General features: G+C 69.4%; 58 protein-coding genes (2 of these 58 only partly in view). 22 read left to right on the top strand and 36 right to left on the bottom strand.

Going from position 1 to position 54596, the window contains the following annotated elements; all coding sequences use genetic code 11:
• Positions 1–1086 carry the 5' portion of a nucleotide sugar dehydrogenase gene (locus BLP95_RS06050; RefSeq protein WP_089677502.1) on the bottom strand. The gene continues 201 nt to the left of window position 1, outside the view, so the window shows 1086 of its 1287 coding nt (coding positions 1–1086); it begins with the start codon at positions 1084–1086; its stop codon lies off the left edge, out of view.
• 2 nt (positions 1087–1088) lie between these two features.
• Positions 1089–1979: a UTP--glucose-1-phosphate uridylyltransferase GalU gene (gene galU / locus BLP95_RS06045; RefSeq protein ID WP_089677501.1), complete on the bottom strand. Its 891-nt coding sequence runs from the start codon at positions 1977–1979 to the stop codon at positions 1089–1091.
• Positions 1980–2234: 255 nt separating this feature from the next.
• Here galU and ubiG point away from each other — a divergent pair, with 255 nt between their 5' ends.
• Together ubiG and BLP95_RS06035 are read left to right on the top strand one after the other, a co-directional pair.
• The gene (ubiG, locus tag BLP95_RS06040; RefSeq protein WP_089677500.1) at positions 2235–2960 is read left to right on the top strand and encodes a bifunctional 2-polyprenyl-6-hydroxyphenol methylase/3-demethylubiquinol 3-O-methyltransferase UbiG; all 726 of its coding nucleotides are present in this window, start codon (positions 2235–2237) and stop codon (positions 2958–2960) included.
• Entirely contained in the window at positions 2957–3616 is a 660-nt protein-coding gene (locus tag BLP95_RS06035; protein ID WP_089677499.1) for an HAD-IA family hydrolase, read from the top strand. The genes ubiG and BLP95_RS06035 overlap by 4 nt, the downstream gene beginning before the upstream one ends.
• 64 nt (positions 3617–3680) lie before the next feature.
• On the opposite strand, the gene BLP95_RS06030 is transcribed toward BLP95_RS06035, so the two are convergent.
• The 14 genes from BLP95_RS06030 to BLP95_RS05965 all read right to left on the bottom strand — a co-directional run bounded on the left by BLP95_RS06030 (position 3681) and on the right by BLP95_RS05965 (position 15070).
• Positions 3681–4445, bottom strand: coding sequence for a YciK family oxidoreductase (locus BLP95_RS06030; protein WP_089677498.1), 765 nt, complete (start codon positions 4443–4445; stop codon positions 3681–3683).
• A 16-nt stretch (positions 4446–4461) separates the two neighbouring features.
• Positions 4462–5238, bottom strand: coding sequence for a tol-pal system protein YbgF (ybgF, locus tag BLP95_RS06025; RefSeq protein WP_089677497.1), 777 nt, complete (start codon positions 5236–5238; stop codon positions 4462–4464).
• Positions 5239–5267: 29 nt separating this feature from the next.
• Complete coding sequence (gene pal, locus BLP95_RS06020) at positions 5268–5801, bottom strand: peptidoglycan-associated lipoprotein Pal (RefSeq protein WP_089677496.1); 534 nt, start codon at positions 5799–5801, stop codon at positions 5268–5270.
• 19 nt (positions 5802–5820) lie between these two features.
• Positions 5821–7107 carry a Tol-Pal system beta propeller repeat protein TolB gene (gene tolB, locus BLP95_RS06015; protein WP_089677495.1) on the bottom strand — a complete coding sequence of 429 codons (1287 nt, stop codon included), beginning with the start codon at positions 7105–7107 and terminating at the stop codon, positions 5821–5823.
• Positions 7107–8216, bottom strand: a complete 1110-nt coding sequence (gene tolA, locus BLP95_RS06010; protein WP_089677494.1) for a cell envelope integrity protein TolA — start codon at positions 8214–8216, stop codon at positions 7107–7109. Before tolA ends, tolB begins: the two co-directional genes overlap by 1 nt.
• Positions 8217–8223: 7 nt before the next feature.
• Positions 8224–8667 (bottom strand): protein TolR, encoded by a 444-nt coding sequence (gene tolR, locus BLP95_RS06005; protein ID WP_089677493.1) that lies wholly within the window; start codon positions 8665–8667, stop codon positions 8224–8226.
• Positions 8668–8680: 13 nt separating this feature from the next.
• Complete coding sequence (tolQ, locus tag BLP95_RS06000) at positions 8681–9370, bottom strand: protein TolQ (RefSeq protein WP_089677492.1); 690 nt, start codon at positions 9368–9370, stop codon at positions 8681–8683.
• Between the two features lie 11 nt (positions 9371–9381).
• Positions 9382–9798: a tol-pal system-associated acyl-CoA thioesterase gene (gene ybgC / locus BLP95_RS05995; protein WP_089677491.1), complete on the bottom strand. Its 417-nt coding sequence runs from the start codon at positions 9796–9798 to the stop codon at positions 9382–9384.
• Positions 9795–10832: a Holliday junction branch migration DNA helicase RuvB gene (ruvB, locus tag BLP95_RS05990; RefSeq protein WP_089677490.1), complete on the bottom strand. Its 1038-nt coding sequence runs from the start codon at positions 10830–10832 to the stop codon at positions 9795–9797. The genes ybgC and ruvB overlap by 4 nt, the downstream gene beginning before the upstream one ends.
• 4 nt (positions 10833–10836) lie before the next feature.
• Positions 10837–11445, bottom strand: coding sequence for a Holliday junction branch migration protein RuvA (gene ruvA / locus BLP95_RS05985; RefSeq protein WP_089677489.1), 609 nt, complete (start codon positions 11443–11445; stop codon positions 10837–10839).
• Between the two features lie 135 nt (positions 11446–11580).
• Entirely contained in the window at positions 11581–12120 is a 540-nt protein-coding gene (ruvC, locus tag BLP95_RS05980; protein ID WP_089677488.1) for a crossover junction endodeoxyribonuclease RuvC, read from the bottom strand.
• A gap of 9 nt (positions 12121–12129) precedes the next feature.
• Positions 12130–12879: a YebC/PmpR family DNA-binding transcriptional regulator gene (locus BLP95_RS05975; RefSeq protein WP_089677487.1), complete on the bottom strand. Its 750-nt coding sequence runs from the start codon at positions 12877–12879 to the stop codon at positions 12130–12132.
• 73 nt (positions 12880–12952) lie between these two features.
• Positions 12953–14734: an aspartate--tRNA ligase gene (gene aspS / locus BLP95_RS05970; RefSeq protein ID WP_089677486.1), complete on the bottom strand. Its 1782-nt coding sequence runs from the start codon at positions 14732–14734 to the stop codon at positions 12953–12955.
• Positions 14735–14794: 60 nt separating this feature from the next.
• Positions 14795–15070, bottom strand: coding sequence for an FmdB family zinc ribbon protein (locus BLP95_RS05965; protein ID WP_089677485.1), 276 nt, complete (start codon positions 15068–15070; stop codon positions 14795–14797).
• Positions 15071–15241: 171 nt separating this feature from the next.
• Here BLP95_RS05965 and BLP95_RS05960 point away from each other — a divergent pair, with 171 nt between their 5' ends.
• Genes BLP95_RS05960 through BLP95_RS05950 form a run of 3 tightly spaced genes read left to right on the top strand, consistent with a single transcriptional unit; the run spans position 15242 to position 18120 of the window.
• On the top strand, positions 15242–16201 hold the full coding sequence (locus BLP95_RS05960; protein WP_089677484.1) for an NAD(P)-dependent oxidoreductase: 960 nt from the start codon (positions 15242–15244) through the stop codon (positions 16199–16201).
• A complete protein-coding gene (locus tag BLP95_RS05955) occupies positions 16191–17147 on the top strand; it encodes a ribokinase (RefSeq protein WP_089677483.1) in 957 nt (318 codons plus the stop codon). Before BLP95_RS05960 ends, BLP95_RS05955 begins: the two co-directional genes overlap by 11 nt.
• 28 nt (positions 17148–17175) lie before the next feature.
• Positions 17176–18120, top strand: coding sequence for a nucleoside hydrolase (locus BLP95_RS05950; protein WP_089677482.1), 945 nt, complete (start codon positions 17176–17178; stop codon positions 18118–18120).
• 3 nt (positions 18121–18123) lie between these two features.
• On the opposite strand, the gene BLP95_RS05945 is transcribed toward BLP95_RS05950, so the two are convergent.
• Together BLP95_RS05945 and BLP95_RS05940 are read right to left on the bottom strand one after the other, a co-directional pair.
• The gene (locus tag BLP95_RS05945; protein WP_089677481.1) at positions 18124–18396 is read right to left on the bottom strand and encodes an acylphosphatase; all 273 of its coding nucleotides are present in this window, start codon (positions 18394–18396) and stop codon (positions 18124–18126) included.
• Positions 18397–18496: 100 nt separating this feature from the next.
• Positions 18497–19501: a YihY/virulence factor BrkB family protein gene (locus tag BLP95_RS05940; protein WP_089677480.1), complete on the bottom strand. Its 1005-nt coding sequence runs from the start codon at positions 19499–19501 to the stop codon at positions 18497–18499.
• Positions 19502–19840: 339 nt separating this feature from the next.
• Between BLP95_RS05940 and BLP95_RS05935 the strand changes: the two genes are divergently transcribed.
• Positions 19841–20932 (top strand): bifunctional nicotinamide-nucleotide adenylyltransferase/Nudix hydroxylase, encoded by a 1092-nt coding sequence (locus BLP95_RS05935; protein ID WP_089677479.1) that lies wholly within the window; start codon positions 19841–19843, stop codon positions 20930–20932.
• Between the two features lie 187 nt (positions 20933–21119).
• Here the strand turns inward: BLP95_RS05935 and BLP95_RS05930 are convergent, their stop codons facing one another.
• From BLP95_RS05930 to BLP95_RS05905, 6 genes are all read right to left on the bottom strand, one after another.
• Positions 21120–22037, bottom strand: coding sequence for a LysR substrate-binding domain-containing protein (locus BLP95_RS05930; protein ID WP_089677478.1), 918 nt, complete (start codon positions 22035–22037; stop codon positions 21120–21122).
• Positions 22038–22104: 67 nt separating this feature from the next.
• Positions 22105–23523 carry a cardiolipin synthase gene (gene cls, locus BLP95_RS05925; protein ID WP_089677477.1) on the bottom strand — a complete coding sequence of 473 codons (1419 nt, stop codon included), beginning with the start codon at positions 23521–23523 and terminating at the stop codon, positions 22105–22107.
• Between the two features lie 92 nt (positions 23524–23615).
• Positions 23616–25121: a fumarate hydratase gene (locus tag BLP95_RS05920; protein ID WP_089677476.1), complete on the bottom strand. Its 1506-nt coding sequence runs from the start codon at positions 25119–25121 to the stop codon at positions 23616–23618.
• A gap of 186 nt (positions 25122–25307) precedes the next feature.
• Positions 25308–27335, bottom strand: coding sequence for an excinuclease ABC subunit UvrB (uvrB, locus tag BLP95_RS05915; protein WP_089677475.1), 2028 nt, complete (start codon positions 27333–27335; stop codon positions 25308–25310).
• A gap of 55 nt (positions 27336–27390) precedes the next feature.
• A complete protein-coding gene (locus tag BLP95_RS05910) occupies positions 27391–27807 on the bottom strand; it encodes an OsmC family protein (RefSeq protein ID WP_089677474.1) in 417 nt (138 codons plus the stop codon).
• A gap of 15 nt (positions 27808–27822) precedes the next feature.
• Entirely contained in the window at positions 27823–28020 is a 198-nt protein-coding gene (locus BLP95_RS05905; RefSeq protein ID WP_089677473.1) for a copper-exporting P-type ATPase CopA, read from the bottom strand.
• Positions 28021–28151: 131 nt separating this feature from the next.
• Between BLP95_RS05905 and ygfZ the strand changes: the two genes are divergently transcribed.
• Positions 28152–29189: a CAF17-like 4Fe-4S cluster assembly/insertion protein YgfZ gene (gene ygfZ, locus BLP95_RS05900; RefSeq protein WP_089677472.1), complete on the top strand. Its 1038-nt coding sequence runs from the start codon at positions 28152–28154 to the stop codon at positions 29187–29189.
• 12 nt (positions 29190–29201) lie between these two features.
• On the opposite strand, the gene BLP95_RS05895 is transcribed toward ygfZ, so the two are convergent.
• Together BLP95_RS05895 and BLP95_RS05890 are read right to left on the bottom strand one after the other, a co-directional pair.
• Positions 29202–29960 (bottom strand): TatD family hydrolase, encoded by a 759-nt coding sequence (locus tag BLP95_RS05895; protein WP_089677471.1) that lies wholly within the window; start codon positions 29958–29960, stop codon positions 29202–29204.
• Positions 29961–30136: 176 nt separating this feature from the next.
• Positions 30137–31726 carry a peptide chain release factor 3 gene (locus tag BLP95_RS05890; protein WP_089677470.1) on the bottom strand — a complete coding sequence of 530 codons (1590 nt, stop codon included), beginning with the start codon at positions 31724–31726 and terminating at the stop codon, positions 30137–30139.
• 160 nt (positions 31727–31886) lie between these two features.
• On the opposite strand from BLP95_RS05890, the gene BLP95_RS05885 reads away from it, so the two are divergent.
• Both BLP95_RS05885 and BLP95_RS05880 read left to right on the top strand, forming a co-directional pair.
• A complete protein-coding gene (locus tag BLP95_RS05885) occupies positions 31887–33161 on the top strand; it encodes an ATP-binding protein (RefSeq protein ID WP_089677469.1) in 1275 nt (424 codons plus the stop codon).
• A 22-nt stretch (positions 33162–33183) separates the two neighbouring features.
• The gene (locus tag BLP95_RS05880) at positions 33184–33723 is read left to right on the top strand and encodes a response regulator transcription factor (RefSeq protein ID WP_023006862.1); all 540 of its coding nucleotides are present in this window, start codon (positions 33184–33186) and stop codon (positions 33721–33723) included.
• A 77-nt stretch (positions 33724–33800) separates the two neighbouring features.
• On the opposite strand, the gene BLP95_RS05875 is transcribed toward BLP95_RS05880, so the two are convergent.
• Both BLP95_RS05875 and hybE read right to left on the bottom strand, forming a co-directional pair.
• Positions 33801–34568, bottom strand: coding sequence for a 3-hydroxybutyrate dehydrogenase (locus BLP95_RS05875; protein ID WP_089677468.1), 768 nt, complete (start codon positions 34566–34568; stop codon positions 33801–33803).
• 94 nt (positions 34569–34662) lie between these two features.
• Positions 34663–35127: a [NiFe]-hydrogenase assembly chaperone HybE gene (gene hybE / locus BLP95_RS05870; RefSeq protein WP_176760233.1), complete on the bottom strand. Its 465-nt coding sequence runs from the start codon at positions 35125–35127 to the stop codon at positions 34663–34665.
• A gap of 124 nt (positions 35128–35251) precedes the next feature.
• Here hybE and BLP95_RS05865 point away from each other — a divergent pair, with 124 nt between their 5' ends.
• The 3 genes from BLP95_RS05865 to BLP95_RS05855 all read left to right on the top strand — a co-directional run bounded on the left by BLP95_RS05865 (position 35252) and on the right by BLP95_RS05855 (position 37347).
• Positions 35252–36073, top strand: a complete 822-nt coding sequence (locus BLP95_RS05865) for an inositol monophosphatase family protein (RefSeq protein ID WP_089677466.1) — start codon at positions 35252–35254, stop codon at positions 36071–36073.
• Between the two features lie 133 nt (positions 36074–36206).
• Positions 36207–36482 (top strand): GrxA family glutaredoxin, encoded by a 276-nt coding sequence (locus BLP95_RS05860; RefSeq protein ID WP_089677465.1) that lies wholly within the window; start codon positions 36207–36209, stop codon positions 36480–36482.
• A gap of 97 nt (positions 36483–36579) precedes the next feature.
• A complete protein-coding gene (locus BLP95_RS05855) occupies positions 36580–37347 on the top strand; it encodes a VOC family protein (RefSeq protein WP_089677464.1) in 768 nt (255 codons plus the stop codon).
• A gap of 207 nt (positions 37348–37554) precedes the next feature.
• On the opposite strand, the gene BLP95_RS05850 is transcribed toward BLP95_RS05855, so the two are convergent.
• Both BLP95_RS05850 and BLP95_RS05845 read right to left on the bottom strand, forming a co-directional pair.
• The gene (locus tag BLP95_RS05850) at positions 37555–38214 is read right to left on the bottom strand and encodes a CoA transferase subunit B (RefSeq protein WP_089677463.1); all 660 of its coding nucleotides are present in this window, start codon (positions 38212–38214) and stop codon (positions 37555–37557) included.
• Positions 38215–38273: 59 nt separating this feature from the next.
• Complete coding sequence (locus BLP95_RS05845) at positions 38274–38975, bottom strand: CoA transferase subunit A (protein ID WP_089677462.1); 702 nt, start codon at positions 38973–38975, stop codon at positions 38274–38276.
• A 184-nt stretch (positions 38976–39159) separates the two neighbouring features.
• Here BLP95_RS05845 and BLP95_RS05840 point away from each other — a divergent pair, with 184 nt between their 5' ends.
• From BLP95_RS05840 to BLP95_RS05815, 6 genes are all read left to right on the top strand, one after another.
• Complete coding sequence (locus tag BLP95_RS05840) at positions 39160–40050, top strand: LysR family transcriptional regulator (protein ID WP_089677461.1); 891 nt, start codon at positions 39160–39162, stop codon at positions 40048–40050.
• Positions 40051–40207: 157 nt separating this feature from the next.
• Positions 40208–41077, top strand: a complete 870-nt coding sequence (locus BLP95_RS05835) for an acyltransferase (protein WP_089677460.1) — start codon at positions 40208–40210, stop codon at positions 41075–41077.
• A gap of 41 nt (positions 41078–41118) precedes the next feature.
• A complete protein-coding gene (locus BLP95_RS05830; RefSeq protein WP_245678701.1) occupies positions 41119–41964 on the top strand; it encodes a LysM peptidoglycan-binding domain-containing protein in 846 nt (281 codons plus the stop codon).
• Between the two features lie 96 nt (positions 41965–42060).
• Complete coding sequence (locus BLP95_RS05825) at positions 42061–43215, top strand: glycosyltransferase family 4 protein (protein WP_089677459.1); 1155 nt, start codon at positions 42061–42063, stop codon at positions 43213–43215.
• Positions 43187–43729 (top strand): phosphatase PAP2 family protein, encoded by a 543-nt coding sequence (locus BLP95_RS05820; RefSeq protein WP_089677458.1) that lies wholly within the window; start codon positions 43187–43189, stop codon positions 43727–43729. The genes BLP95_RS05825 and BLP95_RS05820 overlap by 29 nt, the downstream gene beginning before the upstream one ends.
• A gap of 24 nt (positions 43730–43753) precedes the next feature.
• Positions 43754–44365: an alpha-ketoglutarate-dependent dioxygenase AlkB family protein gene (locus tag BLP95_RS05815; RefSeq protein WP_089677457.1), complete on the top strand. Its 612-nt coding sequence runs from the start codon at positions 43754–43756 to the stop codon at positions 44363–44365.
• 182 nt (positions 44366–44547) lie between these two features.
• Here BLP95_RS05815 and BLP95_RS05810 read toward each other — a convergent pair whose 3' ends face one another.
• Positions 44548–45954 (bottom strand): alanine/glycine:cation symporter family protein, encoded by a 1407-nt coding sequence (locus BLP95_RS05810; RefSeq protein WP_089677456.1) that lies wholly within the window; start codon positions 45952–45954, stop codon positions 44548–44550.
• 514 nt (positions 45955–46468) lie between these two features.
• Here BLP95_RS05810 and gcvH point away from each other — a divergent pair.
• Both gcvH and gcvP read left to right on the top strand, forming a co-directional pair.
• Positions 46469–46861 (top strand): glycine cleavage system protein GcvH, encoded by a 393-nt coding sequence (gene gcvH / locus BLP95_RS05805; protein WP_089677455.1) that lies wholly within the window; start codon positions 46469–46471, stop codon positions 46859–46861.
• Positions 46862–46971: 110 nt separating this feature from the next.
• Entirely contained in the window at positions 46972–49866 is a 2895-nt protein-coding gene (gene gcvP / locus BLP95_RS05800; RefSeq protein ID WP_089677454.1) for an aminomethyl-transferring glycine dehydrogenase, read from the top strand.
• Positions 49867–49996: 130 nt separating this feature from the next.
• Here the strand turns inward: gcvP and BLP95_RS05795 are convergent, their stop codons facing one another.
• Positions 49997–50923, bottom strand: a complete 927-nt coding sequence (locus BLP95_RS05795; RefSeq protein ID WP_089677453.1) for a LysR family transcriptional regulator — start codon at positions 50921–50923, stop codon at positions 49997–49999.
• 99 nt (positions 50924–51022) lie between these two features.
• Here BLP95_RS05795 and ppnN point away from each other — a divergent pair, with 99 nt between their 5' ends.
• Positions 51023–52384 (top strand): nucleotide 5'-monophosphate nucleosidase PpnN, encoded by a 1362-nt coding sequence (gene ppnN / locus BLP95_RS05790; protein WP_089677452.1) that lies wholly within the window; start codon positions 51023–51025, stop codon positions 52382–52384.
• 235 nt (positions 52385–52619) lie between these two features.
• Here the strand turns inward: ppnN and BLP95_RS05785 are convergent, their stop codons facing one another.
• The gene (locus BLP95_RS05785; RefSeq protein ID WP_089677451.1) at positions 52620–52985 is read right to left on the bottom strand and encodes a hypothetical protein; all 366 of its coding nucleotides are present in this window, start codon (positions 52983–52985) and stop codon (positions 52620–52622) included.
• Between the two features lies 1 nt (position 52986).
• Positions 52987–53451, bottom strand: coding sequence for a flavodoxin domain-containing protein (locus BLP95_RS05780; RefSeq protein ID WP_023006842.1), 465 nt, complete (start codon positions 53449–53451; stop codon positions 52987–52989).
• Between the two features lie 210 nt (positions 53452–53661).
• Between BLP95_RS05780 and BLP95_RS05775 the strand changes: the two genes are divergently transcribed.
• Positions 53662–53871 (top strand): DUF2788 domain-containing protein, encoded by a 210-nt coding sequence (locus BLP95_RS05775; protein ID WP_023006841.1) that lies wholly within the window; start codon positions 53662–53664, stop codon positions 53869–53871.
• Between the two features lie 127 nt (positions 53872–53998).
• Here BLP95_RS05775 and ihfA read toward each other — a convergent pair whose 3' ends face one another.
• Together ihfA and pheT are read right to left on the bottom strand one after the other, a co-directional pair.
• On the bottom strand, positions 53999–54301 hold the full coding sequence (gene ihfA, locus BLP95_RS05770; RefSeq protein WP_089677450.1) for an integration host factor subunit alpha: 303 nt from the start codon (positions 54299–54301) through the stop codon (positions 53999–54001).
• Between the two features lie 67 nt (positions 54302–54368).
• Positions 54369–54596 carry the end of a phenylalanine--tRNA ligase subunit beta gene (pheT, locus tag BLP95_RS05765; protein WP_089677449.1) on the bottom strand. It continues 2154 nt past the right edge of the window, so 228 of the gene's 2382 nt are visible here — the last part of the coding sequence; the start codon falls outside the window, past its right edge; it ends in the stop codon at positions 54369–54371.

The following is a 54596-nucleotide window of genomic DNA, read 5'->3' as shown; positions in this document are numbered from 1 at the left end:
GCCATCGAAGGTCTCGAGCAGCGGATGCTCGCCCACCTCCTGGCGCAGCGCCGGCAGCGCCGCGGGGTCATGCAGGCGCACCCGCACCCCCTGCGCCCACAGCGCCCGCAGCAGCGGCAGCACCGGCGCCTGGTCGATCCGCGCCGTGCCGGGCTTGAAGGCCGCCCCCCAGATCGCCACGCAGCGCCCCTCCAGGCGGCCATGGAGGTGGTGCCACAGCTTGCGGAACAGGGTCTCCTTCTTGTGCTCGTTGATGTCGAGCACCTGTTCCAGCAGCGCCGAGCGGCGTCCGCTGGCGGACTGCACGTCGGCCAGGCGCATCAGGTCCCGGGAGAAGTTGGGGCCGCCGAAGCCACAGCCGGGGTAGAGGTACTCGTAGCCTATGCGCGGGTCCGAGCCCATGCCCAGGCGCACGTGCTCCACGTCGACCCCCAGGCTGTCGGCCAGGCCGGCGACCTCGTTCATGTAGCTGATGCGGGTGGCGAGCATGCCGTTGATGGCCAGCTTGGTGAGCTCGGCGGCACGCCGCGGCATGCGCTGGATCACCTCCTGGCGGCGATTGAAGGCGCGCAGCAGCTCGCGCACCCGGGCCTCGGCCTCGGTGTCGTCGCAGCCCAGCAGCCAGCGGCTGGGCCGCGTGAAGGTCTCCCAGGCGCGCCCCTCCTCGATCAGGTCCGCCAGGGCCACGGCCCGGGCATGGCCCCCCAGGCGCGCCTCGAGCCGCTCGGTCTCGCCCACCGGGAAGGTGGAGTGGTTGACCAGCAGGCGCAGCCCCTCGGCGTTGACCAGCGCCGCGAACAAGGCCTCGAGCCCGTCACGCTGCTGCGGGGAGAGCGACAGCCAGACCACCTCCTGGGGGGTTGACACGGCGTCCCGGGTGTCAGCCGCCAGGCGCAGGTCGCCGGCGGCCAGGGCACTCTCGAGCCGCTCGAGGAGTCCCGGTTCGCGCACCAGCCACTCCGCCTGGCGCAGGGTCTCCCAGGGCTGGTCGGGATGCGGCAGCCAGGTGACGCTGTGGCCGACCCAGGAGAGGGCGGCGGCCGCCGCCGTCGCCGAGAGCTCGCTGCCGTGGATCAGTACGCGCATGCTCACGCCTCCCCGGCGTAGCGGGACAGCAGCTCGCGGAAGCCCTGGCCGTAGCGGGGGTGGCGCTGCCCGTAGGCGAGGATCGCCTCGAGGTAGCCGAGCTGGTGGCCGCAGTCGAAGGTCTTGCCGCGCATGCGGTAGGCATCGACCCCCTCCTGGCGGCGCAGGGTCTCGATGGCGTCGGTGAGCTGGATCTCGTCGCCGGCGCCGGGCGGCGTCTCGGCGAGCAGCGGGAAGATGCGTCCGGGCAGGGCATAGCGACCGATCACCGCCAGGTCGGAGGGGGCCTCCTCCACCGCGGGCTTCTCCACCACCCCCACCAGGGGACGGGACTCGCCGGGCCCCGGCGCGTCGCCGCCGGTATCCACGATGCCGTACTTGTGGGTCATCTCGTGGGGCACCTCCTCGACCATCAGCTGGGCACGGCCGGTGCGTTCGAAGGCCTCAAGCATGCCGGCGAGGTCGTTGCGCGCAAGCCCCTCGTCGTCCACCAGCACATCGGGCAGCAGCACCGCGAAGGGCTCGTCGTCGCCTACCACCGGGCGGGCGCAGAGCACGGCGTGGCCCAGGCCCAGGGGCTCGGACTGGCGCACGCTGATGATGTTGACGTCCTCCGGGACGATGGCGCGCAGCTCCTCCAGGAGCTCGTGCTTGCCCTTGGCCTCGAGGCTCGCCTCCAGTTCGAAGTGCTTGTCGAAGTGGTTCTCGATGGCGCCCTTGCTGCCATGGGTGACCAGCACGATGTCGCGGATGCCGGCGGCCACCGCCTCCTGGACCACGTACTGGATCACCGGGCGGTCGACGATGGTGATCATCTCCTTGGGAATCGCCTTGGAGGCCGGCAGGCAGCGGGTGCCGAAACCGGCGACGGGAAGCACGGCCTTGCGAATCATGATGAAGTCCTTGTCGATCTCTCAGCGTCAGTGGATGGCGCCGCGGGTCGCGGCGCCCCTTCCCGGGGAAGTGGCCAGGACAGGTGGCATGGGAATGCCTCCCCGAGAACGGGTATCATGGGCATGATACCGGACGCGACCCGGGCTGCCACTGTGTCGACCCGACGACGGCGACTGTCGCGTCAGGCCAACAACCGGGCCAGGGGCCGCACCATGCAGCAGTCCCGCACCATGAATCAGCAACGGAGAGCGCAGATGGGCGCAACATCGACCTCAGCGGACAACGTGGATCCCGGCGAGATCGCCAAGTTCGAGGCCCTGGCCGGCCGCTGGTGGGACCGCGAGGGGGAGTTCAAGCCGCTCCACGACATCAACCCGCTGCGCCTGGACTTCATCGACGCCCGGGCGGGGCTCGCCGAGCGCCGGGTTCTGGACGTGGGCTGCGGCGGCGGCATCCTGGCCGAGGGCATGGCCCACCGCGGGGCCGAGGTGACCGGCATCGACCTGGGTGAGGCGCCGCTGGGGGTGGCCCGCCTGCACGCCGAGGAGAGCGGGCTTGCCATCGACTATCGGCGGGTCAGCGTCGAGGCGCTGGCCGAGCAGGCCCCGGGAAGCTTCGACGTGGTCACCTGCCTGGAGATGCTCGAGCATGTCCCGGACCCGGCCTCGGTGGTCCGCGCCTGCGCGAGCCTGGTGAAGCCCGGCGGGCAGGTGTTCTTCTCGACCCTCAATCGCAATCCCAAGGCCCTGGCGCTGGGCGTGGTGGCCGCCGAGTACCTGCTGCGACTGGTGCCCCGGGGCACCCACGACTACAAGCGCTTCATCCGTCCGGCGGAGCTGGCCGGCTGGTGTCGCCAGGCGGGCCTCGCGGTGCGCGAGCAGAGCGGCCTGGTCTACAACCCGCTGACGCGGCGCTACCGGCTCCACCCCAGCGATGTCTCGGTCAACTACCTGATGCACTGCCGGCGGGACGCCTCGTGACCGCCCTCACGCGACCCGCTGCCCTGCTCTTCGACCTCGACGGGGCCCTGGTGGACACCGCCCCGGACCTGGCCCGGGCCACCAACGCCCTGCGCGCCCACCACGGGCTCTCCGCCCTGCCCTACCCGGTGATCCGCGCCCAGGTCTCCAACGGCGGCAGCGCCCTGGTCGAGCTCGCCCTGGGGCTGGCCCGGGAGGCACCGGGCCACGACGAGGCCCGCACCTTCCTGCTCGCCGCCTACGGCGAGGCGGTGGCGGCGGAGAGCCGGGTGTTCCCCTCGCTCGCCCCGCTGCTCGAGGCCTGGGAGGCCGCCGGCGCGCCCTGGGGCATCGTCACCAACAAGCCCCGCGCCTATGCCGCGCCCCTGGTGGAGGCCCTGGCCCTCAGCCCCGGTGCCCTGCTGTGCGCCGACGACCTGCCCGTCAAGAAGCCCGACCCGGCGCCGCTCCACGAGGCGGCGCGACGCCTCGGGGTAAGCCCGCAGGCGTGCTGGTACATTGGCGACCATCTGCGCGACATCCAGGCGGCCCGTGCCGCCGGCATGGCGGCCGTGGCGGTGGGCTGGGGGTATACCGAGACGGCGGATGACTATCGTCGCTGGCCCGCCGATCTCTGGTTCGAGACCGGCGAGGCGCTGGCGGCGGCGCTGGGTTGAGAAAGCACAAAAGCGGCGGCGGTGACAGACCTGTCACCGCCGCCGCTCGCGTCATCGCCTTGGGTCAGGCCTTTGGCGGCTGGGCGTCGAAGCGCTCGCCGTTGTGGCCGCGGCTCTCCGGCCCCATCAGCCACAGGTAGGTGGGCATGATCTCCTCGGGGGTGCGCAGCGTCATCTCGTTCTCCCCGGGATAGGCTGTCTTGCGCATGGCGGTGCGTGTCGCGCCGGGGTTGAGGCTGTTGACGCGGATGCTGCCGAGGTGCTCGAGCTCGTCGGCGAGCAGCTCCATGAAGCCCTCGGTGGCGAACTTGGAGACCGAGTAGGCGCCCCAGTAGGCCCGGCCCCGCCGCCCCACGCTGGAGGAGGTGAAGATCACCGAGGCGTCCGGCGAGCTCTTGAGCAGCGGCAGCAGCGCCTGGGTCATCCAGATCGGGCCGTTAATGTTGACCTGCATCACCTGCTCCCACAGCTCCGGGTTGTACTGCTCGAAGGGCATGATGCGCCCCAGCAGGCCGGCGTTGTGGAGGATGCCGTCGAGACGGCCGAACTCCCGGTCCAGGGTCTCGGCCATGTCGTAGTAGTCCTTGAGCGTCGCCCCCTCGAAGTTGAGCGGAAAGATCGCCGGCTGCGCCCCGCCGGCGGCCTCGATCTCGTCGTACACCGCCTCCAGCTTGGCGATGGTGCGGCCCAGCAGGATCACCGTGGCCCCATGACGGGCATAGGCCAGGGCCGCCGCCCGGCCGATGCCGTCGCCGGCCCCGGTGACCAGGATCACGCGGTCGGCGAGCAGCCCCTCGGGTGCCTGGTAGTCGATCTTGCAGGTGGTCATGGACTCTCCTCGATGATCAGTTGCCGGCCTGGCGCAGGAAGTCGCCGGCCAGCCCCGCCGCGGTGCTCTCGGGGTACTCCTGGCGCACCCGCTCGAGCAGCTCGCGGCCGGCCTCCGGCTCGCCCTGGCGCGCCTTGAGCAGGCCCAGCTTGTAGAGGGCGTCCGGCACCTTGCTGCTCTCCGGGTACGCCTCGAGCACGGTGGTGAAGGCGGCCTCGGCGGGTGCCAGGCGCCCTTCCGCGGCGTGCAGCTCGCCCAGCCAGTAGTGGGCGTTGGGGGTCAGCCGGCTGTCAGGGTGGTCGCCGACAAAGGCCTCGAAGGCGGCGATCGCGCGGTCGAACTCGCGGGCCTGGACATGGCCGAAGGCCTGCTGGTAGGCCTCCTGGACGCCGGCGTCGACGGCATTCGGCGCCGGCGCCTCGGCCACCTGGCGGGCGGCCTCCTCGTCCACGGCCTGCTCGGCCGGCGCGGTCATGCCGGCCGATGCCGAGGCCAGGCGATCCTCGAGGTCGAGGTACTGCTGGCGGGTCTGGCTGCGCAGCTGCTCGAGCTGGTGGCGCAGCTCCTCGACCTGGCCACGCAGGCGGCGCAGCTCCTCCTGGTGCTGCTGCACCTGGTTGAAGATCACCAGGTTGCCGCCGGCCGACTCGCGGGTATCCGTCTGCTGGTAGAACGAGCTGGGCTGCGCGGTGAGGTCCTCCACCACCGGCTGCTGGGCCAGGGCGGGTAGCCATACGGCGAGCGGGAGCACCAGGGCTCCCGCGCCGCACAGTCCTTTCAGACCGTGTCTCATGTGTCTCTCCCTCGTCGCTTGGGGTCGCCTCAGTAGGCGAACACGACACGACGGTTCTGGGCGTAGGCCTCTTCGTTCTGGCCGCGGGCGGCGGGACGCTCCTCACCGTAGCTCACCACCTCGACCTGGGAGGGGGAGACGCCCTGCACGGAGAGGAACTGCTCCACCGCATTGGCACGACGCTCGCCCAGCGCCAGGTTGTACTCGCGGGTACCGCGCTCGTCGGTATGCCCCTGGAGCACCACGCTGGCATTGCCGTTCTCGCGCAGGAAGCGGGCGTTGGCGGCCAGCACTGACTCGAACTCGGGGCGGATCACGTCGCTGTCGAAGGCGAAGTAGATGGTGCGCTGCTGGGGGATGCGGCCGTCGGCCTGCTGGCCGGCGGTGCCGCCATAGCCGGAGCCGCTGGCCTGGCCACCGCTCACCCCGCTGCTGCTGGCGCCGGAGCCGGCGACGCCGCCATCCATGCTGCCGTCCTGGGTGCCGCCGGTGCTGGAGCAGCCGGCCACCAGGGCCAGCGAGAAGGCGATCGCCAGGGAACGGGCGTAGGGCTTGAATTGCATCTCTTGCACTCCTGAAAGATCAGTTCAGAAAAGGTGACCACGCGGGCTCGCGCACATCACCCCGAGCCGAGGGCAGGCGGAAGGACGCGCGCCCATCGGCGGTGACGGCCCCCAGCACCCCGCTGTTACCCTGCTGGGTGGCGAAGAGTACCATGGTGCCGTTGGGGGCAACACTGGGCGACTCGTCCCAGCGTGAATCGCTCAGCGTGACCAGGCGGCCGCTATCCAGGTCCTGGCGCGCGACCTGATAGCCGCGATCCGAGCGGTGGATCAGGAACAGCGACTCGCCGTCGGGAGAGAAGCGGCCGCGGGCATTGTAGTTGCCGGTGAAGGTGAGGCGCTTCTGCTCGCCGCTGCCGAGGTCGTGGCGATAGAGCTGGGGGCCGCCGCTGCGGTCCGAGGTGAACACCAGGCTGCGCCCGTCCGGCGCCCAGGAGGGCTCGGTGTCGATGGCCGAGTCGCGGGTGAGGCGCTGCAGGTTGCGCGAGGCGATATCCATCACGTAGATATCGGGCTGGCCATCCTTGGAGAGCGACATGGCGAGCCGACGGCCATCCGGCGACCAGGCCGGGGCGCTGTTGAGGCCCTGGAAGTCGGTGAGCCGCGCCCGCTTGCCGGAGCCGAGCTCCTGCACATAGATGGCCGGCCGCTCGGTCTCGAAGGAGACGTAGGCGAGCTTGCCGCCGTCCGGCGACCAGCTGGGCGAGAGGATCGGCTCCCGCGAGCTCAGCACCTGCTGGCTGTTGTGGCCGTCGGCGTCCGCCACGTAGAGGGCGAACTGCATGTCGTCGCCCACCCCCTGGGAGGTGACGTAGGCGATGCGGGTCGAGAAGGCGCCGCGGATGTCGGTGATCGCCTCGAACACCTGATCGCTGATGTAGTGGGCGGCACCGCGCAGCCCGCCGGCATCGGCGGTGACCACCTCACCCAGCATGCGCTGCTCGCCGCTCACGTCGAGCAGCTCATAGCGCAGCCGGTAGCCGTCGCCCTCGCGTTCGGCGCTGCCCACCACCAGGTAGCGCGTATCGAGGGCCTGCCAGTCGCCGAAGCGGACCTGCTCGCTCTCGCTGGGCTGGTCCATCATCTGGCGGCGTGGCAGCGGCTCGAAGTAGCCGCTGCGCTCGAGGTCGTCGTGCACCACCTGGGCGACATCCTCGGGCAGCCCCTCGCCGCCGGCGAAGGGCACCACGGCGATGGGGGTCGCGCTCTCGTTGCCGCGGGTGATCTCGATGGTCAGGTTGGCCTGGGCAAGCTGGCTCGCCAGCAGCAGGGCGGCGGTCAGCCAGGCGGTCATCATGGCTTTCATCAGCGGACGTCTCCCGGTGTGAAACGCAGGTTGAATTGACGGTAGTCGCGTTGGACGCCGGCTGGCAACTGTCGCAGTTCGGCGAACGGCGCGGCGGCCTCCACGGCCTGGAGGGCTGAGCGGTCGAAGGCACCGTCGCCGCTGGCACGGCGCACCTCGGCAGCGAACAGCTCGCCGGAGGGGCCCAGGCGCACGGCGATCTCGACGCTGGTGCCGGCGGCGACGTTGGGCGGGATGCGCCACGCCTGCTCCACCGCACGCCTGACCAGGGCGATGAAGTCGTTGGCCGCCTGCTGCCCCTGCTGCGCATTGGCGACACGCTCCTCGGCGCCCTCGATCAGCCGCTGCATCTCTGCCTCGGCCTGCTCGCGGGCGAGCCGAGCCGCCTCGGCCTCCTCCTGGAGACGGCGCTCGGCTTCGGCCTCCTCCTGGCGGCGACGTTCGGCCTCGGCCTCCTCCTGGCGACGGCGTTCGGCTTCGGCCTCCTCCTGGCGACGGCGTTCGGCTTCGGCCTCCTCCTGGCGACGGCGTTCGGCTTCGGCCTCCTGCTGGCGGCGACGTTCGGCCTCGGCCTCCTCCTGGCGGCGACGCTCCGCCTCGGCCTCCTCCTGGCGGCGACGCTCCGCCTCGGCTTCCTGCTGGCGGCGGCGTTCGGCTTCGGCTTCCGCGGCCTGGCGCTGCTCCTCGGCCTGCTCGCGCTGGTGAGCCTCGGCCTCGGCCTGCTCCGCGCGGCGGGCCGCCTCGGCCGCCGCCTCCTCGGCCGCGCGACGCGACGCCTCCTCCGCCTCGGCGGCCGCCTCACGCTCGGCCTGGGCCTGGCGCTCGGCGTCACGGGCGGCGGCCTCCGCCTCCTGGCGGGCCTGCTCCTCGGCCTGGCGTGCCTCCTCCGCCTGACGGGCCATGGCACGCTGGCGGGCCTCCTCGGCGCGCTGGGCCTGGTCGGTCACGGTCTCGGTGCTGACCAGGGTCGCCTGGACGATGGAGGAACTCTGCGGTGGGGGCTCCCGGGCGGGCAGGCTGATCACGCTGACCAGCAGCACCAGGGCGTGGAGCCCGACCGCCAGCAGCGTCGGCAGCCCGTAGCCGACCCGCTCGTGTCGTCTGGCCATGGCGACGCTACTCCTCCCCGCTCGGCGGCTCGGAGATCAGGCCCACTTTGGCCACCCCGGCGGTCTGCAGCGTGCCCATCAGGCTGACCACCTTGCCGTAGGGCACGTTGCGGTCGCCGCGCACCATCACCGGTGTGTCGGGGTTGCGCTCGCGCAGGATGATCACCCGCTCGGCGAGCTCGTCGAGGCCGAGCTCCAGCGGATCGTCGTTGCCGAGCTCCAGGTAGAAGCGTCCGTCGCGATCCACCGAGACGATCACCGGGTCCTCCTGCTCCTCGACGTCGATGGGCTCCGAGGTCACCTGGGGCAGGTCTACCTGGACCCCCTGGGTCAGCATGGGGGCGGTGATCATGAAGATCACCAGCAGCACCAGCATGACGTCGATGAAGGGCACCACGTTGATCTCGCCCATGGGCTTGCGCCCACCCCCGCGATGAAAGGGACCGTGCATGGCGAAACCTCCCTCAGGCGCCGGCGGCGTCGCCGCGGCCCTGCAGGTTGCGGTGCAGGATGGAGTGGAACTCCTCGGCGAAGTCCTCGTACTTGCCGAGCAGGCGGCCGGACTCCGAGGAGAGGCGGTTGTAGAAGATCACCGCGGGGATCGCCGCGAACAGGCCCATGGCGGTCGCGATCAGGGCCTCGGCGATCCACGGCGCGACGGTGGCCAGCGTCGCCTGCTGGGCCATGGAGAGCGACTGGAAGGAGCCCATGATGCCCCAGACGGTGCCGAACAGGCCGATGTAGGGGCTGGCCGAGGCGACCGTGGCCAGGAACACCAGGTGGCGATTGAGGCGCTCCTCCTCCCGGGACCACGCCACCCGCATGCTGCGCTGGACGCCGTCGAGGATCGCCTGGGGGCTGCGAGTCTTGCTCATCAGGCGATTGAACTCGCGGAAGCCGGCGCGGAAGATGTGCTCGCCCCCCTGGGTCTCCTGCTCCGGGGGCACCTCGCGATAGAGCTCGTTGAGGTCGACCCCGGACCAGAAACGGTCCTCGAAGCGGCGATGGGCCTTGCGCGCCCGGCGCATCACGAAGCTGCGCTGGAAGATCACGACCCAGGAGAGGATCGAGCCCAGCACCAGCAGCAGCATCACCAGCTGCACCACGGTGCTGGCGTTCATGATCAGGTGGGGAATGGACATGGCGTCGTTCACGGGCATCCTCGTCAGACTTGCGATTGGGCAGAAGGGGTGGCCAGACGCTCGGCGAGCGCCGCCGGCCAGGACCGGGGGCGCAGGCGCTCGGCGTCCAGGCAGGCGATGTCGACCCTGGCCTCGCACAGGGGTTCCCCGCGGCGGGTCACCACCTGGCCGAACTGCAGCCGGGCGCGACCCCGTGACAGGACCTCGGCGCTCACCTCGAGCGCGTCGTCCAGCCGGGCGGGCTTGGCATAGCGACACTCCAGGCGGTGTACCACCAGCTGGATGCCCTGCTCGAACAGCTCGCGCTGGGTGATCCCCTGCGCGCGCAGCCATTCGCTGCGGGCCCGCTCCATGTACTTGAGGTAGTTGACGTAGTAGACGATGCCGCCGGCATCGGTGTCCTCGATATAGACCCGCACCGGGTGGCGGAAATCACTCATGGACGCCTCTCCCCCGCCGCGTCCTCGGCGGCCTCCGACGGCGCCAGGCCGAAGTGCTGCCAGGCCTGGCGGGTCACCACCCGGCCGCGGGCGGTGCGCATCATCAGCCCCTGCTGGATCAGGTAGGGCTCGATGACGTCCTCGATGGTGTCGCGCTCCTCGCCGATGGCGGCGGCCAGGGAGTCGACCCCCACCGGGCCACCGTCGAACTTCTCGATCATCGCCAGCAGCAGGCGCCGGTCCATGTGGTCCAGGCCGTGCTGGTCGACGTGAAGCATGTCCAGCGCGCGGTCGGCGATGGCGGCATCGATGCGCCCGCTGCCGCGCACCTCGGCGTAATCGCGCACCCGCCTCAGCAGGCGGTTGGCGATGCGCGGGGTGCCCCGGGAGCGGCGCGCCACCTCCAGCGCCCCGGCCGGGTCGGCCTCGACGCCCATCAGCCGCGCGGAACGGGCGACGATCTCGGTGAGTTCCTCGATGGCGTAGAACTCCAGGCGCTGGACGATCCCGAAGCGGTCGCGCAGCGGCGAGGTGAGCAGTCCCGCGCGGGTGGTGGCGCCCACCAGGGTGAAGGGCGGCAGGTCGAGCTTGATGGAGCGCGCCGCCGGCCCCTCGCCGATCACGATGTCGAGCTGGAAGTCCTCCATGGCCGGGTAGAGGATCTCCTCCACCACCGGCGAGAGGCGATGGATCTCGTCGATGAACAGCACGTCCCCGGGCTCGAGGTTGGTGAGCATGGCGGCGAGGTCGCCGGCACGCTCCAGCACCGGCCCGGAGGTGGACTTGAGCCCGACGCTCATCTCCTCGGCGATGATGTTGGCGAGGGTGGTCTTGCCGAGCCCGGGAGGCCCGAACACCAGGGTGTGGTCGAGGCTCTCGCTACGCCCGCGCGCGGCGCCGATGAAGATCTCCAGCTGCTCGCGTACCCGGGGCTGGCCGATGTAGTCGGACAGTCGCTTGGGGCGGATGGCGCGATCCACGGGCTCCTCCCCCTCGCGGGCATCGGCGGCGATCAGGCGATCGTTCTCGAGCATCGCCCTACCCCGCCATCCGGCGGCTCAGCGCCGCCTTGATCATCGCCTCGGTGCTGCCCGCCTCCTCGAGCCCGGCCAGCATGCGTGCCGCCTCGGCGGGCTTGTAGCCGAGGCTCACCAGGGCGGCCTCGGCGTCGGCCAGCGGGTCCTGGCGCGGTGTCGCAGCACCTCCCGCTTCCAGCCCGGCCAGCGCCGGTTCCAGCGCCTCCCAGTGGGGGAAGCGGTCACGCATCTCGATGATCAGGCGCTCGGCGGTCTTCTTGCCGACGCCGGGCAGTCGGGTCAGCGCCTTGACGTCGTCCTCCATCACGCAGCGCTGAAAGGCCGCCTCGTCCATGCCGGAGAGGATCGCCAGGGCCAGCTTGGGGCCCACGCCATTGACCTTGATCAGGGCGCGGAACAGCGCGCGCTCCTGCTCGCGGGCGAAGCCATAGAGCAGGTGGGCGTCGTCACGCACGGTGAGATGGGTATGCAGGGAGACCGCCTCGCCGACGGCGGGCAGGGCCACCAGGGTGGTCATGGAGGCCTCGAGCTCGTAGCCGACTCCGGCCACGTCCACCACCAGCCAGGGGGGCTGTTTCTCGAGAAGCGTGCCTCGCAGGCGTCCGATCATGGGAAGTCCGTGTCCTTGCCTAGCAGGGGGCGGCAGGTGCCGCCGATGCCGCCACTATACTGGTCGGCCGCGGGGCTGGCCAGTGTGAGGGAACGCCGTTCGAGAACTCGCGAGTGTCCCCATGGGGCGACGCCATCAGGGGCGGAAATCGCGCCAGGAGCTTCCCTTGCGACGGCTCTGGTGGCCACCGAAGCTGCCGCTGGTGAGCAGGCCGCGGCGGGCGTGGGCATGGGTCAGGGCGATGGCCAGGGCGTCGGCGGCGTCGGCCTGTGGCGACGCCGAGAGCCCCAGGATCGCCGTGACCATGTGCTGCACCTGGGCCTTGTCGGCGCGTCCCGAGCCGGTCACCGCCTGCTTGATCTGGCGCGGGCCGTACTCGCTCACCGGCAGGCCGTGGTTGGCCGCGCAGACGATGGCGGTGCCCCGCGCCTGGCCCAGCTTGAGGGCCGAGTCGGCATTCTTCGACATCACCACCTGCTCGATGGCGAACTCAGCGGGACGGTGTACGGCGATCAGCTCGCTCACCCCCGCATAGACCTGGGCCAGCTTCTGGGCCAGGTCCTCGGCGCGGATGCGGATGCAGCCGCTGGCCACGTAGCGCGGCGTGGCGGTGGAGACGTCCAGCACGCCGTAGCCGGTGATCCGCGAGCCGGGGTCGATGCCCAGTATCAGCATGCCCAAGGCCTAGTCGATGGCGTCGAGCACGGCATCATCGAACTCCGCGTTGGTGGTGACATTCTGGACATCGTCCAGGTCCTCGAGCATGTCGATCAGGCGGATCACCTTGCGGGCCAGTTCCTGGTCCTCGATGGGCGTGGTGGTCTCGGGGAAAAGCCCCAGCTCGCTGCGCTCGGGCTCGATGCCCGCCGCCACCAGCGCCTCCTTGACCTCATGGTAGGCGTCGGGGGCGGTGACCACCTCCAGGGTGCCGTCGTCGAGGGTGACGATGTCCTCGGGCTCCGCCTCCAGGGTGGCCTCGATCACCGCCTCCTCGCTGACGCCCTCGGGGAGCGCCAGGCGGCCCTGGCGATGAAACATGAAGGCCACCGAGCCGGTGGTGCCGAGGTTGCCGCCGCTCTTGTTGAAGGCGTGTCGCACCTCGGAGACGGTGCGATTGCGGTTGTCGGTGAGGCACTCCACCATCACCGCCACCCCTTCCGGGCCATACCCCTCGTAGACGCCCTCCTCCATGGCGTCGCCGTCGGCGTTACCGGCGCCACGGTCGATGGCGCGCTGCACGGTGTCCTTGGGCATGTTCTGGCCCAGCGCCTTGTCCACGGCGGTGCGCAGGCGCGGGTTGTCTGCGGTGTCCGGGCCGCCCTGGCGCGCGGCCACGGTGAGCTCGCGGATCAGCTTGTTGAAGATCTTGCCGCGCTTGGCGTCCTGGGCCGCCTTGCGGTGCTTGATATTGGACCACTTGCTATGGCCGGCCATATGTCTCTCCTTGCCTGGAACATGACACCGGCGCCCTTGGGCGCCGGTGAGATGCATCGGGTCGGGGGCGGCGTCACTCGCCGGCGGTCTCGACCTTGGCCTTCTGGCGCAGGCGGATGCTGAGCTCCTTGAGCTGGTCGCCGCTGACCTCGCCCGGAGCGTCGGTCATCAGGCAGGCCGCGCTCTGGGTCTTCGGGAAGGCGATCACCTCGCGGATGGTGCGCCCGCCGGTCATCAGCATCACCAGGCGGTCGAGGCCGAAGGCCAGGCCGCCGTGGGGCGGCGCGCCGTACTGCAGGGCATCGAGCAGGAAGCCGAACTTCTCGCGGGCCTCCTCCTCGCCGATGCCGAGGATCTCGAACACGCTGCGCTGCATCGCCTGGTCATGGATACGGATGGAGCCGCCACCCAGCTCGGTACCGTTGAGCACCATGTCGTAGGCGCGCGAGAGCGCCTCGGCGGGGTTCTCCTTGAGCGCCTCGACGCTGCACGCCGGCGAGGTGAAGGGGTGGTGCAGCGGGCTCAGGCGACCATCGTCGTCGGCCTCGAACATCGGGAAGTCCACCACCCACAGCGGCGCCCACTCCCGGGTGTAGAGGTCGAGGTCCTCGCCCAGCCTGACGCGCAGCGCGCCGATCGCCTCATTGACGATGCGCGCCTTGTCGGCGCCGAAGAAGATGATATCGCCGTCCTCGGCGCCCACCCGCTCGAGGAGCTCCTCGACCACGTTCTCCATGAACTTGACGATGGGCGACTGCAGCCCCTCGAGGCCCTTGGCGCGCTCGTTGACCTTGATCCAGGCCAGGCCCTTGGCGCCGTAGATGCCGACGAACTTGGTGTAGTCGTCGATCTCCTTGCGCGAGAGCTTGGCGCCGCCCGGCACGCGCAACGCCGCCACGCGGCCGTCATCGGCGCTGGCCGGCCCGGAGAAGACCTTGAAGTCGACCTGCTGCATCAGGTCGTCGACGTCGGTGAGTTCCAACGGGATGCGCAGGTCCGGCTTGTCGGAGCCGTAGCGGGTCATCGCCTCGTGCCAGGTCATGCGCGGGAATTCGGGCAGCGTGACCTCGAGCACCTCCTGGAACAGCTGGCGGATCATCGCCTCGGTGATCCCCATGATGTCCTCCTCCTCAACGAAGGAGGCCTCGAGGTCGATCTGGGTGAACTCCGGCTGGCGGTCGGCGCGCAGGTCCTCGTCGCGGAAGCACTTGGCGATCTGGTAGTAGCGGTCGAAGCCGGCCACCATCAGCAGCTGCTTGAACAGCTGGGGCGACTGCGGCAGCGCGAAGAAGCTGCCCGGGTGGGTACGGCTCGGCACCAGGTAGTCGCGGGCGCCCTCGGGGGTGGCGCGAGTCAGGATCGGGGTCTCGATATCGAGGAAGCCCTGACCCTCGAGGAAGGCACGCACGCTGTGGGAGATGCGCGAACGCAGACGCAGCTTGTCGATCATCTCCGGGCGGCGCAGGTCGATGTAGCGGTGCTTGAGGCGCACCTCCTCACCCACCTTGCCGTGCTCGTCGAGCTGGAACGGCGGGGTGGCGGCGGTGTTGAGGACCTCGACCTCCTTGGCCAGCACCTCGATCATGCCGGTGGGCATGTTGGGGTTCTGGGTGCCCTCGGGACGCAGCCGGATGCGGCCCTGGATGCGCAGCACGTACTCGCTGCGCGCGCGGTCGGCGTTGGCGAAGGCCTCGGCGGTGTCGGGGTCGACCACGACCTGGGCGATGCCGTCGCGATCGCGCATGTCGAGGAAGATCACGCCCCCGTGGTCACGGCGGCGGTGAACCCAGCCGCACAGGGTGACCGTCTGGTCCACCAGGGTCTCGTTGAGCTGGCCGCAATAATGGCTGCGCATGGTGTGTCCTGTTCTGTTGCGTCGTGTGAATCGAAGTCGGTAACGGGTCGGCGGCGGCCCTCAGGCCGCCGCGCCATCCTTCTTGCCGCCGGTCGTCTCGGCGGGCTTGGCGTCGCCGCCCTTGCCGTCGTCGCCGGCCAGGTTCTTGCGGTTGCCGGCCTTGAAGTCGGTCTCGTACCAGCCGCCGCCGGCCAGGCGGAATCCGGCGGCGGAGACCAGGCGGCCGAGTTCGGGGGCCTCGCAGGCGGGGCAGTCGGTCAGCGGCGCGGCGCTCAGCTTCTGGAGCTTCTCCAGGCGGTGGCCGCAGGCCTTGCACTCGTATTCGTAGATGGGCATGGTTTGATCACTCCAAATCGTCATCACCCAGATCAGGACGGCGTCGGGCCGGGCCCGACGTGACCAATATGCGGCCGGCCGTGGCGACTTCCAAGCCTGCCAAAGCCCGCTATTATAGCGCGCCCCCTACCAGTCCCGGCAAGGCGCACCACACAGAGCAAGGAACCTGCGATGAAAGCCGTCATCCTCGATGCCGCCAGCCTCGGTCCCGACGTGGACCTCGGCCCCCTCCGCGACCGGGTCAGCGAGCTGGTGGTGCATCAGCAGAGCACCAGCCACCAGGCCCGGGAGCGCCTGGCCGACGCCGAGGTCGCCATCGTCAACAAGGTGGTGCTGGACGCCGAGACCCTCGATGCCCTGCCCCGCCTCCAGGCGATCTGCGTGCTGGCCACCGGTACCAACAACATCGATATGGCGGCGGCCCGGCGGCTGGGCATCGCGGTGAAGAACGTCACCGGCTACGGCACCGCCAGCGTCGCCCAGCACACCCTGCTGCTGCTGCTGGCCCTGGCCAACCGGCTGCCGCGCTACCAGCGCGATGTGGCACAGGGACGCTGGGGCGAGAGCCCCTTCTTCTGCCTGATGGACCACCGCACCCTGCAGCTCGAGGGCAAGCACCTGGCGGTCGTCGGCCAGGGCGAGCTGGGCGGTCGCGTGGCGCGCCTTGCCGAGGCCTTCGGGATGCGGGTGACCTTCACCGCCCGCCCCGGCAACGAGGCCCACGACAGCCGCCCCGCCCTCGCCGACCTGGCCGGGGAGGTGGATGCCATCAGCCTGCACTGCCCGCTCAACGAGGCCACCCACCACCTGGTCGGCGAGGCGCTGCTGGCCCGGCTCAGGCCCGACACCCTGCTGGTCAACTGCGCCCGGGGCGGCATCATCGACGAGGCGGCGGCGCTGGCCGCCCTGCGCGAGGGTCGCCTGGGCGGGCTCGCGGTGGATGTGCTGCCCGAGGAGCCGCCACGCGAGGGACACGCGCTGATCGATGCCCTGGGGGAGCCCCTCAACCTGATCGTCACGCCCCACAACGCCTGGATCACCCCGGAGGCGCGCCAGACCATCGTGGCCATGACCGCCGACAACCTGGGTGAGCTGCAGACGGCCCGGGGAGACGCCGCCGATGGCCGATAACGCGCCGCCTCTCCTGCACAACTACGGCTCCATCAACCTGGACCACGTCTATCGGGTGCCCCACCTGGTCGCCCCTGGCGAGACCCTGGCGAGCCGCGACTATCGCGTCGGCCTGGGCGGCAAGGGCGCCAACCAGTCGCTGGCCATGGCCCGTGCGGGCGGTCGGGTCCGCCACTGGGGACGGCTGAACCACAGAGACGCCTGGGCCCGGGAGGCCCTGGCCGAGGCCGGGGTCGATGTCGCCCGGGTGACCCTGGTGGAGGCACCCAGCGGTCACGCCATCATCCAGGTGGATGACGCCGGCGAGAACGCCATCATCCTCTACCCGGGGGCCAACCACGCCACGCCTCGCGAGGCCCTCGCCGAGCTGGTGGGCGAGGCGACGCCCGGCGACTGGTTGCTGCTGCAGAATGAGTGCTCGGGGCTCGAGGCTCTGTTGCCCCTGGCCGCCAAGCGCGGCCTCAGGGTGGCCTTCAACCCGGCCCCCATGGACGCCGCCGTGGCCAGCCTGCCGCTGGAGGGCTGCGCCCTGCTGTTCGTCAATCGCCCCGAGGCGGCCCGGCTCGCCGGCCTTGCGCCGGAGGCCGAGGCAACGGCGCTGCTCGATGCCCTGGCCGCCCGCCTGCCCCAGACGGAGCTGGTGCTGACCCTGGGCGGCGAAGGCGCCTGGCACCAGCACGCCGGCGAGCGCCGCCACCAGCCGGCGCTGCCGGTGGCGGCGGTGGACACCACCGCCGCCGGCGATACCTTCATCGGCTACTACCTTGCCGCCTGTCAGGCGGGCATGCCCGTCGAGGCGTGCCTGCGCCGCGCCACCACCGCCGCCGCCCTGGGCGTGCAGCGCCAGGGGGCGGCGGAGAGCATCCCGACCCTCGACGAGGTGGAACGGGCCCTCACCCAGGGCCCCGCGGCGTCCGAGGCGCCCATCACCCCCGAAGCCCCCTGACATTGGCCCCCTGACCCTGGAGAGAGCCGTGACCCATTCCATCATCTTCGATACCGATCCGGGCGTGGACGACGCCCAGGCCATCGCCATCGCCCTGCGCCATCCAGAGATCGAGCTGCTGGGCATGACCACTACCTACGGCAACGTCGACGTGGAGGTCGCCACCAAGAACGCCCTGCTGCTGGCCCAGCTGGCCGGTCGCGGTGAGGTACCGGTGGCCCAGGGCGCGGCGGCGCCGATGGTCAAGGCGCGCCACGCGCCGCCGGCGCATATCCATGGCGCCAACGGCCTGGGCGATATCGCCCTGCCCGAGGTCCAGGGAAAGGCCGATCCTCGCAGCGCGGCGCAGTTCATCGTCGACACCGTGAACGCGCGCCCCGGAGAGGTGACCCTGGTGGCCGTGGGCCCGGTGGGCAACCTGGCCGCGGCGCTGCAGCTCGACCCCGGCATCATCGACAGGGTCAAGGGCGTGGTGATCATGGGGGGCTCGATCCGCGAGGGAGGCAACGTGACGCCGGTGGCCGAGGCCAACATGTTCAATGACCCCGATGCCGCGTCGCGGGTGCTGACCGCCGGCTGGCCGCTGACCCTGGTAGGGCTCGACGTCACCCACCGCTGCGTGCTGACGCCGGCACACATGGCGCGCATCGAGGCGGGCCAGGGCGAGCTCGGCAAGGTGCTGGCCGGCAGCTACGCCTTCTACCGCGACTTCTATCACGAATTCCTGGGCATCGACGGCTGTTGCCCCCACGACAGCTGTGCCCTGGCGTGGCTGCTGCGCCCGGAGCTCTTCACCACGGCGCGCGGCCACCTCACCGTGGCCACCGAGGGCGACGCCGAGGGGCAGACGATCTTCGCCCCCGAGGGGCGCGGCTTCATCGAGGCGCGCTGGTCGCGCACCCCGGTGGTGGAGGTGTGCCTCAAAGTCGACGGCGAGGCGGTCAGCGACTGGATCGCCGACGTCCTCGCCTGAGGCTCAGCCGGTCCGGAAGTCGTCCGGGGCGTGGGTGTCGAGTACCTCGAACTCCACGTGGGTAACCCGGGCGTTCTCCGGCCCCTTCCACAGCCACTCGGCGACCTCCTTCACGGCGTCGCGGCGACCGCACAGCAGCACCTCCACGCGGCCGTCGGGGAGGTTGGTGGCATGGCCGGTGAGCCCTTGCTTCAGCGCCTGCTCCTGGGTGGCGCGGCGATACCAGACGCCCTGGACCTTGCCGGTCACCAGGGCCTTCACGCAGGTCGTCTCCATGGCGAACTCCTTGTCTCGATGGCCGCCCCCTTTCTACCAGCCGCCACCGCGCTCGGCCAGCCTCGGGAACGGTGGCGCTGGTGGCATCCCCCCGGTCCCTTTAGGCGCCATCGCGCCGTGGCGAGGCGGCCTCAGGCGTCGCGGTCCCGCCGCTGGCCGGCGAGTGATGCTCACCCTCGAGCAGCTCGCGGCGCACCACCACCGCGGTGTTGCGCGGCACCAGCGGCTTGCCGCGTTCGGCCAGGTGGCAGCGGGTGAAGGCCGCGCCGAACAGCAGGATCAGCGAGCTGTAGTAGACCCACAGCAGGATCATCACCACCGAGCCCGCCGCGCCGTAGGTGGAGGCGGTGGCGGTGTGCGAGAGGTAGAGGGCGATCATTGAGCGTCCCACCGCGAACAGCAGCGCGGTGACCACGGCCCCCACCGCCACATCCCGCCAGCTCAGCACCACGTCCGGCAGCACCTTGAAGATGGTGGCGAAGAGCGCAGCGATCACCACCAGCGAGACCAGGAACTCGGCTCCGGTGGTGAGCAGGCCGACGTAGGGCAGCAGGGTGTCGGCGGCCTGCAGGGTGGCGCGCAGCATCACCCCGAGCACCAGCGACACCAGCAGGATGAAGCCGATGGCCAGTACCACGGTCAGCGACAGCAGGCGGTTCTTGACGAACACCAGGGCGCTGTTGGCGCTGGGGCGGGCGGTGACGCCCCACAGGGTGTTGAGGGAGAACTGCATCTGGGCGAAGACGGTGGTGGCACCGACCACCAGGGCGCCGATGCCCAGCAGGCTGGGCAGCAGGCCGGACTCCTCGATGCGTGACTGGGCGACGGCGGCCTCGATGGCGGCGGCGGCATCATGGCCCATAGTGCCCTGCAGTTGGGCGACGATCTGGCCATGGGCGGCCTCCTCCCCCAGCACCAGGCCGATCACCGTGACCGCGATGATCACCGTGGGGGCCAGCGAGAAGAGGGTGTAGAAGGCCAGCGAGCCGGCGTAGCTGAAGGCGTTGCGCTCCAGCCAGAGACGCACGGCACCATGCAGCACCCGCCACCAGAACCCAATCTCCTCCCGGATCCGCGCCGGCGAGAGTTTCCGTGGATCGAACATCGCGCTCCCCGCTTCCCTGTGTTTCCGACAGCATACCGAAGCCCGCCGCGGGCGTCTTCTCGCTTCCCGGGGCTACTGCAGTTCCACACCCGAGGGGCGCTGGGGGCAAGCCGACGAGGAGGTCCTACGCCAGGGAAGGCGTCGGTAGCGCCCAGGGAGGGGTTCACAGCGCCTCCTCAAAGGCTTGCCCCCAGAACAGCGCCTCCTCAAAGGCTTGCCCCCAGATCAGCCCCGAGAGATGAGAGCTTGCCAGGATAGCCTTGCTAGCGTCCCCACTCGCGTTGCAAGCCCCTGTGAGCGCTACCATAATGGGCCGGCCACTCCCCAGCAGGTCACCCCATGCCCCCGCGCTCGGACGCCCCCGACTCCCCGGACTTCGACTGCCTGGTCTTCATCGGCCGCTTCCAGCCGCCCCACCTGGGCCATCTGGCGGTGATCCACGAGGCGCTCAAGCGCGCGCGGCAGGTGATCGTGCTGGTGGGTTCCTCGTGGCAGGCGCGCTCGCTGCGAAACCCCTGGCGCTTCGCCGAGCGCCAGGCGATGCTGCGCAGCGCCTTCGACGACGAGGAGAACGCGCGCCTCGCCGTGGTGCCGCTGCTCGACGCCCTCTACAACAACGACGTCTGGGTGCGCGACGTTCAGCGCAAGGTACGCGATATCGCCAGGCCCCTCGGCGTGCGCCTGCCGCGCATCGGCCTGATCGGGGCGAGCCGCGGCCAGTCGAGCTACTACCTGTCGCTCTTCCCGCAGTGGGAGTCGGTCAGCGTGCCGCTGGTGGAGGGGATCTCGGCCAGCCAGATCCGCGAGCGGCTGTTCCGTTCCGCCTCCTCGGCCGGTGACTACCTGAGCACCGGCGCCTCCCATGACCTGCCGCCCGGCGTGGTGGAGACCCTGCGCGGCTTCTGCCAGGGCGAGGGCTATCGGCAGCTGATCGAGGAGCAGGGGCTGCTGGACCAGTACCGCAGCGCCTGGGCCCAGGCCCCCTACCCGCCCATCTTCGTCACCGTCAACGCCGTGGTGGTGCAGTCGGGTCACGTGCTGCTGGTGCGGCGCACCGCCGCCCCGGGCAAGGGGCTCTACGCGCTGCCCGGCGGCTTCATCAATCCCCATGAGCGCCTGCTCGATGCCTGCTTGAGGGAGCTTCGCGAGCGGGTACGCCTCAAGGTGCCGGAGCCGGTGCTGAAGGGCTCGCTGCGCGGCCAGCGGCTGTTCGACGAGCCCCACCGCAGCTGGCGAGGGCGCACCCTGGCGGAGGCCTTCTACTTCGCCCTGCGCCCAGAGCAGCAGCTGCCGCGGCTCAAGCCGGTGCAGGGGGGCGACCATGCACGCTGGGTCGCCCTGGCGGACCTCGACCCGGAGAGCCTCTTCGAGGACCACTTCTTCATCATTCAGGACTTCCTGGGGCTACCCGCCGACTTCGGCGGCACCTAGGCTCTGTCCGAAAACTGGCTGCGCTCGACCATACGGCGTTAAAAATCGACTCAAAGACCTCATTTACAACTCGTAAACTCCGTCTTTTCACCGATTTTTGCCTTGTCTGACCTTCGCTCGCCGACTTTTCAGACAAAGCCTAGTTCATCGATAAGGATGGGATTTCCGTCGCGAGCGAAGAGGGAGCTCAAGCCTGGAGGAAGTCACGCGGCAGCTTCTGCATTTGCTTCCAGAGCTTCTCGACGCCGGGCTTGTGGACCAGGGAGCAGCGGTAGAGGCGGATCTCCAGGGGGATGTCCCACTTCTCGGCGCCGGCGCGTACCAGGCGTCCGTCGCGGAGCTCCTCGCGGATGCAGAAGTCCGGGATCCAGGCCATGCCCATGCCCTGCATCACCATGCCCTTGAGCCCCTCGGCCATGGCGGTCTCGTAGACGGTGCGCAGACGCAGGCGCAGCGGGTCGTTCTTGAGCAGCATGCGCACGCTGCGCCCTAGGAAGGCGCCCTGGGTGTAGGCGAGATAGGGGACCGGCTCCTCCGACTCCAGCGCGAAGCGTGGCTCGCCCTCCTCGTCCGGCAGGCTCACCGGGACCATCTTCACCTGGCCGATGGAGAAGGAGGGAAAGACCTCGGAGTCGAGCTGCATGGTGGCGTGGGAGTCGTGGTAGGCGAGCATCAGGTCGCAGTTGCCCTCGCGCAGCACATGGATCGCCTCGCCCACGTTCATCGCCACCAGGCGGGTGGGCAGCTCGCCGACGCCCTGCTGCAGCCGCGAGATCCAGGGCGGAAAGAAGCTCAGCGCCAGGGAGTGGGCGGCGACGATATCCAGCGCCTCGTTGGCCATCGCCAGGCCGCGCAGGTGGCCCAGGCTCTCGTTGAGCTGCTCCACCAGGTTGCGGGCGGTGACCAGGAACAGCTGCCCCTCCGGGGTCAGCCCCACCGGGGTGGTGGAGCGGTCCACCAGAGTCGCTCCCACCGCCTGTTCCAGGGAGCGGATGCGGCGGCTGAAGGCCGGCTGGGTGACATGGCGCTGACGCGCCGAGGCGGAAAAGCTGCGCGTGTTGGCCAGGGCAACGAAGTCCTCCAGCCACTTGGTCTCGAGGTTCACCGCGACTCCCGATCCGTGTGGTGGGCGTAATGACCAGCCAGGCCGGTCATCGCAAGCGGTTAATATATCACTGAATCGGGGCCAGCAGGTAGGCGGCCCGGGAGACCAGCTTGCGCCACAGCGGGCGCGAGGTGAGCTCCTCCAGGCTGATGCGCCGGCACTGGGCGAAGTCGCGCTCCAGCATCTTCCGCACCTCGGCGGCGAAGGCGCGGTCGGGCAGGAAGGCGGTGATCTCGAAGTTGAGCCGGAAGGAGCGGTTGTCGAGGTTGACGGTGCCGACGCTGGCCGCCTCGTGGTCGACCAGCATCACCTTCTGGTGCAGGAAGCCGGGCTGGTAGCGGTAGACCCTGACCCCGGCGCGCAGCATGTCGGGCAGGAAGGAGAAGGCCGAGAGGAACACCAGTAGGTGGTCCGGGCGCTCGGGCATCATGATGCGCACGTCGACACCGCGCATGGCGGCCAGGCGCAGGGCATCCTGGACCCCCTGGTCGGGCACGAAGTAGGGACTGGTGACCCAGAAGCGCTCTCGGGCGCTGTGGATGGCGTGCTGCACCAGCAGGCTGGCGGTCTCCTGACGATCGGCCGGCCCCGAGGGCACGATGACCACCTTGTGGCACTCCTCGCAGGTCACCCTGGGCACCCAGTCGAGGGTGATCATCTCCCCGGTAGCCCAGTGCCAGTCCTCCCAGAAGGCCTCCTGGAGGCCCAGCACGCTGGGGCCGGTCAGCTTGAGATGGGTGTCGCGCCAGGGGCCGTGACGGGGATGCTCCCCCAGGTACTCCACCCCGACGTTGAAGCCGCCGACCCAGCCCTCGCGGCCGTCCACTACCACTACCTTGCGATGGTTGCGGAAGTTGAGCTGGAAGCGATGCCGGAAGCCTCGCGAGGAGCGGAAGGCGCTGACCTCGATGCCGGCCTCGGCCAGGTCGCGCAGGTAGCCCTCGTTGAGCTGGTGGCTGCCGATCTCGTCATACAGGAAGTAGACCCGCACCCCGCGCTCGGCGGCCTGCTGCAGGTGGCGCTTCAGCTCGGCCCCCAGGGCGTCGTTGCGCACGATGAAGAACTGCACCAGGGCATACTCCTCGGCGCGCGCGAGGCCAGCGAAGAGGCTGTCGAAGGTGGCCTGGCCGTCGATCAGCAGCTCGGCACGGTTGCCGCTGGTCATCGGCATCTGGGCGAGCTGCTCCACGGCGCGCACGTCGGGGTCGCGGATGTCGGCCAGGTAGGGCTCCACCCGGCTGCGATAGCGGGCCAGCACCCGGCGCAGGACGGTGTCGCGTTCGCCGCGGGCCGAGACGTAGCCGTAGAAGCGTGGGCGGCCGAAGATCCAGTAGGCGGGCACCGCCACATAGGGCAGCGTGACCAGGGAGAGGATCCAGGCGATCGCCCCCTGGGAGGTTCGACTCGACATCAATGCCAGCACCGCCGAGACGACGCCCAGCAGGTGGATGACGAAGATGGCCAGGCCGATCAGCCAGGAAGTCATGTGCACTCCCCGCAGAAACAATGTGTTGCAGCATACCCAAACGGCAGCGGCCCCGCCAGATGGCGGGGCCGCTGCAAGGCTCGGACTGCGAATCAGGCGCGCTCGGCGATGATCTCCTTCCACTTGGCCGGGCCGGTCTGGTGCACCGAGGTGCCCTGGCTGTCGACCGCCACGGTCACCGGCATGTCCTCGACCTCGAACTCGTAGATCGCCTCCATGCCCAGATCCTCGAAGCCCACCACGCGGGACTTCTTGATCGCCTGGGCGACCAGGTAGGCGGAGCCGCCCACCGCCATCAGGTAGACCGCCTTGTTGTCGCGGATCGCCTCGATGGCCGCCGGACCGCGCTCGGCCTTGCCGACCATGCCCAGCAGGCCGGTCTCCTCCAGCATGGTGCGGGTGAACTTGTCCATGCGGGTGGCGGTGGTGGGACCGGCCGGGCCGACCACCTCGTCACCCACCGGGTCCACCGGACCCACGTAGTAGATGAAGCGCCCCTTCAGGTCCACCGGCAGCGGCTCACCCTTGGCGATCATGTCCACCATGCGCTTGTGGGCGGCATCACGGCCGGTGAGCAGCTTGCCGTTGAGCAGCAGGGTGTCGCCGGGCTGCCAGGTCTGCACCTCCTCGGGGGTGATGCTGTCGAGGTCGACTCGCTTGACGTTGTCGCCCATCTCACGGGTGATCTCGGGCCAGTCCTCGAGCTTCGGCGCCGGCAGCGCCGCGGGACCGGAGCCATCCAGGGTGAAGTGGGCGTGGCGGGTGGCGGCGCAGTTGGGGATGATCGCCACCGGCTTGTTGGCGGCGTGGGTCGGGTAGTCCTTGACCTTGATGTCGAGCACCGTGGTCAGGCCACCCAGGCCCTGGGCGCCGATGCCGCTCTTGTTGACCCGGTCGTAGAGCTCCAGGCGCAGCTCCTCGGCGCGGTTGGAGGCGCCACGGGCCTGCAGCTCCTGGATGTCGATGGGATCGAGCAGCGCCTCCTTGGCGATCTCCATGGCCTTCTCGGCGGTGCCACCGATGCCGATGCCCAGCATGCCGGGCGGGCACCAGCCCGCCCCCATCTTGGGCAGCTGCTCCATCACCCAGTCGACCACGCTGTCGGAGGGGTTGAGCATGGCGAACTTGGACTTGGCCTCGCTGCCGCCGCCCTTGGCCGCCACGAACACCTCGACGGTGTCGCCAGGCACGATCTTGTGGTGGATGATCGCCGGCGTATTGTCGCCGGTGTTCTTGCGGGCGCCGTCTGGGTCGGCCAGCACCGAGGCGCGCAGCACGTTGTCGGGCAGCTGGTAGGCGCGACGCACGCCCTCGTTGATCATGTCGTCTAGGCTCATCTCGGCATCCCACTGGACGTTCATGCCCACGTGGACGAAGACGGTGACGATGCCGGTGTCCTGGCAGATCGGCCGATGGCCCATGGCGCACATGCGCGAGTTGATCAGGATCTGGGCGATGGCGTCCTTGGCTGCGGGATTCTCCTCGCGCTCGTAGGCCGCCGCCATGGCGTCGATGAAGTCCTTGGGGTGGTAATAGGAGATGTACTGCAGTGCATCGGCGACGCTCTGGATCAGATCGTCCTGGCGAATCACGGTCATCAGCAAGGGACTCCTTGGCGTGGTCGGCTTGCCCGCACGGCCCCGGGGCGGCATGGCGGGCTCGAACGGCAAGCATTATACCCTACCCTCCCCGTTGCCGACATGGCGCGGTAGCAAGGCTTATATCGAAGTGGAGATAAAGCAAGATAACGGTATAAATATGGATACTCTAAGGGGTAACACCGGCTACACCGCCCCCAGCGCCAGCTGTCGCTCCTTGAGCTCGTGCAGCCGGTCGCGCAGCCGCGCGGCCTCCTCGAACTCGAGGTTCTGGGCGGCCTCGAACATGGCGTCCTCGACCCGGGTGAGCTCGTGCGCCACCTCCTGTGGCGAGAGGTCGGCGGGGTCATACACACCGGCCGGCTCGGCTACCTTGCGCTCGCCGCGGCGCCCCTTGCCCTTCTTCCCGGGAGTCTGGGCCGCCTCGAGGATGTCCGCCACCGAGCGGGTCACCGTCTGCGGGGTGATGCCGTGCTCCTCGTTGAAGGCGATCTGCTTGGCGCGACGGCGCTCGGTCTCCTCCATGGCACGGCGCATGGAGTCGGTGACCCGGTCGGCGTAGAGGATCGCCTTGCCGTGGGCGTTGCGGGCGGCGCGGCCGATGGTCTGGATCAGCGAGCGCTCGTTACGCAGGAAGCCCTCCTTGTCGGCATCGAGGATCGCCACCAGCGAGACCTCGGGGATGTCAAGCCCCTCGCGCAGCAGGTTGATGCCCACCAGGACGTCGAACTTGCCCAGCCGCAGGTCGCGGATGATCTCCACCCGCTCCACGGTGTCGATGTCTGAGTGCAGGTAGCGCACCCGCACGTCGTGCTCGTCCAGGTACTCGGTGAGATCCTCCGCCATGCGCTTGGTCAGGGTGGTCACCAGCACCCGCTCGCCGACCTCGGCGCGCAGGCGGATCTCGGAGAGCAGGTCGTCCACCTGGGTGGTGGCCGGGCGCACCTCGAGCTCCGGGTCGAGCAGGCCGGTGGGACGCACCACCTGCTCCACCACCTGGCCGGCATGCTCGGCCTCGTAGGGACCCGGAGTCGCCGACACGAAGATCGTCTGGGGGCTGATCGCCTCCCACTCCTCGAACTTCATGGGGCGGTTGTCCAGCGCCGAGGGCAGCCGGAAGCCGTACTCCACCAGGGTTTCCTTGCGCGAGCGGTCGCCCTTGTACATGCCGCCCACCTGGGGAACGCTGACGTGGCTCTCGTCGATGAACAGCAGTGCATCGTCGGGCAGGTAGTCGAAGAAGGTGGGCGGCGGCTCGCCGGGGTTGCGCCCCGAGAGGTAGCGGGAGTAGTTCTCGATGCCGTTGCAGTAGCCGAGCTCCAGCATCATCTCGATGTCATAGAGGGTGCGCTGCTCCAGGCGCTGGGCCTCCACCAGCCGCTCGTGCTTCCTGAGCCACTCGAGACGCTCGGCCAGCTCCGCCTTGATCTGGTCGATGGCGCCGAGGATGGTCTCCCGGGGCGTCACGTAGTGCGACTTGGGGTAGACGGTCATGCGCGGCACCTCGCCACGCACCTCGCCGGTAAGCGGATCGAACAGCCGGATCGAGTCGATCTCGTCGTCGAACAGCTCCACCCGCACCGCCTCATCCTCGGCGTCGGCCGGGAAGATGTCGATGACGTCGCCACGTACCCGGTAGGTGCCGCGCTTGAAGTCCATGTCGTTGCGGGTGTACTGCAGCTCCGCCAGGCGACGCAGGAACTTGCGCTGATCGATCAGCTCGCCGCGGGTGAAGTGCAGGCGCATCTTCAGGTACTGGTCGGGGTCACCCAGGCCGTAGATCGCCGACACCGAGACCACGATCAGGGCGTCGCGGCGTTCCAGCAGTGCCTTGGTGGCGGAGAGGCGCATCTGCTCGATGTGGTCGTTGATGGAGGCGTCCTTCTCGATGAAGGTGTCCGACGACGGCACATAGGCCTCGGGCTGGTAGTAGTCGTAGTAGGAGACGAAGTACTCCACGGCGTTGTCGGGGAAGAACGCCTTGAACTCGCCGTAGAGCTGCGCCGCCAGGGTCTTGTTGGGGGCCATGACGATGGTGGGGCGCTGCAGGCGCTCCACCACGTTGGCCATGGTGAAGGTCTTGCCGGAGCCGGTCACGCCGAGCAGGGTCTGGTGGGCGAGGCCCGCCTCCAGGCCGTTCACCAGGCCCGCGATCGCCGTCGGCTGGTCGCCGGCGGGCTGGAACTTCGAGGCGAGGCGAAAGGGCTTGCTCATGGGCTCTCCGGGTCAGGGCGGCGACGCCGAGGGTCGCCGCAGGGGCGGCTCCCGGTCAGGCCGGGGTCACGGCGCGGGTGCTCACCTCCACCGTGGCGCTGGTCATCAACCGGTGGATGGGGCACTTGTGGCTGATCTCCTCGAGGCGAGCGACCTGCTCGGGGTCGCCGATGCCGTGGAAGGTCATCGCCACGTCGAGGCGGTAGGTGCCGTGGCGCTCGTCGCTGTCGTCACGATGCACGGTGACGCTGATGCCCTCCAGCGGCCACTTCTTGCGCCGGGCGTACATCATCGAGGTGATCGCCTTACAGGCGCCCAGCGAGAGGTCGAAGTAGTCATGGGGGTCTGGGGCGCTGCCCTCGCCGCCGTAGGCCTCGGGGACGTCGACGAAGAGGTCCTCGAAGCCGTCCAGTTCGACCCGCTGGCGGTAGATATGGTTGCGAACGCTCGTGATCTCAATGCTCTTCTGCATACGGATTCTCCCTGCTCACTTGACCTCGATCGACAGCCCCAGGGCCTCGATCGCCTTGACCAGCGCCTCGCGGCGCACGCGGCCTTCCACCTCGGCGCCATGGCGCCCCACCTCCACGCTGTCGACGCCGTCCAGCATCATCAGCGCGGTGGTGATGCGGTTGACCTGGTCGGCGTCGGTGACGCCCTTGAAGCTCAATGACTGGCTGGCCATCGCGCACTCCCCGCTTGCCTGGCATGGGTGAAGGACCGAGTCTAGCATGGGCACGCAGGGCGGACAGCGGTTGCAATGTCGCATCACCGCCCGCATAAGATGGATAGTTCCCCATGACGACGAGGCACCCCATGCAAGACTGGATCACCGCCCTGGGCGGACGGCAGGAGGCCGATGACCGCATCGCGTTCGACACCCCGGCGCCGGCGCGCACGGCGCTGGACGCCACGGTGGTGACGCCGTTGGTGCACCTGGGCGTGCTCGACGTGATCGGCACCGGCGCCGAGCGCTTCCTGCAGGGCCAGACCAGCGCCCAGCTCGGCCTGGTGGACGGCGACCTGGCCCCCCTGACCGTCTTCTGCACCCCCAAGGGACGCATGCTGGCCAACGCCCAGCTGCTGCGCGTTGCCGAGGGTCACTACCGGCTGCTGCTGCACCGGGGGCTGGTGGAATCGCTGGCCGAGCACCTGAAGAAGTTCGCCCCCTTCTACCAGGTCGAGCTGACCCCGCGTGACGACCTGGCGCTGATCGGCCTGATCGGCCAGGAGGCGGCGGCGCTGGCCGAGGCGCGCCTGGCGATCGCCCCGCCGGCGCCCTGGCACCAGGCCGGGGATGGCGAGGTCCAGCTGCTCGCCCACCCCGGGCCACGCCCCCGGCTGCTCGCCCTGCTCCCTGAGGCAATGGCGGCCGAGGCCTGGCCACGCCTCGCCGATCAGGCCACACCGGTGGGCAATGCCGTCTGGTGCCTCCACGATATCCAGGCGGGCCTGGCGTGGCTCACGCCGACCCATCGCGACGCCCTGCTGCCCCAGATGCTCAACTGGGAGGCACTGGGCGGCATCAGCTTCAAGAAGGGCTGCTATACCGGCCAGGAGGTGGTGGCACGCGCGCACTTCCGGGGCCAGGTGAAGCGCCGCCTGGCGCGCGCCCAGCTGGAGGGGGGGGAACTCCCCGCGCTGGGTAGCCAGGTGGAGACGGCCGAGGGCAAGGCGGTCGGCGAGGTGGTCGCCGCCGAACTGGACGCCTATGAGCAGGCGGAGATCCTGGCGGTGCTGAGCACCAAGGAGGACCTCGGCCCGCTGACGGTGTCGGGCCAGCGGCTCAAGCCGCTGAAGCTGCCCTACCCCATCGAGCGCCTGGATCCGGAGAGCCTGGTCGGCGACGCCTGAGCCTTACCGACTTCAGAGCCGGAACAGCCGACGGGCGGTGGCGGTGCTGTTGGCCGCCACCGCCTCGGGCGCCTGACCGCGCAGCCCGGCGACGACCCGGCACACCTCGGCCACCCTCGCCGGTTCGTTGCGCTCCCCCTGGTGGCCGGCCAGGGGCATGTCGGGGCTGTCGGTCTCCAGCACATAGCCGTCGTCGGGCAGGCTCACCACCGCCCGGCGCAGGCGCTTCGCCCGCTCGAAGGTCACCGCCCCACCCAGGCCGACGACGAACCCCAGGTCGAGGAAGGCCCTGGCCTGCTCGGGGGAGCCGGCGAAGGCGTGGATCAGCCCGCCGGCAGGGAGCGCCAGCTGGCGCAGGCGCTTGGCGACCCGGTCATTGGCGCGCACGCAGTGGATCACCACCGGCAGCCTGCGTGCCTTGGCGATCCGCAGCTGGGCGTCGAAGAGGCGCCACTGGTCATCGAGGGTGTCGGCGAAACGGGCATCGATACCGCATTCACCGAGCGCCACCACCTCCGGGTGATCCTCCAGCGCCTGCGCCAGCCGCTCGATATCGCCCTCGGCGTGCTCCTTCATGAAATACGGGTGCAGCCCCAGGCAGACGCTGACGTCGTCCCGCGCCGCCAGCCCCAGCACACCGGGCCAGCGCCGGCGGGTCGTGCCCGGCACCACGAAGTGCGTGACACCTACCGCCCTGGCCCGCTCGAACACCGCCTCGCGGTCGGCATCGAAGTCGGGGAAGTCCAGATGGCAGTGGGCGTCGATGAGCATCGGATGTGTCTCCGAAGAGGTGCCTTCTGTCGCGGCTTGCCCGGCGACAGGCCTGTTCGGGGGCGCCGTGAATACTTCCCTGTAGGCTACTTTTTCCTTCCCTGGAAAAAGACCCCCTCCAGACCTGTCCCCGGCGCCGCTCGCCTGGGCGCCATGCGGCTTGGCTGCTTGGCGGCTCAGTGCTCGCGAGTGGGCTGGAAGCGAATCTCCGGCCAGCGCTCCTGGGTCATCTGCAGGTTCACGCGCGTGGGGGCGATGTAGGTCAGGTAGCCGCCGCCATCGATCGCCAGGTTGGTGCTGGCCTTGCGCTTGAACTCTTCAAGCTTCCTGGCGTCGTCGCAGTAGACCCAGCGGGCGGTGTTGACGTTCACCCCCTCGTAGACCGCCTCGACCTTGTACTCCTCCTTGAGCCGGTGGGCGACCACGTCGAACTGCAGGGTGCCCACGGCGCCGAGGATCAGGTCGTTGTTGTCCAGCGGCATGAAGACCTGGGTGGCGCCCTCCTCGGAGAGCTGCTGCAGGCCCTTCTGCAGCGCCTTCATCTTCAGCGGGTCCTTGAGGCGCACGCGCTTGAAGAGCTCCGGGGCGAAATGCGGGATGCCGGTGAAGCGCATGTCCTCGCCCTGGGTGAAGGTATCGCCGATCTGGATGGTGCCGTGGTTGTGCAGGCCGATGATGTCGCCGGGCCACGCCTCCTCCACCTGGGAGCGGTCCGAGGCCATGAAGGTCAAGGCGTCCGCTATTTTTACATCTTTACCAATCCGCACGTGGCGCATCTTCATGTTCTTCTCGTACTTGCCCGAGCAGACGCGCAGGAAGGCGATGCGGTCACGGTGGTTGGGATCCATGTTGGCCTGGATCTTGAACACGAAGCCGGTGAAGCGGCCGTCATCGGCCTCCACCGTGCGAGTGTCGGTCTCGCGGGGCTGGGGCGGCGGCGCATACTCGACGAAGCCGTCGAGCATCTCGCGCACACCGAAGTTGCCCATGGCGGTACCGAAGTAGACCGGGGTCAGTTCGCCGCGCAGGTAGGCGTCATGGTCGAAGGTGTGGGAGGCGCCGCGCACCAGCTCCACCTCCATGCGCAGCTCCTCGGCCTGCTCCTCGCCCAGCACCTCGTCCACCTCGGGGCTGTCGAGCCCCTCGATGCGCCGGTCATCCGGAATGCGGCTGCCCTGCCCCTGGGTATAGAGGTGGATCACGTCGTTGTAGAGGTGATAGACGCCCTTGAAGTGGCGCCCCATGCCGATCGGCCAGGTCATCGGCGCGCACTGGATGTTGAGCACCTCCTCGACCTCGTCCATCACCTCGATGGGATCGCGGATGTCGCGGTCCATCTTGTTGACGAAGGTCAGGATCGGCGTGGTGCGCAGCCGGCACACTTCCATCAGCTTGATGGTCCGCGCCTCGACGCCCTTGGCGCCGTCGATCACCATCAGCGCCGAGTCCACCGCGGTGAGGGTGCGGTAGGTGTCCTCGGAGAAGTCCTCGTGGCCGGGGGTGTCGAGCAGATTGACGATGCGTCCGCCGTAGGGGAACTGCATCACCGAGGTGGTCACCGAGATGCCGCGCTCCTGCTCCATCTTCATCCAGTCGGAGGTGGCGTGGCGGTCATCGCGCTTGCTCTTCACCGAGCCGGCCAGCTGAATGGCGTTCCCGAACAGCAGCATCTTCTCGGTGATGGTGGTCTTGCCCGCATCCGGGTGCGAAATGATGGCGAAGGTTCTTCTCAGCCCGACTTCGCGGGCCAGGTTGGCGTCTGACATCGATGGGGGGTTCGTCGTCGTGGCACCGGAGCGGTGCGTGAGTGATGGCCGCGTGGCGCGATGGCGGCATTCTACGCCCTCGCGGGGCCGAAATGTAGGCCGTCGCGCCCAACGGGTGGCAGCGTCGCGCTATGATGGAGGTCCTGAACCGGGAGTCACCATGCCAGTCACCCAGCCACTGCCGCTCTCCACCCCCAACCGCAACCTGGTGCGCCTGACGATCGTTCGGGGCATCACCTGGACCGGATTCCTCGCCGCCATCATCTTCGGGGTCGAGGTGCTCGGCTTCCAGCTGCGGGTCGCCGCGGTGATCGGTGTGGTGCTGGCGATGGCGCTGATCAACCTGGCCACCTGGTGGCGCCTGGGACGCCACCGCGCCGTCAGCGACGGCGAGTACCTGCTGCACCTGCTGGCCGACGTCGCCGGGCTGACGCTGCTGTTCTACTTCACCGGTGGCGCCAGCAACCCCTTCATCACCTACTACCTGGTGCCGGTGACCATCGCCGCGGCCACCCTGCCCTGGCGCTGCGCCTGGATCATCGCCGCCACCTCCATGGTCGGCTACAGCACCCTGCTCGCCTTCCACCAGCCGGTCCCCCAGCTCACCGGCGGCCATGCCGGCAGCACCGGGCTCAACCTGCACGTGCTCGGCATGTGGCTCAACTTCGCCCTCTCCGCCGGGCTGGTGACCTTCTTCATCTACAAGATGGCCCACGCCCTGCGCAGCCGGGAGCAGGCCCTGTCACGCACCCGCGAGGCGGCGCTGCGCAACGAGCAGGTGCTGGCGGTGGCCACCCAGGCCGCCGGCACCGCCCACGAGCTGGGCACCCCGCTCTCGACCATGGCGGTGCTGCTCGCCGAGATGCGCGAGGAGGCCACGGACAACCCCATGCTGCAGAAGGACATCGAACTGCTGCGTCGCCAGGTCGACACCTGCAAGCGCCGCCTGCAGGAGCTGGTGGAGAGCGCCGACCGCCGGCGCATGGGCGAACCACGCGTCGAGGACGCCGAGGTGTGGCTGGCGGGCCTGGTTCAGCGCTGGCTGGTGCTGCGCCCGGACGTCAGCCACCGGCTGGAGGTGGCCGAGCACCGTGGCCGCCCCTGGCTGGCGGTGGACACCACCCTGGAGCAGGCGCTGACCAACCTGCTCAACAACGCCGCCGATGCCAACCCGGACGACATCGCCATCCGCCTCGACTGGCACGACGAGGAGGTGGTGATCGACATCCGCGACCACGGCCCCGGAGTGGCCCTCTCCATCGCCGACCAGCTCGGCGAGACCTTCGTCTCCACCAAGAGCAAGGGCATGGGCATCGGGCTGTTCCTGACCCACGCCACCATCAACCGCTTCGGTGGCGGCGTCAGCCTCTACAATCACCCGGAGGGCGGTACCCTCACCGAGGTGGTGCTGCCGCGCAGCGCCGCCGGCGACTGAACCCCAACCGAGCGAGAGTCCCATGCAAGAGACGCCCGAACGCCTGCTGATCATCGACGACGACGAGATGTTCTGCCACGTCCTCGACCGCGCCATGACGCGCCGCGGCTACGAGGTGGTAGTGGCGCGCGATGCCCAGGAGGCGCTCTCCCTGGCGCGCCAGCACCGGCCCACCCTGGCCACCCTCGACCTCAAGCTGGAGAACGAGTCCGGCCTCAAGCTGCTGCCCGAGCTGCTCGAGGTGGTGCCCGCGTGTCGCGTGGTGATCCTCACCGGCTATTCCAGCATCGCCACCGCGGTGGAGGCGATCAAGCTGGGGGCGGTGAACTACCTGTGCAAGCCGGCGGATGCCGACGAGGTGCTGGCGGCCTTCGACAAGGATGCCGGCGACCCGGAGACCGAGGTGGCCGAACAGCCCCCCTCCATCAACCGTATCGCCTGGGAGCATATCCAGAAGGTGCTGCAGGAGCATGACGGCAACATCTCGGCCACCGCCCGCGCCCTGGGGATGCACCGGCGCACCCTGCAGCGCAAGCTGCAGAAGCGGCCGGTGAGACGCTAGGAACACGAAACAAGGAGCGAGGCATCAAGGGGTTCCTCGCCGCTTGCTCCTTGTGGCTTTCCGCTGGCCGACGGCGCTTACTGCGCCGTCCACCCCAGGTCGATGTTCCAGCTGGCGCCGGTGACGGCGCCGGCGGCGTCAGAGGCGAGGTAGGCCACCAGCTCGGCCACCTCGGCGGGCTCGATCAGGCGCTTGACGGCGGCGTTCTTGAGCATGATCTGCTCGATCACCTCCTGCTCCTGCATGCCGTGCAGCCTCGCCTGGTCGGCGATCTGGTTATCCACCAGCGGCGTCTTCACGTAGGCCGGGCAGATGGCGTTGGCGGTGATGCCCTGGGCGCCCCCCTCCAGCGCGGCGGTCTTGGTCAGGCCGATCATGCCGTGCTTGGCGCTGATGTAGGCCGACTTGCCCGGCGATGCCACTTGGGCGTGGACCGAGGCGATGTTGACGATGCGCCCCCAGCCGTTCTCGCGCATGGAGGGCCAGGCCGCCTGGGTGAGCAGGAAGGGGGCGGTTAGCATCAGGTCGATGATCTGGCGCCACTTCGCCTCGGGGAACGCCTCGATGGGGGAGACATGCTGGATACCGGCATTGTTGACCAGGATATCGACCCGGCCGAAGCGCTTGACCGCCTCCGACACGGCCGCCTTGCAGGCCTCGCCGTCGGTCAGGTCGGCCTGGAAGAAGGCGGCTCCCGCCTGCTCGGCGACCTCCTGGCCTGCCGGGTTGAAGTCCACGGCCAGCACCTGATGGCCCAGCGAGCAGAAATGGCGCACCACCGCCTCGCCGATGCCGCTGCTGGTGCCGGTGACGAGGGCGACGCGGGGGGTGACAATACCTGACATGGACGACTCCTTGTTCGATTCACGTTGACGGGAAAACCGCCCGCCCAGCATAAGGCGCAGGCGGCAGGCCGCGCCACCTCGGCGACGGCCGGACTCAGCCCGACTCGCCCTCGGGGGTCCCTGCCGTTTCTTCCTCTGCCGGTGCCATGATCCGCTCCATCAGCCGCTGGGCCAGGCGGCTGGCGGCCTGGCGGCTGTCGAGATCGGCCAGGTCATCCAGCAGCACCAGGCGCCAGCAGGAGAGCGAATCGCCCAGGGCGACCGCCTCCAGCGGGTAGCGCCCGGAGGGTAGCGTGAGGGTGGTACGCGCGCCAGGCTCGGGACCCGGCGCCGCCTCCTCGGCGGGCAGCATCACCAGCCACAGCGACAGCGGGGTCACCAGGGCCCCCACCAGCTGGTCGCCATGGTCGGGCAGACGGTAGCACTGGAAGCAGAGGGCATCGGCGGCCAGGCGCGGGTTGAAGTGGGACGCGGCCTTGGCCCCGCGCTGGTGGACGGCGGTCCAGGCGCGGGCCAGGTCGCGCAGCCGACGGTACTGCTCGGGCGTCAGGGCATGCATGGCTCTCTCCTCGGCGACGAATCGCGCCAGTATAGGGAGTCTCTCGGCGAGGGCACAGCCGACCTGCCGAGGCGCGTCCCGAGCTGCTAGGCTGTCGCCACAGCCACCGCCTCGGAGAGTGCCCATGAACGACACCGACCGCCTCGCCATTGCCCTCGAGATCGCCCGGGAGGCCGGCGAGCGGATCCGCCACGCCCGTCACCACCAGGACTTCGGCCACCGCTACAAAGCAGGCCAGGAGCTGGTTACCGACATCGACGTGGCGGTGGATCGCCATATCGGCGAGCGGCTGGAGGCGGCCTTCCCCGGCGAGGCGCGCCTCAGCGAGGAGCTGGCCCCGGACAAGGGCGACCTTGCCGCCAGCGGGCCACTCTGGGTGGTGGACCCCATCGACGGCACCGTCAACTTCGCCCACGGTCTGCACCATGTGGCGGTCTCCATGGCCTTCCTGGTGGACGGCGAGACCCGCCTCGGGGTGGTCCACGCCCCCTTCCTGGGCGAGACCTTCACCGCGATCCGCGGCCAGGGCGCCTGGTGCAACGACGCGCCGATCCATGCCAGCCGTCGCCGCGAGCTCGGGCGCAGCCTGGTGGCCACCGGCTTCCCCTATCGCCGCGACAGCCGCCCGCCCCTGCTGCGCCGCCTGGCGGCCGTGCTGGACCACTGCCAGGACGTGCGCCGCAACGGCTCCGCGGCCCTCGACCTCTGCGACGTGGCGTGCGGGCGGCTGGATGCCTACTACGAGAGCGTCTCGCCCTGGGACTTCGCCGCCGGCTGGCTGATCGCCGCCGAGGCGGGCGCACGGGTCGGCCACCTCTACCCCTGCCCCGAGGGCATTCCCCCCGCGCTGTTCGGCCACAACCTGCTGGTGTCGAGCCCCGGCATCCATGCCGAACTGGGCGAGCTGTTGCGCCGCGCCGACGCCGGCGAACTCACAGGGCCCTGACCCGGGCAGCGCCGGCGACGCGATAGCGCCTGCCAATAGCTGGCCTCGACAGCCCCTATTGGCCTCAGGGAGGCGGATCATCGACAATGGGCGCCACTTCCATTTTCATGCGCCGCGTGCGCAAGGAGAGCCCATGTTCGTGACCCTCTATGGCCGCCCCGGCTGCCCCTTCTGCGTCTTCGCCAAGGACCTCGCCCAACGCCTCGAGGCCGCCGGCGCCATCGACGGCTTTCGCTATGTGGACATGCCGACCGAGGGGCTGACCAAGGCCGACCTCACCGCCAAGGTGGGCACGCCGGTGCACACCGTCCCCCAGGTGTTCCTCGACGACACCCCCATCGGCGGTTTCTCCGAGTTCGACCAGTATGTGCGCGACCACGACCTGATGGCGGCAGCCCAGCCCCACTGACCCCACCCTCCCGGCTGCGTGGTCGTGGCGTTGAAAGGCCCTCTGCCCAGGCTGCCTATACTTCCCGCCAGTCTCGATGACAAGGGAAGGAAGTTCGATGCAGAGGGAAGAGTTCATCCAGCAGCTGTGGCTGGATTTCGTTCACCAGCACCCGGAGATCGGCGGCCTGCGGCTATGGCCGGTCGACGCCCCCGCCGAGTACCTGGCACTGCTGACCCTCAACCATCGCCATCACGGTATGGATGCCCTGCTCCCCTCCCTGGAACACTTCGGCTATCGCGTCCGCCACCGCCACGCCATGGCCGACCGCGGCCTGCTGGTCAACCTGCTGGCCGCTCCCGACGAGGGTCCCTGGCTGGTGGTGGCCGAACTGCAGCTGGGCACCCTGGCCAGGGCCCCGCGGGAGCGGCTCGAGGCGCTGGTCAACCAAGCCAGCGAGTCGGCCCACCGCGGCCCCAACCGGCTGTGCCGCGGCCGTCCCTGGCCGATGCCCGACTGGGCCACCTACCAGGCGCTCTACCAGGCCCACCCGCTGGCGGCGCTGCTGGCGGTCAACGGACCACGGCTGCACCACGTGGGCTATGACTGCCAGCGCCTCGGCGAATCCCTGGCGACCCTCGACGAGGGCCTCGAGCAGGCCGGCTTCGCCGGCACCGACGACCGCCATCATGGTCTCTTCCCGGTATCGCCCCTGCTCGACTACCGCTTCTACCCGACCGGCTCGCGACGCCTGCCCTTCGCCGAGGGCGACGAGCACCGCATCGAGACCGGCGGCCTGGCGCTGGTGCAGAAGGCGGTCAGCGCCAACCAGGAGCGCGCGGTGGAGCTGCTGCTGCCGCATCACACTCGCTGCGAGCTGTCATGACCGCTATCCACAGAATCTGTGGATAACGCTGTGCAACATCCCCGTGCGCCCCCGATGCCACCGGCCCTGGCGCCGAGTGGTCAGCGAATCGCCAACCGCGAGGCGGCGAGGCTGCGGGTCGCTCGATGATGGCCCCATACGCCAGCGGCCCGGACAGTCGTCCGGGCCGCTGGCGTTCACGGGGTCCCGTGGCGGGAGCCGCAAGACTCAGTCGAAGGTCATCTCCGGCACATGGTCCGGCACCACCAGCTTGCCGGCGGTCAGCGCCTGGATCTCCTCCACGGAGACGCCCGGGGCGCGCTCCTTGAGGTGGAAGGCGCCATCCTTGATCTCCAGGTAGGCGAGGTCGGTCAGCACCCGGTTGATGCAGCCGGCGCCAGTCAGCGGCAGGTTGCAGTTCTCCAGCAGCTTGGACTCGCCATGCTTGGAGGCGTGGGTCATGGTGCAGATGATGTTCTCCGCGCCGGCCACCAGGTCCATGGCGCCGCCCATGCCCTTGATCAGCTTGCCGGGGATCATCCAGGAGGCGATGTTGCCGTTCTGGTCGACCTCGAAGGCGCCCAGCACGGTCAGGTCGACGTGGCCACCGCGGATCATGGCGAAGGATTCCGCGGAGTCGAAGATCGCCGCGCCGGGACGGGCGGTGACGGTCTGCTTGCCGGCGTTGATCATGTCCGGGTCGACCTCCGCCTCGGTGGGGAAGCGCCCCATGCCCAGCAGGCCATTCTCGGACTGCAGCATGACGTCGATGCCGTCGGGGACGTAGTTGGCCACCAGGGTGGGAATGCCGATGCCGAGGTTGACGTAGAAGCCGTCTTCCAGCTCACGCGCCACGCGCATTGCCATCTGTTCGCGAGTCAGTGCCATCTTGTTGCCTCTTTGTTCGGTAAGAAACGATCGTTGAGAAACGCTTGCCGCGGGGGGGATCACGCCTCGCGCACGGTGCGCTTCTCGATGCGCTTCTCGAAGGAGCCCTGGATGATGCGGTCGACGTAGATCCCCGGGGTGTGGATCTGGTCCGGCTTGAGCTCGCCCGGCTCGACGATCTCCTCGACCTCCACCACGGTGATCTTGCCGCAGGTGGCCGCCAGCGGGTTGAAGTTCTGGGCGGTGTCGCGATACATCACGTTGCCGTAGCGGTCGGCCTTCCAGCCCTTGACGATGGCGAAGTCGGCGTGGAACGCCTCCTCGAGGATGTAGTGGCGGCCGTTGAACTCGCGCACCTCCTTGCCCTCGCCGATCGGCGTGCCGTAGCCGGTGGCGGTGTAGAAGGCGGGGATGCCGGCGCCGCCGGCGCGCATCTTCTCGGCCAGGGTGCCCTGGGGGGTGAGGATCACCTCGATCTCGTCGTTGAGCATCTGCTGCTCGAAGAGGGCGTTCTCGCCCACGTAGGAGGCGTAGATGCGCGAGATCTGCTTGTCCTCCAGCAGCAGGCCCAGGCCGAAGCCGTCCACGCCGCAGTTGTTGGAGATGACGGTGAGGTCCTTGACCCCGAGCCGCTTGATCTCGGCGATCAGGTTCTCGGGGATGCCGCAGAGGCCGAAGCCACCGGCAGCGACGGTCATGCCGCTGTCGATGCCTGCCATCGCCTCTTCGTAGGAGTTAACGCGCTTGTCGAATCCGGCCATAGGGCGCCTCGTGTTCTTGTGGATGAAGGTCTCGGGACTGCATACCCCGGAAAGGATACCGGGTCGAGGTGGTAACGTCGCCCAGTGTTGTCCCGCGCGATATATTTGTTAAGTTTGTTTTTCTTATCGTTTGATCGGGCCGACTTATTAATTGCACCTTCGTCGTAGGTCGCCGGGAGCCATCATGACCGTCAAGCAGCTGCGTGCCTTCCTCGCCGTGGCCAGGACCCTGAGCTTCACCCAGGCCTGCGAACACCTGCACCTCTCCCAGCCGGCGCTGAGCCTGGCCATCAAGGGGCTCGAGGAGAGCCTCGGCGGCCGCCTGCTGACCCGCAGCACCCGCAGCGTGCGCCTTACCCCCGAGGGGGAATCGCTGGTGCCGCTGGCCAAGCAGCTGCTGGCCGAGTGGGACAACACCGAGGAGCTGATGCGCCAGCGCTTCACCCTGCAGATGGGTCGCCTGGGGGTCGCCGCCATGCCCTCCTTCGCCGGCAACCTGCTGCCGCCGGCGCTGATGGCCTTCCGCAGCCGCTACCCGCGCATCAACGTCACGGTGCACGACGTGATCAACGAACAGGTGATCGAGATGGTGCGCAACCGCCAGGTGGAGCTGGGCATCGCCTTCGAACCCGAGGCCAGCGGCAGCCTGGCCTTCACTCCGCTGTTCCGCGACCGCTTCGTCGCCGTAGTGCCGCCGGAGTCGCTGCTAGCGAGTCACCCTCGCCTATCCTGGGCGACCCTGCTGACCCGAGACTTCATCGCCCTGCAGCGCCCCTCCATGGTACGCCGCCTGCTGGAACAGCAGCTGAGCGCCGAGGGCATGCGCCTGCCCACCGCCTTCGAAAGCCATCAGCTGGCCACCGTGGGGCGGATGGTAGCCAGCGGCCTCGGGGTGAGCGCGGTGCCCTCGCTGTGCCGCCGCCAGATGGAGGAGCTGGGGGCCCGCTGCCTGCCCCTGGAGGGGCCGGTGATCGAGCGCGCCGTGGGCATCCTGGTGCAGGGCGAGCTCTCCACCGCCGCCCTGGCCCTCCGAGAGGTGATCCTGGACACCCTGGGCACGCCCAGCGAGCCATAGCCCTGGCATTGCCCCCTCCGTGACCTGTTCTCGGCGCCTTTCGCCACCGCCGCATGGCCGACGGCGTTGGCACCGGGCGTTGGCCGGCACCGCTGGGCAGCCGTCGGACGATCCTTTAGCATTGCCGACATTTCCTCGACAACCCATGGAGATCGGCATGTCGACCCTCAGGGGCATCGTCAGCCTGCTGCTGCTCACCCTGACCACCCTGCTGTGGGGCCTGCCCCTGCTGGCGATGACGCTGGTGAAGCTGGTCACCCCCGGGCACCGCCTGCGCCTGGCGGTGCTGCGGGTGCTCAATGCCATCGCCCTCAACTGGATCGGCCTCAACCTGTGGTGGATGCGCCGCTGGCTAAGGCCGCAACTGGAGATCGAGGTGCCGGAGGGCCTCTCCCGCCGGCAGGGCTGGCTGGTGCTCTCCAACCACCGCAGCTGGACCGACATCTTCGTGCTGTTCTTCGCCTTGCACCGGCGCATCCCCATGCCGCGCTTCTTCCTCAAGCGCCAGCTGATCTGGATCCCCATCGTGGGGCTCGCCTGGTGGGCGCTGGAGTTCCCCTTCATGCGCCGCATGACCGCCGCCCAGCGCGCCCGCCATCCCCACCTCGCCCGCCGCGACCAGGAGGCGACCGAGCGCATGTGCCAGCGCGCCCGGGAGATGCCCATCGCCATCTTCAACTTCGTGGAGGGCACCCGCTTCACCCCGGCCAAGCATGACGCCCAGGCCTCGCCCTACCACCACCTGCTGCGCCCACGCGCCGGTGGGGTCGCCCAGGTCCTCGGCCTGCTCGGCGACCAGCTCGCCGGCATCCTCGATGTCACCCTGCACTACGACAATCCGGATCCCACCTTCTGGGGTTACCTGTGCGGGCGCGAGGGGCGCATCGTGATGCGGGCCCGCCGACTGCCGGTGGAGGCGTGGATGCCCGGCAGCGACTACCAGGACAACCCCGGCGACAAGGAACGCTTCCACGCATGGATCAACGCGCTGTGGCACCAGAAGGACGAGCGACTCTCGCGCTTGTGATCGGCCTGCTGCTGATGCTGGCCGGCTGCGCCTCCCCGTCGATGGAGCGCGCTACCCGTGACGCCGCCCAGGCGGCTCGCAGCGGCGGCTGGGTGATCGTGCAGCGCGGCGATACCCTCGGCGAGCTGGCCCGCGAGGCCGGCGTGCCCCTGGAGCGCCTGCAACGCTTCAACCCCGGGGTGGACGCTCGCCGCCTCGCCGTGGGCCAGCGCCTGCTGATGCCCACACACCGCGAGCGCGCGCCCTCCGGCGGCCCCTATCGCTACCAGGTGCGCCCCGGCGACACCTACTCCAGCATCGCGCGGCGCTTCAAGACCCGCGCCTCGCGCCTGCAGGCGGCCAATCCTGGGGTCGCCCCCACCCGGCTGGCGGTGGGCCAGCTGATCAGCGTCCCCCTGGGCGGGTCGCCGGCCGCCTCGGCCCGGCGCGCCGTGGCCGACGGGGGCGCCTCCCGTACCGCCTCGCGGCCATCCCCCGCGGCGAGCCGGCCCGACCCCGGCGACCTGCCCGCCTCCGCCCGGCGCTGGCCCTGGCCGCTGGAGGACTACCGCGTGGTGCGCGCCTACGGCACCGACAGCCGTGGCACCCTGCAGCCGATGCTGCTGGCCACCCAGGCGGGCGCTCGGGCCAGGGCGGTGGCCGATGGCGACGTCCGCTTCGCCGGCAGCATGCGTCAGCTCGGCCAGGTGGTGATCGTCCATCACGCCGACAACCTGCAGAGCGTCTACGCCCTCTGCGAGAGGCTGCTGGTCGCCGACGGCAGCGCCGTGACACGGGGCGCCCCCCTCTGCGAGGTCGGCTACAGCAACGCCACCCAACGCCATGACCTGCTCTTCGACCTGCGCCACGGCGGCAAGCCGGTGGACCCGCGCCGCGTGCTGCGCTGACTCCGAACCGTCATGGGTTGGTCGCCTCTCGGTCATGCCCCCTGCCCATCCTGAGAGGCAACCGGGCGCGATGCCCCGATGGCGACGAGGATGGCGATGCGACTCTGTGTGGTCAGCGAGACCTGGGCCCCCGAAATCAACGGGGTCGCCCATACCCTGGGGCAGCTGAGCGAGGCGCTGGTCGCCCGGGGCCATGACCTGCAACTGGTCCGGCCCCGACCGGTCATCCACGCCAGGGCCGCCGGCGTGAAGCAGGAGCTGCAGCTGCCGGGACTCGGCGTGCCGGGCTATCGACAGGTGCGCTTCGGGCTCCCTGCCGGACGGCGCATCGCCCGGCTGTGGCAGGCGTCACGCCCCGACGTGGTCTACCTGGCCACCCAGGGCCCCCTGGGCTGGTCGGCGCAACGCATCGCCCGGCGCCTGGGGTTGCCCACGGTGGCGGGCTGGCACACCAACTTCGACCACTATTGCCGCGACTATGGCGTGGCGTGGCTCGCCCCGCTGGTGGAGCGCCGCCTGCGTACCTTCCACAATCGCAGCGCGGCCACCCTGGTGCCCACCCGGGCGCTGGCCGACCGGCTCGCCGCACGCGGCTTCCGTGGGCTTGGCACCATGGCACGCGGCATCGACGCCGAGCGCTTCTCGCCCGACCGGCGAGACGAGGCGCTGCGCCGCGAGCTGGGCGCCGATCCCCACACCCCCATCGCCCTCTACGTCGGCCGCCTGGCCCCGGAGAAGAACCTCGACCTGCTCCGCGACACCTGCCTGGCGATGCGCGCCGCGCGCCCCGATCTGCGCCTGGTGATCGTCGGCGACGGTCCCTCCCGGCGCGCCCTGGCCCGCAGCCTGCCCGACGCCCACTTCCCCGGCTTCGTGACGCCGGAGGACCTGCCGCGTTATTACGCCAGCGCCGACCTCTTCCTGTTCCCCTCGCTCTCGGAGACCTGGGGCAACGTGCTGCCCGAGGCCATGGCCAGCGGCCTGGCGGCCATCGCCTTCGCCCATGCGGCCGGCGCCGAACTCATCGACCATGGCCACGACGGCCTGGCCCTGCCCCCCGGTGATAGCGACGGCTTCCGCGAGGCCGCCGTGGCGCTGTGCCAGGAGCCGGCGCGCTGGGCCCGGATCGGCCGCGCCGCCCGCCAGCGGGCACTGGGCCTCGGCTGGCCCGCCATCGCCGATACCTTCATCGCCACCCTCGAGGATGCCCGGGAGAGATGCCATGCGAGCCCTGCCCCCTGCCGTGTTTGAGCGCCTGGACCTGATCGAATGGCAGCTATGTCGGCGCCTGGCGCGCTACAACCTCTATCGGCCCTGGCTCGCCACCCTGCGCCTGGCCAGCGGACTGGGGGACTGGCCCGCCTGGGTGGTGCTGATCGCCGCCCAGCCGCTGCTGCAGCCCGAGCGGGGCTGGGCGCTGATGCTGCAGTACGCCGTCACCGCCCTGCTCGCCATCGGCGTCTACCGCCTGCTCAAGACCCGCCTTTGCCGCGAGCGCCCCTTCATCACCTTCGTCGGCAACGTCAGCCGCGAGGCGCCGGCCCGGGATCGCTACAGCTTCCCCAGCGGGCACACCATGCATGCGGTGATGTTCCTGATGCTCACCGCCAGCCACCTGCCCTGGCTGGCGCCCTGGCTGCTGCCCCTGGTCGTCCTGATCGCCCTCTCCCGCGTCGCCCTGGGGCTGCACTACGCCAGCGACGTGCTGGCCGGCGGCCTGCTGGGCCTGGGCTTCGCCGGCGTGAGCCTGTGGCTGGCAGGGTGAACCGGGGCGTGGCATCCTCGCCCCATGCTGGAGACCCTGCTCGACGACCCGCCCCTGTGGCTCGCCCCGGCGCTGCTGAGCGCTGACGAGGCCGACCGCCTGCTCCACCATCTGGATCGGGTGCTGGCCTGGGAGCGCCCCACCCTGCGCCTCTACGGACGCGAGCATCCCATCCCGCGGCGCCAGCTATGGATGGGCGACCCCGAGGCGCGCTACCGCTACTCGGGACGCGTCTTCGCCCCGTCGCCCTGGGAGCCGGCAATCTCCGCGCTCCGCCGCCGTCTCGAGGCACGGCTAGCCGACGCCGGCATCGCCACCGGCTTCAACAGCGTGCTGCTCAACCGCTACGCCGATGGCGAGGAGCGCATGGGGTGGCACAGCGACGACGAGCTCGAGCTCGGCCCGGACCCCGTCATCGCCGCGGTGAGCCTCGGCGCCGAGCGCCCCCTGCGCTTCCGCTGGCGACACCGCGAGGGGCCAGCGTTCAACGTCTGGCTGCCCCATGGCAGCCTGCTGGTGATGGGCCCGGGGGTGCAGGCACGCCTGCAGCACGCCCTGCTGCCGCGTCGGCTGCCGGGCCTGCGCATCAGCCTGACCTTCCGTCGGGTGCTCGCGGAGCGGTCGCCCGACCGCTGAGACCCTTCCTATGGTCGTGAACCGATTCCTGCCTGAAGCGCCTAGAAAAAAGATAACGGTATATTTTAGATATGGCACCGGCCTCATTCGCCAGGGCCCCCTCACCATGCGCCTTCGAAGGAGCCTCAACGCGAAGAGGCGCCCCGCGGGGCGCCTCTTCGGCCGTCATGGCGAGCGCAGCATCACGACTTGTCGTGATCCAGCTCCTCGCCCGGCAGCACCTCCTCACCGTTGAAGTAGGCCCGGGCCAGCTTGAACACCACCGGCGACAGCAGCGCCAGGGCGATCAGGTTGGGGATGGCCATCATGGCGTTGAAGGTGTCGGCCATCAGCCAGATGAAGCCCAGGTTGGCCAGGGCACCCAGCGGGATCGCCAGCACGAACAGCACCCGGTAGAGCATGATGGAGCGGGTACCGAACAGGAACTGGAAGCACTTCTCGCCGTAGAAGGACCAGCCCAGGATGGTGGTGAAGGCAAACACCGCCAGCGCCAGCGATACCACCTCGTTGCCCATGCCCGGCAGCGCCGCGTCGAAGGAGAGCGCGGTGAGCGAGGCACCCGCCTCGCCGGTCTCCCAGACGCCGGCGGTGAGGATCACCAGGGCGGTGATGGAGCAGACGATGATGGTGTCGATGAAGGTGCCGAGCATGGCGATCAGGCCCTGGCGCACCGGATTCTTGGTCTGGGCCGCGGCGTGGGCGATGGGCGCGCTGCCCAGGCCGGCCTCGTTGGAGAAGACCCCGCGGGCCACGCCGAAGCGGATGGCCGCCATCACCGCCGCGCCGGCGAAGCCGCCGACCGCCGCATGGGGGTTGAAGGCGTAGTAGAAGATCATGCCGAAGGCGTCGCCGATCTGGCCGGCGTTGATGGCCAGGACGATCAGGCCGGCGATCACATAGGCGATACCCATGATCGGCACCAGCTTGCCGGCCACCTTGGCGATACGCTTGATGCCACCCAGGATCACCGCCCCGGCCAGCACCATGATCACCACGCCGGTCACCCAGTGGGGCAGCCCGAAGGTGCTGTCCAGGGCGTCGGCCACGGAGTTGGACTGCACGGTGTTGCCGATGCCGAAGGCCGCCACCGCGCCGAAGAAGGCGAAGGCGCCGCCCAGCCACAGCCACTTACGCCCCAGACCGTTCTTGATGTAGAACATCGGCCCGCCGACGTGGTAGCCGGTGCTGTCGGTCTCGCGGTAGCGCACCGCCAGCACGGCCTCGGAGAACTTGGTGGCCATGCCCACCAGCGCCGTGATCCACATCCAGAACACCGCGCCGGGCCCCCCCAGGGCGATGGCGGTGGCCACGCCGGCGATGTTGCCGGTGCCGATGGTGGCGGAGAGCGCCGTCATCAGGGCGTTGAAGGGCGAGATCTCGCCATCCTCGTCCTTGCTCTTCGCCTCGCCGGGTGCCGGCTTGCGATCGCGGCCCTGCCACATCAGCTTGAAGCCCTCGCCGAGCTTGCGGATCGGCATCAGCTTCAGTCCGGCCTGCAGGTAGAGGCCCACCCCCAGCAGCAGGATGAGCATCACCGGCCCCCATACCACGCCGTTGATGGCGCCGAAGATACTGTTCAAGGTTTCCACGTGAATCTCCCTAAGCGGTTTGTTGTTGTGCGCCCTGGCTCCCCGCGACGGCCGGGCCGCCGAGTGTCGGGTATGGCGAACGATCCACCAAGAACTGGCAAGACGAACGCAGGAACCACAGCACAGGCCCGCGTAACATAGCGGATTCGATGGCCATGAGGCCACCCAGACGAACGACGCATCTTCAACCCAGCTGCCTGCCAGGGCAGCCGAGTTTCCGATGCGAAACTCGCCCGCGCGCGAGGCATACCACGCCGAAGCAGCATAGCGCCTTCACCGCGTCGCGTCCTGCCCGGCAGCCTTCGCGCGGCCACGACGGTCCCGGGGTCGCATGAAGCGGCGCAATCCGCCGCGGAGAATGCCGCGGAGGACTGGACGCCCCGGACGCGGCGGGCCACTCTGAATGGCGAGTCCTCGCCCCGCTGCCACGGCGGCAGGCGACGGGCTCGCCAAACGCCGCCAATGGCGGTAGCATTCGCCCTGCCCGGAAACTCTTTTCTTATAGGAAATCTCGATGAGCTCTATTCCCGCGAATCTGCGTTACGCCGAAAGCCACGAGTGGGTCCTCGACAACGGCGACGGCACCGTGACCATCGGCATCAGCGACCACGCCCAGGAGGCGCTGGGCGACGTGGTCTTCGTCGAACTGCCCGAGGTCGGCCGCAGCCTCGAGCTGAAGGAGGAGTTCGGCGTGGTCGAGTCGGTCAAGGCCGCCTCCGACCTCTACGCGCCCGTAGCCGGCGAGGTCATCGCCGTCAACGAGGCCCTCGAGGATGCGCCCGAGACCCTCAACGAGTCGCCCTACGAGGACGGCTGGATCATGAAGGTCCGCGTCGAGGACGCCGCGCAGCTCGACGACCTGCTCGACGCCGATGGCTACCAGGCCGTGGCCAGCGCCGACGACTGATCCACGGGTCCTGTGCCGGCCCCGCCCCGAACGGACGGGGTCGGCGATGCGTGTTGCCTATTTCGCGGACGACGCGACCGGTTTTTTCCTAGATATCGACAGGGTGTGACATGGCTCTCGACAATCGCCGCCTGGCCGACCTGGCCGCCCATGATGCCTTCATCCAACGCCACAACGGCCCCCGCGAGGAGGACGTGACGGCCATGCTCGAGGCGCTCGGCGAACCGAGCCTGGATGCCCTGCTCGAGCGCACCATCCCCGCCGACATCCGGCTGGGCCGCGAGCTTGACCTCGACCCGCCCAAGAGCGAGGCCGAGTCGCTCGATTACCTCAGGCGCCTGGCGGCCCAGAACCGCCCCTTCAAGAGCTACCTGGGCCAGGGCTACCACGGCACCCACTTGCCCACGGTGATCCAGCGCAACCTGCTGGAGAACCCCGGCTGGTACACCGCCTACACCCCCTATCAGCCCGAGATCTCCCAGGGCCGCCTGGAGGGCCTGCTCAACTTCCAGCAGATGGTGATGGACCTCACCGGCATGGAGCTGGCCAATGCCTCGATGCTCGACGAGGCCACCGCCGCGGCCGAGGCCATGGCGCTGTGCCGCCGTGCCAACAAGAAGGCCAGGAGCCACGTCTTCTTCGTCGCCGATGACGTCCTGGCCCAGACCCTGGACGTGGTGCGCACCCGTGCCGCCTACTTCGGTTTCGAGCTGGTGGTCGCCCCGGCCGAGCAGCTGGCCGAGGTCGAGGCCTTCGGCGCCCTGCTGCAGTATCCCGGCGAGAGCGGACGCATCCGCGACCTCGCCCCGCTGCTGGCCGATGCCCGCGAGCGCGGCATCATGACCTGCGTGGCCGCCGACATCATGAGCCTGGTGCTGCTTACCGAGCCGGGCGCGCTGGGCGCCGACATCGTGGTCGGCTCCACCCAGCGCTTCGGCGTGCCCATGGGCTTCGGCGGCCCGCATGCCGCCTACTTCGCCACTACCGACAAGCTCAAGCGCTCCATCCCCGGGCGGATCATCGGCGTCAGCAAGGACAGCCGTGACGGCCAGGCGCTGCGCATGGCGATGCAGACCCGCGAGCAGCATATCCGCCGCGAGAAGGCGACCTCCAACATCTGTACCGCCCAGGCCCTGCTGGCCAACATCGCCGGCTTCTACGCCGTCTACCATGGCGCCGAGGGGCTCACCACCATCGCCGGTCGCATCCACCGCCTGACCACCATCCTGGCGCTCGGGCTTCAGGAGAAGGGCGTTGCCCTGGCCCACGACAGCTGGTTCGACACCCTGCGCCTGACCGGCGTGGACGCCGGCAAGATCCATGGCCGCGCCCTCACCCACGCCATCAACGTGCGTTACTTCGACGGCGGCGATATCGGCGTCAGCCTGGACGAGACCACCACCGCCCATGACCTCGACGTGCTGTTCGACGTGCTGCTGGGCGAGGAGCATGGCCTCTCGGTGCGCGAGCTCGACGAGCGCGTGGTGGCCGAGGGCGCGAGCGGCATCCCCGCCGCCTGCCGGCGCCAGAGCGACTTCCTGACCCATCCGACCTTCAAGCGCTACCGCAGCGAGACCGAGATGCTGCGCTACCTCAAGCGCCTGGAGAACAAGGACCTGTCGCTGGCCCACGCCATGATCCCGCTGGGCTCCTGCACCATGAAGCTCAACGCCACCAGCGAGATGATCCCCATCACCTGGCCCGAGTTCGCCGAGGTGCACCCCTTCGTGCCCCGCGACCAGGTGGCCGGCTACAAGCAGATGATCGACGAGCTCTCCGCCTTCCTCGTGGAGATCACCGGCTACGACCATATCTCCATGCAACCCAACTCCGGCGCCCAGGGCGAGTATCTCGGCCTCGTCGCCATCCGCCGCTACCAGGCGGCCAACGGCGAGGGCCACCGCAACGTCTGCCTGATCCCGAGCTCGGCCCACGGCACCAACCCCGCCTCGGCGGCCATGGTGGGCATGAAGGTCGTGGTGGTGGAATGCGACGAGAATGGCAACATCGACATCGATGACCTGCGTGCCAAGGCGGAGAAGCACGCGGATGCCCTCTCGGCGATCATGATCACCTACCCCTCCACCCACGGCGTCTTCGAGGCCGGGGTACGCGAGGTCTGCCGGATCGTCCACGACCACGGCGGCCAGGTCTACGTGGATGGCGCCAACATGAACGCCCAGGTGGGCCTGACCCGCCCCGGCGACTTCGGCGGCGACGTCAGCCACCTCAACCTGCACAAGACCTTCTGCATCCCCCATGGCGGCGGCGGTCCCGGCATGGGCCCGATCGGCGTCAAGGCCCACCTCGCCCCCTACGTGGCCAACCACGTGGTGACCCCCATCGAAGGAGTCAACGACGACTGCGGCGCGGTCTCGGCGGCGGCCTACGGCAGCGCCTCGATCCTGCCGATCTCGTGGGGCTACATCAAGATGATGGGCGCCCGCGGCCTGCGCGAGGCCACGGAGCTCGCGATCCTCAATGCCAACTACATCGCCCGGCGCCTGGGCGAGCACTACCCGGTGCTCTACAAGGGCGAGAACGGCACCGTGGCCCACGAGTGCATCATCGACATCCGCCCGCTCAAGGCCGCCTCCGGCATCAGCGAGGAAGACATCGCCAAGCGCCTGATGGACTACGGCTTCCACGCCCCGACCATGTCCTTCCCGGTCGCCGGCACCCTGATGATCGAGCCCACCGAGTCGGAGTCGCGCTACGAGATCGACCGCTTCTGCGACGCCATGATCGCGATCCGCGAGGAGATCGCCCGGGTCGAGGCCGGTGAATGGCCCGCCGACGACAACCCGCTGGTCCATGCCCCGCACACCATGGCCGACCTGATGGACGACGGCTGGGAGCGTCCCTACTCCCGTGAGCTGGGCGCCTTCCCCACCGAGGCGGTCAAGGCGGCCAAGTACTGGCCGGCGGTCAACCGGGTCGACAACGTCTTCGGCGACCGTCAGCTGATCTGCTCCTGCCCGAGCATCGACGAGTATCGTGACTGAGGGACGCGACTGAGCGCGCCAGCGGGCAGGTAGCGCCCGCATGACACGACCAGGCCCCGCTTCGGCGGGGCCTGGTCGTCTTCGTTGAGGGCGGCGTTGCGTCGCCGTTCGGGCGCCGACGCCGAACGCCTCAGCCGCGGGGCGGCGGGATCTCCTGGGGATCCCCGTAGCCATGCAGGGCCTGACGGCGCTGCTCGCGGAAGTCCTCGAGCAGGCGCACGTAGCGACGCGGCATCTCGCTGCCCGCCCGGGTCACGCAGTAGTGGGACTCGTGCACCGCCACCGGCAGCTCCAGCGCCTTGACCTGGCGCTGCCAGGGCGAGGTCTCCAGCACCGGGCGCGATACCACGGTGAAACCCAGTCCCCGGGCCACCGCATCCAGCACCATCCCCACCTCGTTGGTGAAGCCCTGGCGGCGGAAGTGGCTCATGGAGCGAAACTCCTGGGGGAAGTTGCCCCGCAACAGGGCGCTGGCGTGGCTCAGCCCATCGAAGTAGCTGATGAAGCCGATGCCCATCAGCTCGGACAGCCCGGTGCCGGCGAAGTCCGCCGGCACCACCAGGCAGAGCGGCTCGCGATGCCAGGGCACTACCTCCAGGTCCGGGTGGCGCATCGGCTCGGTGACGATACCCAGGTCGTAGCGCCCCGCCAGCACGTCCTGGGTGATCTCCTGGTTGAAGGCGAAGCTGTAGCTCACCGTCAGCCCCGGGTACATCTGCTGCTGCCCCAGCAGGAAGGGGTAGAGCATCACCCCGAGGCTGCCCGGCGAGGCCAGGCGGCAGTCTCCGGAGTAGGTGGAGTCGGCGTCCAGGGAGTGACGGAACTGCTCGTGCTCGGCGAACAGCTTGAGGGCGTAGTCGTAGGCACGGCGCCCCGCCTCGGTGAGGGTGAAGCGGCGTCCATGGCGCTCCAGCAGCGGCTTGTCCAGGTAGCGCTCCAGCTTGCGCACGTGCTGGCTCACCCCGGGCTGGGTCATCTCCAGGCGGCGCGCGGTCTGGGTGAAGCTGCCGGTCTCGACCAGGGTGATGAAGGTACGGAAGTAGAGCGCATTGAACATGGCGGGCCACACGACGAGGAATGGGAGGATTCTATCACCGCCACAGGAGGCGGCGTGATAGCATCGCCGGGTAAGTCACCGCACGACAAGGACGCCCGCATGCCCGACACCATCTCCAGCACCATCTCGCCGGAAGGCAGCCTCGAGATCCTCTCCCAGCATGAGGTGGCGCGCCTCCACGACACCTCCCGCGCCGGCCTGCACGACCTGCTGCGCCAGTGCGCCCTGGCGGTGCTCAACTGCGGCTCGCCTACCGACGACGGCCTGGCGCTGATGGAGGCCTACGCCGACTTCGACATCGAGGTGGTGCCCCAGGACCGCGGCATCCGCCTCAAGCTGACCAATGCCCCGGCCGAGGCCTTCGTCGACGGCAAGATGATCCGCGGCATCCGTGAGCACCTCTCCGCGGTGCTGCGCGACATCGTCTATGTCTACAACGAGATCCAGGGCCACCAGCGCTTCGACCTGACCACCGGCGAGGGCACCACCAACGCGGTGTTCCATATCCTGCGCAAGGCCGGCACCCTCAAGCCCGGCGTAGACCCGAGCCTGGTGGTGTGCTGGGGCGGCCACTCCATCTCCCGGGAGGAGTACGACTACAGCAAGGACGTGGGCTACCACCTGGGGCTGCGCGAGCTGGATATCTGCACCGGCTGCGGCCCCGGCGCCATGAAGGGGCCGATGAAGGGCGCCAACGTCGCCCACGCCAAGCAGCGTCGCCACCAGGGGCGCTACCTGGGGGTCTCGGAGCCCGGCATCATCGCCGCCGAGGCGCCCAACCCCATCGTCAACGAACTGGTGGTGATGCCGGATATCGAGAAGCGCCTGGAGGCCTTCGTGCGTCTCGGCCACGGCATCATCGTCTTCCCCGGTGGCGTGGGCACCGCCGAGGAGATCCTCTACCTGCTGGGGATCCTGCTGCACCCGGACAACGCCGACATGGCGCTGCCGGTGATCTTCACCGGCCCGGCCAGCAGCGCGGAGTACTTCCAGCGCATCGACGAGTTCCTCGCCTATACCCTGGGCGAGGAGGCGCGCCGGCGCTACCGCATCATCGTCGATGACCCCACCGAGGTCGCCCGCGCCATGCGCAAGGGCGTCGACGAGGTCGCCGAGTACCGTCGCGCCCGCCAGGACGCCTTCTACTTCAACTGGCGGTTGACCATCGACCGCCCCTTCCAGGCGACCTTCTCGCCCACCCACGAGGCCATGGCCGGCCTGGCCCTCAACCGCGACCAGCCGGTGCACGAGCTGGCGGCAAACCTGCGCCGCGCCTTCTCCGGCATCGTCGCCGGCAACGTCAAGGAGCACGGCATCCGCGCCATCAAGGCCAACGGCCCCTTCCGGCTCAGCGCCGAACCCGAGCTGATGGCGCGCCTGGACGCCCTGCTCGATTCCTTCGTCGCCCAGGGACGGATGAAGCTCTCCGGCGAGTACGAGCCCTGCTATACACTGGGCTAGAAGAAAGGGGCAAGGGGCGCAGGGCTATCGCAGAGAGAGTACCGCTCAAGGCTACCCCGGCGACAGGCCTTCGAGGGGGCGCTGTGAACCCATCCCTGGGCGCTACCGATGCCATCCCTGGCATAGGACCCCCTCTACGACCTGTCCCCGGCGCCTTTCGCTATCGACGCATGGCTAACGGCGATAGCCCTGGCAAGAGACAAGGAATCCTTGATCCTTGCGCTCTTGAAGCTATCTAACGCGGCGCCTTGACCCATAGCGACAGGGCATGCAGCAGCAGCCCCAGGGTGGCGCCGTGGGCGATCAGCAGTTCCCAGCCGATGAAGTCGGTGAAGAGCGCATGATAGAGCCCCATGCCGGCAAGACCGGCCGCGAGGCAGCCCCCCAGGCGGCCCAGCAGCCGCGGCAGTCGCCGCCTCGCCTCGGCCTCGAGCAGGCGCCACTGGACCACGGCCACCGCGGCCACGACCGCCAGGGCGAGCAGGATCAGGTTCAGGCGGCTGTCATGGCCGCCGACCAGGTAGCGGGGGATGGTGGCGAGCATCAGCAGGGCGAGCCCCAGCACCAGGCTGAGGCGCTCCGGCGTGGGGGTCGCTCCCACCTCAGGCCACCTTGAGCTGCTGGGCGTCGATCCACTCCTCCACCCAGGGCAGCGCGGCGTCATCGGCCATGAAGGTCTCCATGGCGTCGACCTCCAGGCGCTCGCCCAGGCGCGTGGCCCCCTGCCCCGCCAGCAGCTCGTCGAGCTGACGCCCGGCGCCGCAGAAGGTCTCGCCGTAGGAGCTGTCGCCCAGGGCGATCAAGCCGTAGCGCAGCCAGCCGAGGCCGGGACTCTTCTCGGCGATGGCGTTGGCGAAGGGGGCGAAGGCCCCGGGATAGTCGCCGCTGCCGGTGGTGGAGACGCAGAACAGCGCGAGATCGGTGGTCTCGGCGTCGAGGTCGTCCAGGGTGGGGTTCTCGAGGATCGCCACCTCGTGGCCGGCCTCCTCGAACAGCGGCTTGACCTGCTCGGCGACGTCCAGCGCGCCGCCGTACATGGTACCAACGAAGATCTTCAGCATGGGCATGTCGCGGTATTACCTGAGAAATTTTCTCGGATATTACCATGTCTCGCGCCGGCCACGCATCCTCCGGCGCGGCCCCCGGGACAGGGAGAGGATCTCGACCCAGATCAAGCCCGGGACATTTCGTCGCACCCGTGCGGCAGGCCCCCACGCCTGCGGCGGTCCGCATACCCGAGTATGATAGTCGGGAAAACACCCCCTGACGGAGACCCCATGCAACAGACCTTCGAGGCGTGGATCACCCCGCTGATGATCGGCGGCCTGATCGTGTTCATGTGTTTCATCATCTGGGACCTGGCGAAGAAGTCCAACGCCGGACGCTTCGGCACCATCATGCTGTTCGTGGTGCTGGGCGCCGGCATGCTGGGCTATGTGCTCAAGGTGGTGATCACCTGGGCACTGGAGAACGGCGGCGGGGTCTGACCCGCCCCACCGGCGGCCACAGGGCCAGACACGCGGAAGGGCCACCCCTGGGGGTGGCCCTTCTGCATGGGTCACACGCTGCGCGGCGCTCTGGCTCACAGACGTCCGGACTCAGAGATACCCGGCCTCAGTGATGCTCGCCCTGGTAGCCTTCCACCTGGCTCTTCAGCTTCTGGCCGGGGCGGAAGGTCACCACCCGGCGGGCGGAGATGGGGATCTCCTCGCCGGTCTTGGGGTTGCGACCGGGCCGCTCGCGCTTGTCGCGCAGGTCGAAGTTGCCGAAACCCGACAGCTTGACCTGCTCGTTCTCGCGCAGGCAGCCGCGGATCTCCTCGAAGAAGGCTTCCACCATCGACTTGGCCTCGCGCTTGGAGAGGCCAAGCTCCGCGTGCAGGTGCTCGGCAAGCTCCGCCTTGGTCAGTGCGCCCATCGTCTCTCCCTCTTCCGGCTCGGCAAGCCGGTCGACACCCCGCGGGAGCGTCCCGCCCCCGGTCGGGTCAGCCACGCAGCTCGGCCCCCAGATGCTGACGGGACTCATTGACGATGGCGTCGACCAACTCATTGATTTCCTCGTCATTAAGCGTGCGCGATGGATGCTGCCAGGTCAAGCCCAGGGCCACGCTCTTGCGCCCTTCGGGTACACCCTTGCCCTGGTAGACATCGAACAGGCGACACTCGCCGAGCCACTCGCCGGCCTGGCCCCGCAGGGTGTCCAGCAGCGCCTG

It is taken from the genome of Halomonas shengliensis, assembly GCF_900104135.1.
GTDB classification, from domain to species: Bacteria; Pseudomonadota; Gammaproteobacteria; order Pseudomonadales; family Halomonadaceae; genus Halomonas; species Halomonas shengliensis.
The sequence above is the reverse complement of the archived record's forward strand: the minus strand, read 5'-3'. Positions and strand labels throughout refer to the sequence as shown.

Coding starts and splice junctions, on each gene's coding strand:
- ygfZ (WP_089677472.1), top strand. CDS start 28,152: ATGCAAGACTGGATCACCGCCCTGGGCGGACGGCAGGAGGCCGATGAC.
- tolB (WP_089677495.1), bottom strand. CDS start 7,107: ATGAAAGCCATGATGACCGCCTGGCTGACCGCCGCCCTGCTGCTGGCG.
- BLP95_RS05895 (WP_089677471.1), bottom strand. CDS start 29,960: ATGCTCATCGACGCCCACTGCCATCTGGACTTCCCCGACTTCGATGCC.
- BLP95_RS05835 (WP_089677460.1), top strand. CDS start 40,208: ATGTCGACCCTCAGGGGCATCGTCAGCCTGCTGCTGCTCACCCTGACC.
- BLP95_RS05830 (WP_245678701.1), top strand. CDS start 41,119: ATGGAGCGCGCTACCCGTGACGCCGCCCAGGCGGCTCGCAGCGGCGGC.
- BLP95_RS05965 (WP_089677485.1), bottom strand. CDS start 15,070: ATGCCCATCTACGAATACGAGTGCAAGGCCTGCGGCCACCGCCTGGAG.
- ppnN (WP_089677452.1), top strand. CDS start 51,023: ATGCCCGACACCATCTCCAGCACCATCTCGCCGGAAGGCAGCCTCGAG.
- BLP95_RS05780 (WP_023006842.1), bottom strand. CDS start 53,451: ATGCCCATGCTGAAGATCTTCGTTGGTACCATGTACGGCGGCGCGCTG.
- BLP95_RS05825 (WP_089677459.1), top strand. CDS start 42,061: ATGCGACTCTGTGTGGTCAGCGAGACCTGGGCCCCCGAAATCAACGGG.
- aspS (WP_089677486.1), bottom strand. CDS start 14,734: ATGCGCAGCCATTATTGCGGCCAGCTCAACGAGACCCTGGTGGACCAG.
- BLP95_RS05890 (WP_089677470.1), bottom strand. CDS start 31,726: ATGTCAGACGCCAACCTGGCCCGCGAAGTCGGGCTGAGAAGAACCTTC.
- gcvH (WP_089677455.1), top strand. CDS start 46,469: ATGAGCTCTATTCCCGCGAATCTGCGTTACGCCGAAAGCCACGAGTGG.
- ybgC (WP_089677491.1), bottom strand. CDS start 9,798: ATGAGTGATTTCCGCCACCCGGTGCGGGTCTATATCGAGGACACCGAT.
- BLP95_RS05885 (WP_089677469.1), top strand. CDS start 31,887: ATGCCAGTCACCCAGCCACTGCCGCTCTCCACCCCCAACCGCAACCTG.
- BLP95_RS05860 (WP_089677465.1), top strand. CDS start 36,207: ATGTTCGTGACCCTCTATGGCCGCCCCGGCTGCCCCTTCTGCGTCTTC.
- BLP95_RS05905 (WP_089677473.1), bottom strand. CDS start 28,020: ATGGCCAGCCAGTCATTGAGCTTCAAGGGCGTCACCGACGCCGACCAG.
- BLP95_RS05775 (WP_023006841.1), top strand. CDS start 53,662: ATGCAACAGACCTTCGAGGCGTGGATCACCCCGCTGATGATCGGCGGC.
- ubiG (WP_089677500.1), top strand. CDS start 2,235: ATGGGCGCAACATCGACCTCAGCGGACAACGTGGATCCCGGCGAGATC.
- ruvB (WP_089677490.1), bottom strand. CDS start 10,832: ATGCTCGAGAACGATCGCCTGATCGCCGCCGATGCCCGCGAGGGGGAG.
- BLP95_RS05795 (WP_089677453.1), bottom strand. CDS start 50,923: ATGTTCAATGCGCTCTACTTCCGTACCTTCATCACCCTGGTCGAGACC.
- BLP95_RS05960 (WP_089677484.1), top strand. CDS start 15,242: ATGAAAGCCGTCATCCTCGATGCCGCCAGCCTCGGTCCCGACGTGGAC.
- gcvP (WP_089677454.1), top strand. CDS start 46,972: ATGGCTCTCGACAATCGCCGCCTGGCCGACCTGGCCGCCCATGATGCC.
- cls (WP_089677477.1), bottom strand. CDS start 23,523: ATGACTTCCTGGCTGATCGGCCTGGCCATCTTCGTCATCCACCTGCTG.
- BLP95_RS05855 (WP_089677464.1), top strand. CDS start 36,580: ATGCAGAGGGAAGAGTTCATCCAGCAGCTGTGGCTGGATTTCGTTCAC.
- BLP95_RS05975 (WP_089677487.1), bottom strand. CDS start 12,879: ATGGCCGGCCATAGCAAGTGGTCCAATATCAAGCACCGCAAGGCGGCC.
- hybE (WP_176760233.1), bottom strand. CDS start 35,127: ATGCATGCCCTGACGCCCGAGCAGTACCGTCGGCTGCGCGACCTGGCC.
- BLP95_RS05875 (WP_089677468.1), bottom strand. CDS start 34,568: ATGTCAGGTATTGTCACCCCCCGCGTCGCCCTCGTCACCGGCACCAGC.
- ybgF (WP_089677497.1), bottom strand. CDS start 5,238: ATGAGACACGGTCTGAAAGGACTGTGCGGCGCGGGAGCCCTGGTGCTC.
- BLP95_RS05955 (WP_089677483.1), top strand. CDS start 16,191: ATGGCCGATAACGCGCCGCCTCTCCTGCACAACTACGGCTCCATCAAC.
- BLP95_RS05940 (WP_089677480.1), bottom strand. CDS start 19,501: ATGTTCGATCCACGGAAACTCTCGCCGGCGCGGATCCGGGAGGAGATT.
- BLP95_RS05815 (WP_089677457.1), top strand. CDS start 43,754: ATGCTGGAGACCCTGCTCGACGACCCGCCCCTGTGGCTCGCCCCGGCG.
- BLP95_RS05840 (WP_089677461.1), top strand. CDS start 39,160: ATGACCGTCAAGCAGCTGCGTGCCTTCCTCGCCGTGGCCAGGACCCTG.
- pal (WP_089677496.1), bottom strand. CDS start 5,801: ATGCAATTCAAGCCCTACGCCCGTTCCCTGGCGATCGCCTTCTCGCTG.
- ihfA (WP_089677450.1), bottom strand. CDS start 54,301: ATGGGCGCACTGACCAAGGCGGAGCTTGCCGAGCACCTGCACGCGGAG.
- BLP95_RS05850 (WP_089677463.1), bottom strand. CDS start 38,214: ATGGCACTGACTCGCGAACAGATGGCAATGCGCGTGGCGCGTGAGCTG.
- BLP95_RS05845 (WP_089677462.1), bottom strand. CDS start 38,975: ATGGCCGGATTCGACAAGCGCGTTAACTCCTACGAAGAGGCGATGGCA.
- BLP95_RS05865 (WP_089677466.1), top strand. CDS start 35,252: ATGAACGACACCGACCGCCTCGCCATTGCCCTCGAGATCGCCCGGGAG.
- tolR (WP_089677493.1), bottom strand. CDS start 8,667: ATGCACGGTCCCTTTCATCGCGGGGGTGGGCGCAAGCCCATGGGCGAG.
- ruvA (WP_089677489.1), bottom strand. CDS start 11,445: ATGATCGGACGCCTGCGAGGCACGCTTCTCGAGAAACAGCCCCCCTGG.
- galU (WP_089677501.1), bottom strand. CDS start 1,979: ATGATTCGCAAGGCCGTGCTTCCCGTCGCCGGTTTCGGCACCCGCTGC.
- BLP95_RS05920 (WP_089677476.1), bottom strand. CDS start 25,121: ATGACCGTGATTCGCCAGGACGATCTGATCCAGAGCGTCGCCGATGCA.
- BLP95_RS05945 (WP_089677481.1), bottom strand. CDS start 18,396: ATGGAGACGACCTGCGTGAAGGCCCTGGTGACCGGCAAGGTCCAGGGC.
- BLP95_RS06030 (WP_089677498.1), bottom strand. CDS start 4,445: ATGACCACCTGCAAGATCGACTACCAGGCACCCGAGGGGCTGCTCGCC.
- BLP95_RS05820 (WP_089677458.1), top strand. CDS start 43,187: ATGCGAGCCCTGCCCCCTGCCGTGTTTGAGCGCCTGGACCTGATCGAA.
- tolA (WP_089677494.1), bottom strand. CDS start 8,216: ATGGCCAGACGACACGAGCGGGTCGGCTACGGGCTGCCGACGCTGCTG.
- BLP95_RS05910 (WP_089677474.1), bottom strand. CDS start 27,807: ATGCAGAAGAGCATTGAGATCACGAGCGTTCGCAACCATATCTACCGC.
- ruvC (WP_089677488.1), bottom strand. CDS start 12,120: ATGCTGATACTGGGCATCGACCCCGGCTCGCGGATCACCGGCTACGGC.
- BLP95_RS05935 (WP_089677479.1), top strand. CDS start 19,841: ATGCCCCCGCGCTCGGACGCCCCCGACTCCCCGGACTTCGACTGCCTG.
- BLP95_RS05880 (WP_023006862.1), top strand. CDS start 33,184: ATGCAAGAGACGCCCGAACGCCTGCTGATCATCGACGACGACGAGATG.
- uvrB (WP_089677475.1), bottom strand. CDS start 27,335: ATGAGCAAGCCCTTTCGCCTCGCCTCGAAGTTCCAGCCCGCCGGCGAC.